The sequence below is a fragment of the Vulcaniibacterium tengchongense genome (genome assembly GCF_003814555.1).
Lineage (GTDB): Bacteria > Pseudomonadota > Gammaproteobacteria > Xanthomonadales > Xanthomonadaceae > Vulcaniibacterium > Vulcaniibacterium tengchongense.
This window is the reverse complement of sequence record NZ_RKQN01000001.1, coordinates 167808-220680: the sequence shown is the minus strand read 5'-3', so window position 1 is coordinate 220680 and position 52873 is coordinate 167808. Positions and strand designations below refer to the sequence as shown.

General features: G+C 73.4%; 62 protein-coding genes and 1 pseudogene (2 of these 63 only partly in view). 42 read left to right on the top strand and 21 right to left on the bottom strand.

Translation table 11 applies throughout. The annotated features are described in order from the left end of the window. The 3 genes from EDC50_RS01080 to EDC50_RS01070 form a co-directional block, all read right to left on the bottom strand. Positions 1-366, bottom strand: partial view of a DUF5916 domain-containing protein gene (locus EDC50_RS01080; RefSeq protein WP_123768633.1) — the start only. Its footprint begins 1860 nt before the window's first position; 366 of the gene's 2226 nt are visible here — the first part of the coding sequence; the start codon lies at positions 364-366; its stop codon lies off the left edge, out of view. Positions 367-501: 135 nt separating this feature from the next. Continuing rightward, entirely contained in the window at positions 502-1299 is a 798-nt protein-coding gene (locus EDC50_RS01075) for a 3-hydroxybutyrate dehydrogenase (protein ID WP_123768632.1), read from the bottom strand. Positions 1300-1444: 145 nt separating this feature from the next. Then, entirely contained in the window at positions 1445-1963 is a 519-nt protein-coding gene (locus EDC50_RS01070) for an SET domain-containing protein (protein ID WP_123768631.1), read from the bottom strand. Positions 1964-2264: 301 nt separating this feature from the next. On the opposite strand from EDC50_RS01070, the gene EDC50_RS01065 reads away from it, so the two are divergent. The 10 genes and pseudogenes from EDC50_RS01065 to EDC50_RS01020 all read left to right on the top strand — a co-directional run bounded on the left by EDC50_RS01065 (position 2265) and on the right by EDC50_RS01020 (position 9601). Further along, a complete protein-coding gene (locus EDC50_RS01065; RefSeq protein WP_123768630.1) occupies positions 2265-2729 on the top strand; it encodes an SUF system Fe-S cluster assembly regulator in 465 nt (154 codons plus the stop codon). A gap of 16 nt (positions 2730-2745) precedes the next feature. After that, the gene (gene sufB / locus EDC50_RS01060) at positions 2746-4212 is read left to right on the top strand and encodes a Fe-S cluster assembly protein SufB (protein WP_123768629.1); all 1467 of its coding nucleotides are present in this window, start codon (positions 2746-2748) and stop codon (positions 4210-4212) included. Beyond that, entirely contained in the window at positions 4212-4721 is a 510-nt protein-coding gene (locus EDC50_RS01055; RefSeq protein ID WP_123768628.1) for a hypothetical protein, read from the top strand. Before sufB ends, EDC50_RS01055 begins: the two co-directional genes overlap by 1 nt. A gap of 27 nt (positions 4722-4748) precedes the next feature. Continuing rightward, positions 4749-5516: a Fe-S cluster assembly ATPase SufC gene (gene sufC, locus EDC50_RS01050; RefSeq protein WP_123768627.1), complete on the top strand. Its 768-nt coding sequence runs from the start codon at positions 4749-4751 to the stop codon at positions 5514-5516. Next, complete coding sequence (gene sufD / locus EDC50_RS01045; protein ID WP_123768626.1) at positions 5513-6811, top strand: Fe-S cluster assembly protein SufD; 1299 nt, start codon at positions 5513-5515, stop codon at positions 6809-6811. Before sufC ends, sufD begins: the two co-directional genes overlap by 4 nt. Then, positions 6808-8046 carry a cysteine desulfurase gene (locus EDC50_RS01040; protein ID WP_123768625.1) on the top strand — a complete coding sequence of 413 codons (1239 nt, stop codon included), beginning with the start codon at positions 6808-6810 and terminating at the stop codon, positions 8044-8046. Before sufD ends, EDC50_RS01040 begins: the two co-directional genes overlap by 4 nt. Positions 8047-8141: 95 nt before the next feature. Continuing rightward, on the top strand, positions 8142-8687 hold the full coding sequence (locus EDC50_RS01035; protein WP_123768624.1) for a GNAT family N-acetyltransferase: 546 nt from the start codon (positions 8142-8144) through the stop codon (positions 8685-8687). Between the two features lie 100 nt (positions 8688-8787). After that, positions 8788-9111: a non-heme iron oxygenase ferredoxin subunit gene (locus tag EDC50_RS01030; protein WP_123768623.1), complete on the top strand. Its 324-nt coding sequence runs from the start codon at positions 8788-8790 to the stop codon at positions 9109-9111. A 22-nt stretch (positions 9112-9133) separates the two neighbouring features. Next, a pseudogene (locus EDC50_RS16280) lies at positions 9134-9426 on the top strand (macro domain-containing protein); the annotation flags it as partial. Then, the gene (locus tag EDC50_RS01020) at positions 9356-9601 is read left to right on the top strand and encodes a tautomerase family protein (RefSeq protein ID WP_199742141.1); all 246 of its coding nucleotides are present in this window, start codon (positions 9356-9358) and stop codon (positions 9599-9601) included. The pseudogene EDC50_RS16280 and the gene EDC50_RS01020, both read left to right, overlap by 71 nt. A gap of 5 nt (positions 9602-9606) precedes the next feature. On the opposite strand, the gene hda is transcribed toward EDC50_RS01020, so the two are convergent. Genes hda through EDC50_RS01005 form a run of 3 tightly spaced genes read right to left on the bottom strand, consistent with a single transcriptional unit; the run spans position 9607 to position 12563 of the window. Continuing rightward, positions 9607-10314 (bottom strand): DnaA regulatory inactivator Hda, encoded by a 708-nt coding sequence (hda, locus tag EDC50_RS01015; RefSeq protein ID WP_123768622.1) that lies wholly within the window; start codon positions 10312-10314, stop codon positions 9607-9609. Beyond that, complete coding sequence (locus EDC50_RS01010) at positions 10311-11462, bottom strand: AI-2E family transporter (RefSeq protein WP_123768621.1); 1152 nt, start codon at positions 11460-11462, stop codon at positions 10311-10313. Before EDC50_RS01010 ends, hda begins: the two co-directional genes overlap by 4 nt. A gap of 12 nt (positions 11463-11474) precedes the next feature. Further along, positions 11475-12563, bottom strand: coding sequence for a DUF2066 domain-containing protein (locus tag EDC50_RS01005; RefSeq protein WP_123768620.1), 1089 nt, complete (start codon positions 12561-12563; stop codon positions 11475-11477). 238 nt (positions 12564-12801) lie between these two features. Between EDC50_RS01005 and EDC50_RS01000 the strand changes: the two genes are divergently transcribed. The 6 genes from EDC50_RS01000 (at position 12802) to EDC50_RS00975 (ending at position 17675) form a co-directional block, all read left to right on the top strand. Beyond that, on the top strand, positions 12802-13425 hold the full coding sequence (locus tag EDC50_RS01000; protein WP_242003096.1) for a PadR family transcriptional regulator: 624 nt from the start codon (positions 12802-12804) through the stop codon (positions 13423-13425). Between the two features lie 190 nt (positions 13426-13615). Continuing rightward, positions 13616-14407, top strand: coding sequence for a siderophore-interacting protein (locus EDC50_RS00995; protein WP_123768618.1), 792 nt, complete (start codon positions 13616-13618; stop codon positions 14405-14407). Between the two features lie 83 nt (positions 14408-14490). After that, positions 14491-15525 carry a phosphoribosylformylglycinamidine cyclo-ligase gene (purM, locus tag EDC50_RS00990; RefSeq protein WP_123768617.1) on the top strand — a complete coding sequence of 345 codons (1035 nt, stop codon included), beginning with the start codon at positions 14491-14493 and terminating at the stop codon, positions 15523-15525. A gap of 21 nt (positions 15526-15546) precedes the next feature. After that, positions 15547-16236, top strand: a complete 690-nt coding sequence (gene purN, locus EDC50_RS00985; RefSeq protein ID WP_123768616.1) for a phosphoribosylglycinamide formyltransferase — start codon at positions 15547-15549, stop codon at positions 16234-16236. A 30-nt stretch (positions 16237-16266) separates the two neighbouring features. Continuing rightward, positions 16267-16983, top strand: a complete 717-nt coding sequence (locus EDC50_RS00980) for a DUF3108 domain-containing protein (protein ID WP_123768615.1) — start codon at positions 16267-16269, stop codon at positions 16981-16983. Beyond that, a complete protein-coding gene (locus EDC50_RS00975; protein WP_123768614.1) occupies positions 16983-17675 on the top strand; it encodes a DUF3108 domain-containing protein in 693 nt (230 codons plus the stop codon). The genes EDC50_RS00980 and EDC50_RS00975 overlap by 1 nt, the downstream gene beginning before the upstream one ends. A 193-nt stretch (positions 17676-17868) precedes the next feature. Here the strand turns inward: EDC50_RS00975 and EDC50_RS00970 are convergent, their stop codons facing one another. The 3 genes from EDC50_RS00970 to EDC50_RS00960 all read right to left on the bottom strand — a co-directional run bounded on the left by EDC50_RS00970 (position 17869) and on the right by EDC50_RS00960 (position 19861). Continuing rightward, positions 17869-18189: an EF-hand domain-containing protein gene (locus EDC50_RS00970; RefSeq protein WP_123768613.1), complete on the bottom strand. Its 321-nt coding sequence runs from the start codon at positions 18187-18189 to the stop codon at positions 17869-17871. A gap of 8 nt (positions 18190-18197) precedes the next feature. Further along, positions 18198-19472: a UDP-N-acetylglucosamine 1-carboxyvinyltransferase gene (gene murA / locus EDC50_RS00965; RefSeq protein ID WP_123768612.1), complete on the bottom strand. Its 1275-nt coding sequence runs from the start codon at positions 19470-19472 to the stop codon at positions 18198-18200. Positions 19473-19621: 149 nt separating this feature from the next. Continuing rightward, positions 19622-19861: a BolA family protein gene (locus tag EDC50_RS00960; protein WP_123768611.1), complete on the bottom strand. Its 240-nt coding sequence runs from the start codon at positions 19859-19861 to the stop codon at positions 19622-19624. 143 nt (positions 19862-20004) lie between these two features. Here EDC50_RS00960 and EDC50_RS00955 point away from each other — a divergent pair, with 143 nt between their 5' ends. The 16 genes from EDC50_RS00955 to EDC50_RS00880 all read left to right on the top strand — a co-directional run bounded on the left by EDC50_RS00955 (position 20005) and on the right by EDC50_RS00880 (position 33440). Beyond that, positions 20005-21003: a KpsF/GutQ family sugar-phosphate isomerase gene (locus EDC50_RS00955; RefSeq protein WP_123768610.1), complete on the top strand. Its 999-nt coding sequence runs from the start codon at positions 20005-20007 to the stop codon at positions 21001-21003. An 84-nt stretch (positions 21004-21087) separates the two neighbouring features. Continuing rightward, positions 21088-21669 (top strand): KdsC family phosphatase, encoded by a 582-nt coding sequence (locus tag EDC50_RS00950; RefSeq protein ID WP_123768609.1) that lies wholly within the window; start codon positions 21088-21090, stop codon positions 21667-21669. Then, entirely contained in the window at positions 21666-22232 is a 567-nt protein-coding gene (gene lptC, locus EDC50_RS00945) for an LPS export ABC transporter periplasmic protein LptC (RefSeq protein WP_123768608.1), read from the top strand. The genes EDC50_RS00950 and lptC overlap by 4 nt, the downstream gene beginning before the upstream one ends. Next, positions 22213-22725 (top strand): lipopolysaccharide transport periplasmic protein LptA, encoded by a 513-nt coding sequence (lptA, locus tag EDC50_RS00940; RefSeq protein ID WP_123768607.1) that lies wholly within the window; start codon positions 22213-22215, stop codon positions 22723-22725. The genes lptC and lptA overlap by 20 nt, the downstream gene beginning before the upstream one ends. Beyond that, positions 22725-23444 (top strand): LPS export ABC transporter ATP-binding protein, encoded by a 720-nt coding sequence (gene lptB, locus EDC50_RS00935; RefSeq protein ID WP_123768606.1) that lies wholly within the window; start codon positions 22725-22727, stop codon positions 23442-23444. The genes lptA and lptB overlap by 1 nt, the downstream gene beginning before the upstream one ends. A gap of 75 nt (positions 23445-23519) precedes the next feature. Then, the gene (locus tag EDC50_RS00930; RefSeq protein ID WP_123769588.1) at positions 23520-24923 is read left to right on the top strand and encodes an RNA polymerase factor sigma-54; all 1404 of its coding nucleotides are present in this window, start codon (positions 23520-23522) and stop codon (positions 24921-24923) included. 91 nt (positions 24924-25014) lie between these two features. Continuing rightward, complete coding sequence (gene hpf / locus EDC50_RS00925) at positions 25015-25341, top strand: ribosome hibernation-promoting factor, HPF/YfiA family (RefSeq protein WP_123768605.1); 327 nt, start codon at positions 25015-25017, stop codon at positions 25339-25341. A gap of 127 nt (positions 25342-25468) precedes the next feature. After that, positions 25469-26419, top strand: coding sequence for an HPr(Ser) kinase/phosphatase (hprK, locus tag EDC50_RS00920; RefSeq protein WP_123768604.1), 951 nt, complete (start codon positions 25469-25471; stop codon positions 26417-26419). Beyond that, the gene (gene rapZ, locus EDC50_RS00915) at positions 26416-27294 is read left to right on the top strand and encodes an RNase adapter RapZ (RefSeq protein WP_123768603.1); all 879 of its coding nucleotides are present in this window, start codon (positions 26416-26418) and stop codon (positions 27292-27294) included. The genes hprK and rapZ overlap by 4 nt, the downstream gene beginning before the upstream one ends. Before the next feature lie 213 nt (positions 27295-27507). Continuing rightward, positions 27508-27819, top strand: coding sequence for an EF-hand domain-containing protein (locus EDC50_RS00910; RefSeq protein ID WP_123769587.1), 312 nt, complete (start codon positions 27508-27510; stop codon positions 27817-27819). A gap of 29 nt (positions 27820-27848) precedes the next feature. Then, the gene (locus EDC50_RS00905; protein ID WP_123768602.1) at positions 27849-28166 is read left to right on the top strand and encodes a hypothetical protein; all 318 of its coding nucleotides are present in this window, start codon (positions 27849-27851) and stop codon (positions 28164-28166) included. 107 nt (positions 28167-28273) lie between these two features. Further along, a complete protein-coding gene (locus EDC50_RS00900; protein ID WP_123768601.1) occupies positions 28274-28666 on the top strand; it encodes a PTS sugar transporter subunit IIA in 393 nt (130 codons plus the stop codon). A gap of 70 nt (positions 28667-28736) precedes the next feature. Further along, the gene (locus EDC50_RS00895; protein WP_123768600.1) at positions 28737-29006 is read left to right on the top strand and encodes an HPr family phosphocarrier protein; all 270 of its coding nucleotides are present in this window, start codon (positions 28737-28739) and stop codon (positions 29004-29006) included. Positions 29007-29013: 7 nt separating this feature from the next. Beyond that, the gene (gene ptsP / locus EDC50_RS00890; protein WP_123768599.1) at positions 29014-30738 is read left to right on the top strand and encodes a phosphoenolpyruvate--protein phosphotransferase; all 1725 of its coding nucleotides are present in this window, start codon (positions 29014-29016) and stop codon (positions 30736-30738) included. A gap of 297 nt (positions 30739-31035) precedes the next feature. Next, complete coding sequence (gene mgtE / locus EDC50_RS00885) at positions 31036-32397, top strand: magnesium transporter (protein ID WP_123768598.1); 1362 nt, start codon at positions 31036-31038, stop codon at positions 32395-32397. A 221-nt stretch (positions 32398-32618) separates the two neighbouring features. Beyond that, entirely contained in the window at positions 32619-33440 is an 822-nt protein-coding gene (locus EDC50_RS00880; RefSeq protein WP_123768597.1) for a carboxylesterase family protein, read from the top strand. A gap of 18 nt (positions 33441-33458) precedes the next feature. Here EDC50_RS00880 and EDC50_RS00875 read toward each other — a convergent pair whose 3' ends face one another. Genes EDC50_RS00875 through EDC50_RS00860 form a run of 4 tightly spaced genes read right to left on the bottom strand, consistent with a single transcriptional unit; the run spans position 33459 to position 36100 of the window. Then, positions 33459-34019: a nuclear transport factor 2 family protein gene (locus EDC50_RS00875; protein ID WP_123768596.1), complete on the bottom strand. Its 561-nt coding sequence runs from the start codon at positions 34017-34019 to the stop codon at positions 33459-33461. A 58-nt stretch (positions 34020-34077) separates the two neighbouring features. Beyond that, positions 34078-35007 carry an aspartate carbamoyltransferase catalytic subunit gene (locus EDC50_RS00870; protein WP_123768595.1) on the bottom strand — a complete coding sequence of 310 codons (930 nt, stop codon included), beginning with the start codon at positions 35005-35007 and terminating at the stop codon, positions 34078-34080. Further along, a complete protein-coding gene (gene ruvX, locus EDC50_RS00865) occupies positions 35004-35534 on the bottom strand; it encodes a Holliday junction resolvase RuvX (protein WP_123768594.1) in 531 nt (176 codons plus the stop codon). Before ruvX ends, EDC50_RS00870 begins: the two co-directional genes overlap by 4 nt. Beyond that, the gene (locus tag EDC50_RS00860; protein ID WP_123768593.1) at positions 35534-36100 is read right to left on the bottom strand and encodes a YqgE/AlgH family protein; all 567 of its coding nucleotides are present in this window, start codon (positions 36098-36100) and stop codon (positions 35534-35536) included. The genes ruvX and EDC50_RS00860 overlap by 1 nt, the downstream gene beginning before the upstream one ends. 97 nt (positions 36101-36197) lie before the next feature. Here EDC50_RS00860 and EDC50_RS00855 point away from each other — a divergent pair, with 97 nt between their 5' ends. Together EDC50_RS00855 and EDC50_RS00850 are read left to right on the top strand one after the other, a co-directional pair. Next, the gene (locus tag EDC50_RS00855; protein WP_123768592.1) at positions 36198-37904 is read left to right on the top strand and encodes a dipeptidyl-peptidase 3 family protein; all 1707 of its coding nucleotides are present in this window, start codon (positions 36198-36200) and stop codon (positions 37902-37904) included. 237 nt (positions 37905-38141) lie between these two features. Then, positions 38142-38699: a DNA-3-methyladenine glycosylase I gene (locus tag EDC50_RS00850; protein WP_123768591.1), complete on the top strand. Its 558-nt coding sequence runs from the start codon at positions 38142-38144 to the stop codon at positions 38697-38699. 36 nt (positions 38700-38735) lie between these two features. Here the strand turns inward: EDC50_RS00850 and EDC50_RS00845 are convergent, their stop codons facing one another. Both EDC50_RS00845 and EDC50_RS00840 read right to left on the bottom strand, forming a co-directional pair. Beyond that, a complete protein-coding gene (locus EDC50_RS00845; protein WP_123768590.1) occupies positions 38736-39896 on the bottom strand; it encodes a PilT/PilU family type 4a pilus ATPase in 1161 nt (386 codons plus the stop codon). Between the two features lie 53 nt (positions 39897-39949). Further along, the gene (locus EDC50_RS00840) at positions 39950-40987 is read right to left on the bottom strand and encodes a type IV pilus twitching motility protein PilT (RefSeq protein WP_123768589.1); all 1038 of its coding nucleotides are present in this window, start codon (positions 40985-40987) and stop codon (positions 39950-39952) included. Positions 40988-41133: 146 nt separating this feature from the next. Between EDC50_RS00840 and EDC50_RS00835 the strand changes: the two genes are divergently transcribed. The 3 genes from EDC50_RS00835 to EDC50_RS00825 all read left to right on the top strand — a co-directional run bounded on the left by EDC50_RS00835 (position 41134) and on the right by EDC50_RS00825 (position 43198). Continuing rightward, entirely contained in the window at positions 41134-41799 is a 666-nt protein-coding gene (locus EDC50_RS00835) for a YggS family pyridoxal phosphate-dependent enzyme (protein WP_123769586.1), read from the top strand. Between the two features lie 65 nt (positions 41800-41864). Continuing rightward, positions 41865-42710 (top strand): pyrroline-5-carboxylate reductase, encoded by an 846-nt coding sequence (gene proC / locus EDC50_RS00830; protein WP_123768588.1) that lies wholly within the window; start codon positions 41865-41867, stop codon positions 42708-42710. Between the two features lie 38 nt (positions 42711-42748). Then, positions 42749-43198, top strand: coding sequence for a DUF4426 domain-containing protein (locus EDC50_RS00825; RefSeq protein ID WP_123768587.1), 450 nt, complete (start codon positions 42749-42751; stop codon positions 43196-43198). 19 nt (positions 43199-43217) lie between these two features. On the opposite strand, the gene EDC50_RS00820 is transcribed toward EDC50_RS00825, so the two are convergent. The 5 genes from EDC50_RS00820 to pdxH form a co-directional block, all read right to left on the bottom strand. Then, positions 43218-44201 (bottom strand): PA2778 family cysteine peptidase, encoded by a 984-nt coding sequence (locus EDC50_RS00820; RefSeq protein WP_123768586.1) that lies wholly within the window; start codon positions 44199-44201, stop codon positions 43218-43220. Next, complete coding sequence (locus EDC50_RS00815; protein WP_123768585.1) at positions 44198-44569, bottom strand: PA2779 family protein; 372 nt, start codon at positions 44567-44569, stop codon at positions 44198-44200. The genes EDC50_RS00820 and EDC50_RS00815 overlap by 4 nt, the downstream gene beginning before the upstream one ends. 67 nt (positions 44570-44636) lie before the next feature. Beyond that, complete coding sequence (locus tag EDC50_RS00810) at positions 44637-45425, bottom strand: ABC transporter substrate-binding protein (RefSeq protein WP_123768584.1); 789 nt, start codon at positions 45423-45425, stop codon at positions 44637-44639. Between the two features lie 40 nt (positions 45426-45465). Then, positions 45466-45948, bottom strand: a complete 483-nt coding sequence (gene aac(6'), locus EDC50_RS00805) for an aminoglycoside 6'-N-acetyltransferase (protein WP_123768583.1) — start codon at positions 45946-45948, stop codon at positions 45466-45468. Continuing rightward, positions 45921-46523, bottom strand: a complete 603-nt coding sequence (gene pdxH, locus EDC50_RS00800; RefSeq protein ID WP_123768582.1) for a pyridoxamine 5'-phosphate oxidase — start codon at positions 46521-46523, stop codon at positions 45921-45923. Before pdxH ends, aac(6') begins: the two co-directional genes overlap by 28 nt. Positions 46524-46777: 254 nt before the next feature. Here pdxH and EDC50_RS00795 point away from each other — a divergent pair, with 254 nt between their 5' ends. From EDC50_RS00795 to hemE, 5 genes are all read left to right on the top strand, one after another. Continuing rightward, positions 46778-47575 carry a kinase gene (locus EDC50_RS00795; RefSeq protein ID WP_123768581.1) on the top strand — a complete coding sequence of 266 codons (798 nt, stop codon included), beginning with the start codon at positions 46778-46780 and terminating at the stop codon, positions 47573-47575. Positions 47576-47625: 50 nt separating this feature from the next. Next, positions 47626-48207, top strand: coding sequence for a shikimate kinase (locus EDC50_RS00790; RefSeq protein ID WP_123768580.1), 582 nt, complete (start codon positions 47626-47628; stop codon positions 48205-48207). Then, a complete protein-coding gene (aroB, locus tag EDC50_RS00785; RefSeq protein ID WP_123768579.1) occupies positions 48204-49310 on the top strand; it encodes a 3-dehydroquinate synthase in 1107 nt (368 codons plus the stop codon). The genes EDC50_RS00790 and aroB overlap by 4 nt, the downstream gene beginning before the upstream one ends. Positions 49311-49349: 39 nt before the next feature. Next, positions 49350-49604: a WGR domain-containing protein gene (locus tag EDC50_RS00780; RefSeq protein WP_123768578.1), complete on the top strand. Its 255-nt coding sequence runs from the start codon at positions 49350-49352 to the stop codon at positions 49602-49604. Between the two features lie 80 nt (positions 49605-49684). Further along, the gene (hemE, locus tag EDC50_RS00775; RefSeq protein WP_123768577.1) at positions 49685-50758 is read left to right on the top strand and encodes a uroporphyrinogen decarboxylase; all 1074 of its coding nucleotides are present in this window, start codon (positions 49685-49687) and stop codon (positions 50756-50758) included. A gap of 68 nt (positions 50759-50826) precedes the next feature. Here hemE and EDC50_RS00770 read toward each other — a convergent pair whose 3' ends face one another. Continuing rightward, a protein-coding gene (locus EDC50_RS00770) for a ligand-binding sensor domain-containing protein (RefSeq protein ID WP_123768576.1) crosses the window boundary here: on the bottom strand, positions 50827-52873 show its 3' portion. 1529 nt of this gene lie beyond the right edge of the window; 2047 of the gene's 3576 nt are visible here — the last part of the coding sequence; its start codon lies off the right edge, out of view — the gene reads right to left on this strand; it ends in the stop codon at positions 50827-50829.

The following is a 52873-nucleotide window of genomic DNA, read 5'->3' as shown; positions in this document are numbered from 1 at the left end:
ATCGGCGACGCCGCCGGTGGAGGCCACGGTGAAGTTGTAGCCGGTGCGGCCGTCGCCGTCGAAATCGATCATCAGGTTGACCCGGTCGACCTGGTCCTCGAAGTCGCGCTGCACCTTCTGCCGGGTGCGCGGCACCTGCGGCGGCTGGACGTTGCGGAACGCGATCGCCAGGCCTTCCGGCGTCGCCAGCACCCAGGCTTCGGTCGGCAGCGATCCCGGCTCCCCGTTGAGCGGCTGGACCTTGCGGAAGTCGGCGACGCGGCGCGCCCCCCGCCATTCGGACGGATCGACGCGGCCATCGATCTCGACGGCCGCCGCCGGCGCCGCCAGGCTAGCCAGAATCGCGAGGAAGAGCGGTGCGCGCATCGGGGCTCCCGGATTGGACGCTCCAGCGGCATCGCTCGAGCGAAGCGCAGGCTAGTCGCACGGGCCGGCCGCCACGACTGGCGGAAGTCATTTCAACCCGGCGCCCGCCGCGCGCATCGCAAGCAGCTCAGCGGCTCATTGCATGTGCCAGCCGTGGCTGACCACGATGCTCTGGCCGGTCAGCGCCGCGCTCGGGAACTCGCACAGGAAGCGCACGGTGCGGGCCACGTCCTCGACCGTGGTGAAGACGCCGTCGACGGTATGGCCGAGCATCACCCGGCTCACCACTTCCTCTTCGCTGATGCCCAGCTCGCGCGCCTGCTCGGGGATCTGCTTGTCCACCAGCGGGGTGCGCACGAAGCCGGGGCAGACCACGTGGCTGCGCACGCCGCGGCGGCCGCCCTCCTTGGCCAGGGTCCGGGCCAGGCCGAGCAGGCCGTGCTTGGCGGTGACGTAGGCCGACTTCAGCGGCGAGGCCAGGTGCGAATGCACCGAGCCCATGTAGATCACCGTGCCGCCACGGCTGCGGCCGCCCTCATCGCGGTACATGTGCGGCAGCACCGCCTTGGTGGTCAGGAACGCGCCGTCGAGGTGGATCGCCAGCATCCTCTTCCAGTCGGCGAAGGCGAACTGCTCGATCGGATTCACGATCTGGATGCCGGCGTTGGAGACCAGGATGTCGACGCCGCCGAACTCGGCGGCCGCGCGCTCGACGCCCGCTTCGACCGCCGCCTCGTCGGTGACGTCCATGGCCAGCGCCAGGGCGCGGCCGCCGCCGGCGGCGATCTCGCCCGCGACCGCCTGGGCGCCGGCGGCGTCGAGGTCGGCGATCGCGACCGCGGCGCCGGCGCGCGCCAGCTCGAAGGCGATTTCCCGGCCGATGCCGCTGGCGGCGCCGGTGACGATGGCGGACTTGCCCTGGATCGAGGTCATGGAAGGCTCCTGCGCATGAGGGGGCGGCGCGACACGTTGCGGGCGCGCCTCGGGGCGCAGTGTCGCCCCGGCGCCGCCGACGCGCCATCGGCCGTTGGTACGCGCTCCCGGCCCGCCGCGCTCCCGCGGGCGCGGGATCCCGCGGTCAGCGCCCGGCCTTGCCGCGGCCCTTCTTCTTGCCGCGGCCGCCGGCGCGCTTGCGCTTGGGCTGCAGCATGGTGCCGGTGCAGTCCGGCGCGCCGCAGCGGCAGGCCCAGATCCGCTTCAACTCCGGCGTGTGCCGCTCCTCCAGGGTGATGCCGTAGTTGTAGGACAGCTCCTCGCCGGGCGCGATGTCGCGGATCGCCTCGATGAACACCCGGTCCCGGCGGCGGTCGTCGCCGTCGTCCTCTTCCAGCACCGCCTCGCAGTTCGGGTCGCAGCTGTGGTTGATCCAGCGCGCGATGTTGCCCTCGTAGTTGGCGTCGATCACGTACTCGTCGTTGAGCGTGAACAGGAAGGTGTGGCCGGACTCGATGTCGCCGGTGTCGTCGGCGTCCACTTCGGCGTGGGTGCGGCGCAGCCCCTTGTACTCGACGATGCGTTCGCCTTTGGCGATCGGGGCGACGGCGAAGACGCCGTTGCCGTGGATGGCGGAGCGGCGGGCGACGATCTTGCGGGGCATGCGGGGTTCCGTGCGGGGGACGAACGGCCATTCTGGCCGGATCGGGGCGAAGCCGCCATCGACGCGCCCCCTCCGGCGGGGGCGCACGAGCGGCGGTGCGCGGTCCGCAGGGCACCGGCACGCGCGGAACGCTGCGTTCGCACCGCCGCCCCCGCTGCGCCCTCGCCTGCGCAAGGCGGGCGAAGGCGCGCCGGCAGCGAGCGGGGCCTGAACGCCGCGCGGGACCGCGCTTGGCCGCGCCCGGCCAAAACCGTACAATTCCGGTACGGATTACCCGGCCCCTCCTGTTCGGCCACCCCGAATGCTCCGCGTCACCAAGCTCACCGACTACGCCACCGTCGTCCTCACCGTGCTCGCCGCCCAGGCCGAGCGCGCGCCGGACGCCGTGCTCAGCGCGCCGGAGCTGGCCGAGCGCGCCGGCCTGGAGCCGCCCACCGTGGCCAAGGTGCTCAAGCCCCTGGCCCAGGCCGGCCTGGTCGAGGGCTTCCGCGGCGCCAACGGCGGCTATCGCCTGGCGCGGCCGGCCGCGAGCATCGGCCTGCTCGAGATCGTCGAGGCGATGGAAGGCCCGCTCGGGATGACCGAATGCAGCGTCCACGCCGGCAACTGCGGCCTGGAACGCTCCTGCGGCGTGCGCGCCAACTGGCGCCGGATCAACGACGTGGTGATCGACGCGCTGCGCGGGGTGACCCTCGCGCAGATGCTCGCGCCGCCGCCTCCACCCGCACCGGCCAGGCGCATCGACGTCCGCCTGGCCAACGCATGACCCCTAGGCAGCCCCCATGGCCACCGAAACCCTGACCCCCGCCCCGCTGCAGAACCGCGAGATCCACGAGCGGCTCGGCCGCCAGTACGCGGCCGGCTTCGTCACCCAGATCGAGTCCGACAGCCTGCCGCCGGGCCTGGACGAGGACGTCATCCGCGCGCTGTCGGCGAAGAAGAACGAACCGGAGTGGATGACCCAGTGGCGGCTGGACGCCTACCGCCACTGGCTGACCATGCCGGTGCCGCACTGGGCCAAGCTCGACATCGCGCCGATCGACTTCCAGGCGATCAGCTACTACTCCGCGCCCAAGGGGCCGAAGTACCAGTCGCTGGACGAGGTGCCCAAGGAACTGCTCGACACCTACGAGAAGCTCGGCGTGCCGCTGCACGAGCGCGCCAGGCTGGCCGGCGTCGCCGTCGACGCGGTGTTCGACTCGGTCTCGGTCGGCACCACCTTCCGCAAGGAACTGGCCGAGAAGGGCGTGATCTTCTGCTCGATGAGCGAGGCCATCCGCGAGCATCCCGAGCTGGTCCGCAAGTACCTGGGCAGCGTGGTGCCGGTCGGCGACAACTACTTCGCCGCGCTGAACTCGGCGGTGTTCTCCGACGGCAGCTTCGTCTACATCCCCAAGGGCGTGCGCTGCCCGATGGAGCTGTCCACCTACTTCCGCATCAACGCCAGCGAGACCGGCCAGTTCGAGCGCACCCTGATCGTCGCCGAGGAAGGCAGCTACGTCTCCTACCTCGAGGGCTGCACCGCGCCGATGCGCGACGAGAACCAGCTGCACGCCGCGGTGGTCGAGCTGGTCGCGCTCGACGACGCCGAGATCAAGTACTCCACGGTGCAGAACTGGTACCCCGGCGACGAGGAAGGCCGCGGCGGCATCTACAACTTCGTCACCAAGCGCGGCGAATGCCGCGGCGCGCGCAGCAAGATCAGCTGGACCCAGGTCGAGACCGGCTCGGCGATCACCTGGAAGTACCCGTCCTGCGTGCTGCTGGGCGACGACTCGGTCGGCGAGTTCTACTCGGTCGCGCTCACCCACCACCGCCAGCAGGCCGACACCGGCACCAAGATGATCCACGTCGGCAAGCGCACCAAGAGCAAGATCGTCAGCAAGGGCATCAGCGCCGGCCGCGGCCAGAACACCTACCGCGGCCTGGTGCGGGTGGAGAAGAACGCCGAGGGCGCGCGCAACCACACCCAGTGCGATTCGCTGCTGATCGGCAAGAAGTGCGGCGCGCACACCTTCCCGTACATCGAGGTCAAGCGCCCGGACGCCACCGTCGAGCACGAGGCGACGACCTCGAAGATCAGCGAGGACCAGCTGTTCTATTGCCGCAGCCGCGGCATCGGCGAGGAGGACGCGGTGTCGATGATCGTCGACGGCTTCTGCAAGTCGGTGTTCCGCGAGCTGCCGATGGAGTTCGCGGTGGAAGCCAAGAAGCTGCTGGAAGTCTCGCTGGAAGGCTCGGTGGGCTGATGGTCGCGCTCGCGCTCGTACTGGCGCTCGGCGCCGCCGCCGCACCGCCCACGGAGGCGGAGGCCCGCGCCGTCCTGGAAGCCTTCGACCGCGCCGTCAACGAGCGCCGTTACGACGACGCCGGGCGATTGCTGGCAGCGGACTTCGAGCACGTTGCCCGCAACCCCGCGCTCGTCGAGGCGATGGGCGCGGACGCTTTCCCGGCCGACGAACGCCGCGCCCTGCTCGAGGGCGCGCGGTTCGACGCCCAGGCCATGTTGCAGGACGCGCGCGCGGTGGGGCTGCGCCAGCGGCGCCAAGTGCGTGCGTTCGTCCCGGCCGGCGCCGGCCGCCCGGCGCGGCTGTTCTCCACGCTGGAGCGGACCCTCGACGGAACCGAGCCGGGCAGCCCCTGCCTGCGGCTGGCGCTGAGCGAGGAAGCCGCGTTCGCCCGCGAAGGCGGCCGCGTGCTGCTCCGTTCGCTGCGGAGCGCGAACGAAACCGTCGCCTCCCCCATTCCCTGCCGCTGATCCGGCGGCGCATCCGACATCGCCAACATGCTCAAGATCGACAACCTCCACGTCTCCGTCGCCGGCAAGGAGATCCTCAAGGGCCTCTCGCTGGAACTGCGGCCCGGCCAGGTGCACGCGGTGATGGGCCCCAACGGCGCCGGCAAGTCCACGCTCGGCAACGTGCTCGCCGGGCGCGAAGGCTACGAGGTCACGGCCGGCTCGATCGAATTCGACGGCCGCGACCTGCTCGCGCTGGAACCGGAGGAGCGCGCCGCCGCCGGCGTGTTCCTGGCGTTCCAGTACCCGGTCGAGATCCCCGGCGTCAACAACACCTACTTCCTGCGCGCGGCGTTGAACGCCCAGCGCAAGGCGCGCGGCGAACCGGAACTGGACTCGATGCAGTTCCTCAAGCTGGTGCGCGAGAAGCTGGCCGTGCTGCACCTGAAGGACGAGCTGCTGCACCGCGGCGTCAACGAAGGCTTCAGCGGCGGCGAGAAGAAGCGCAACGAGATCTTCCAGCTGGCCCTGCTGGAACCGAAGCTGGCGATCCTCGACGAGACCGACTCCGGCCTCGACATCGACGCGCTCAAGGCGGTGGCCGACGGCGTCAACGCGCTGCGCTCGCCGGAGCGCGCGTTCCTGGTGATCACCCATTACCAGCGCCTGCTCGACTACATCCGCCCGGACGTGGTGCACGTGCTGGCGGACGGCCGCATCGCCGAGACCGGCGGGCCGGAGCTGGCGCTGGCGCTGGAGCAGCACGGCTACGCCTGGATCCGCGAACGCGTGGTGCCGGAGGCGACGGCCCGATGAGCGCGCTGCTCGACTCCTTCGTCGCGGCCTTCGATGCCTTGCCCATGCGCGAGGCCGCCGGATTGGGCGAGAGCCGCGGCGCCGCGCTCGAGGCGGCGCTGCGCGACGGCCTGCCGCACGCCCGGGCCGAAGCCTGGAAGTACACGCCGCTGCGCGCGCTCGAACGCCGCGCGTTCGCCCCGGCCGCGGCCGGGCCCGTGGCGTTCGACGCCGCGCTGCTGGAGGCGGTCCCGCGCCCGCGCCTGGTGTTCGTCAACGGCCGCTACGATGCGGCGCACAGCGACCTTTCCGGCCTGCCCGACGGCGTGTCGCTGCGGCCGCTGTCGCAGGTGCTGGCCGAAGGCGACGCGCGCGAGGCCAATTTCCTCGCCCGCCGCTACGATCGTGCCGAGGAAGTCTTCGCCCGCCTCAACGCCGCGCTCGCCGCCGAGGGCGTGGTGCTGCGCGCCGAACCGGGCGCGCGCTCGCAGGCGCCGATCCACCTGGTGTTCGTCGGCGCCGCCGGCGCCGCGCACGACCAGGCCTGGCATCTGCGCCACCTGATCGACCTGCGCGAGGAGGCGTCGCTGTGCGTGGTCGAGCACCAGCCCGGCAGCGGCGCGCACGGCCACCTGGCCAATGCGGTGATGCACGTGCACCTCGGCCCGCGCGCCGTCTTGCGGCACGCGCGGCTGCAGGACGAAAGCGACGGCGCCAGCCTGTTCGCGCGCACCGACGCGGTGCTGGCGCGCGAGGCCGAGTACCGCCGCCTCGACCTGGAGCTCGGCGCCGGCCTGTCGCGGCACGAACTCAACGTCGCCCTGCACGGCGAAGGCGCGCGCCTGCACGCCAACGGCGTGCTGCTCGCCGCCGGCAAGCGCCACCTCGACACCCGTCTGGGCATCGACCATGCCGGCCGCGGCAGCGCCTGCGAGCTGGTCTGGCGCGGGCTCGGCGCCGGCCGCGCCAAGGCCGCCTTCCACGGCGGCATCCTGATCCGCGAAGGCGCCGATGGCGTGGTCGCGGCGCTGTCGAACAAGAACCTGCTGCTCGGCGCCGGCGCCGAGATCGACACCCAGCCGGTGCTGGAGATCCACGCCGACGAGGTCCAGGCCGCGCACGGCGCCACCGTCGGCCAGCTCGACCCGACCGCGATGTTCTACCTGCGCAGCCGCGGCATCCCCGCCGAACAGGCGCGCGCGCTGATGACCGCGGCGTTCTGCCGCGAGACCCTGGCGGTGTTCGAGCACGACACGCTGCGCGAAGCGCTCGGCGCGCGCCTGGACGCGGCGCTGGCGCGCCTGGAGGCCGCATGAACGCCGTCACCGACGCCACCGCCGTCGACTGGGCGCGGGTCCGCGCCGACTTCCCGCTGCTGACCCGCGAGGTCCACGGCAAGCCGCTGGTCTACTTCGACTCCGCCAACACCGGGCAGAAACCCGAGGCCGTGATCGAAGCGGTCGACGACTTCTACCGCCGCCACAACGCCAACGTCAGCCGCGCGGTGCACGCCCTCGGCACCGAGGCCACCGAGGCCTACGAGGCCGCGCGGGCCAAGCTCGCGCGCTTCCTCAACGTGCGCGCCGACGAACTGGTGCTGTGCAGCGGCACCACCTTCGCGCTGAACCTGGTCGCCTATTCGTGGGCGCTGCCGCGGCTGCGGCCCGGCGACGCGATCGTGGTCAGCCGGATGGAGCACCACGCCAACATCGTGCCCTGGCAGCTGGTCGCCGAGCGCACCGGCGCGACGCTCAAGGTCGCCGAGCTGGACGAGCGCGGCGACCTCGACCTGGAGCGCCTGTACGCGCTGCTCACCCCCGAGGTGAGGCTGCTCGCGGTCGCGCACGTGTCGAACGTGCTCGGCACCGTCAACCCGGTGCGCGAGATCTGCCGCGAGGCGCGCCGGCGCGGCATCGTCACAGTGGTGGACGGCTCGCAGGCGGCGCCGCATCGCGCGCTCGACGTGGCCGCGATCGGCTGCGACTTCTACGCGATCACCGGCCACAAGATGTGCGGGCCCACCGGCACCGGCGCGCTGTGGGCCCGGCGCGAGCACCTGGCGGCCATGCCGCCGTTCCTCGGCGGCGGCGAGATGATCAAGGAGGTGCGCTTCGAGGGCACCGTCTACAACGAGCCGCCGCACAAGTTCGAGGCCGGCACGCCGAACATCGCCGGCTTCGTCGGCCTCGGCGCCGCGGTCGACTATCTCTCGGCGCTCGGCATGGCCCACGTCGAGGCGCGCGAGCGCGAGCTGCTGGCGCACTTCAACGAGGCCCTGGCCGCGGTCGAGGGCGTGCGCGTGTTCGGCGCGCCGCGTGAGAAGGCGGCGGTGGTCAGCTTCCTGGTCGAGGGCGCGCATGCGCACGACCTGGCCACCCTGCTCGACCTCGAGGGCGTGGCGATCCGCTCCGGCCACCATTGCGCGCACCCGCTGATGCAGCACTTCGGCGTGCCCGCCACCTGCCGCGCCTCGCTGGCGTTCTACAACACGCACGAGGAGATCGACGCCTTCGTGGCGGCGCTGCGCAAGGTGCGCCGCCTGCTGGCCTGATGGAGAAGCGGGCGGGGAAAAGCGCAGAATCCGCACTCCGGCTTCCGCCCCTGCCCGCCCCGCTCGCCATTCCCCGCTTCCGGCCCGTCGCTTCCATGACCGCCCCGTCCCTGCGCTTCCGCCACGCCACCCCCGCCGACACCGACGCCCTGGTCGCGCTGGTCGAATCGGCCTACCGCGGCGAGGCCAGCCGCGCCGGTTGGACCACCGAGGCCGATCTGCTCGACGGCCGCCGCACCGGGCCGGACGACATCGCCGCCTGCCTCGCCCGGCCGCACAGCGTGATCCTGCTCGCCGAGGCCGCCGACGGCGCCGGCGCGCCCGAGCTGCTGGCCTGCGCCCACGTCGCGGTGGAGGACGGCGCCGGCTACTTCGGCATGTTCTCGGTGCGGCCGGACCGCCAGGGCGGCGGCGTCGGCAAGCAGGTCCTCGCCGAGGCCGAACGCCTGGCGCGCGAGGCCTGGAACCTGCAGGCGATGCGCATGACCGTGATCGACGTGCGCGAGGAGCTGATCGCGTTCTACGAGCGCCGCGGCTACCGCCGCACCGGCATCAAGAAGCCGTTCCCCTACGGCGACACGCGCTTCGGCCTGCCCAAGCGCGACGACCTGCGCTTCGAAGTGCTGGAGAAGCGGTTCTGAGTCCCCGGGAGCCGACGAAGGCAGCGCACGGCGCAACCCGGAGAACGGCTTCGCTCGTTTTCCGTTCCTCTCCGCTCGATCCTCTTCAGGAGCATCCGACATGGGCGACTGGGTCTTCGTCTGCGCCACCTCGCAGTTGCTGCCCGGCGAATCCACCGTGGCCTGGGACGGCGACACGCCGATCCTGGTGCTGAACTACGACGGCGACTACTACGCGCTGGAGGACAAGTGCTCGCACGAGGACTTCGAACTCTCGGCCGGCGCCTTCGACGCCGAGGCGGCGACGATCGAGTGCGTGCTGCACGGCGCCAAGTTCGACGTCCGCGACGGGCGCCCGCTGTGCGCGCCGGCCTACGAGCCCGTGGTCAAGTTCCCGGTCAAGGTCGACGAGACCGGCGTCTGGACCCGCGACGACCGCGGGTGAGCCGCCGGCGCGGCAGGCCGCGCTGAGCGCCCTGCGGGGCGACATCACCACGCGGGCGGTGGACGCCATCGTCAACGCCGCCCAGCCATCGCTGCTCGGCGGCGGCGGCGTCGCCGGCGCGATCCACCGCGCCGCCGGCCCGCGGCTGCTGGAGGCGTGCCGCACGCTCGGCGGCTGCGCCACCGGCGAGGCCAAGCTCACCGGCGGCTATCGGCGCGCCACGTGATCCACACCGTCGGTCCCGTTGGGCGCGGCGGCCACGGCGGGGAGGCGGAGCGGCGGGCGTCGTGCTACCGGCGCTCGCTGCAACAGGCCGCGGACCAACACCAAGGAGCAGAAGGCGCGGTACATCCGCGAGGCCTTCGACGGCTTCGCGCGCCTGCTCGGCGACCTGCACGAGGAGAGCTACATCTACGTGCAGGACGTGCGCGCGGCCGCCTACGGCTACGGCGGCCGGACCCAGGAGGCGCGCTTCCACCTTCCGGGCTGAGCGCGCTACTCGCCCGCGCCGCCCAGGGTCTGGCGCAGGAACGGCACGGTGACGCGGCGCTGCGCCGCGAGCGAGGCGCGGTCGAGGCGGTCGAGCAACGCGGTGAGGCCGCCCAGGTCGCGCCCCACCCGCCGCAGCAGCCAGTCCAGCGCGGCGTCCTCCAGCACCAGGCCGCGGCGCTGCGCGCGCTGGCGCAGCACCTCGCGCCGGGCGTCGTCGTCGAGCGGCGCCAGGACGATGCGCGCGCACTGGCCCAGGCGCGAGCGCAGGTCGGCCAGGCCGAGGCCGAGCGCGTCGGGAATGTCGCGCGCGGCGTAGACCAGGCTGGCGCCGGCGGCGCGGGCGCGGTTGTGCGCGTCGAACAGCGCGACCTCGTCTTCGCGCACGCCGGCGGCCGCCTCCAGCCCGTCCAGCGCCAGCAGGTCGTTGCCTTCCAGCGCCTCGAGCGCGTCGCGCAAGCGGCCGGCCGCCGCCGCCAGCGGCAGATAGGCGGCGCGCCGGCCCGCGGTCTCGGCCGCGGCGCAGGCCGCCAGCAGCAGGTGGGTCTTGCCGACCCCGGACGGCCCGGCCAGGTACAGCCCGCCGAAGCCGGGCCCTGCGCCCTCCGCCAGCGCGCGCAGCTGCGCCAGCGCGCCCGCCGGTGCGGCGACGTAGGTATCCAGGCGCTGATCCGGCGGATAGCGCAGCGACAACGGCAACTGCGGCACGCTCACTGCTGGCGCGGCTCCGCGGGCGGGGGCTCGATCGCGCCGCCGGGAAGCTCGATGGTGGGATGGTCGCCCACGTAGAGCCGGCTATGGGTGTAGCGCTCCTGCGCGTAGCGCAGCAGCACGTTGGCCACCGCCGCCACCGGCAACGCCAGCAGCATGCCGAGGAAGCCGAACAGCTGGCCGCCGGCGAGCACGGCGAAGATCACCGCCACCGGATGCAGGCCGATGCGGTCGCCGACCAGCTTCGGCGTCAGGAAGTAGCTCTCGATCACCTGGCCGATGCCGAACACCACCAGCACCCCGGCGACGTGCTGCCAGTCGCCGTACTGCACCAGCGCCGCGATCACGCCGAGGACGATGCCGCTGGCTGGCCCCAGGTACGGCACGAAGGTCAACAGGCCGGCGATCAGGCCGATCAGGATGCCCAGGTCCAGCCCCACGCCCCACAGGCCGAGCCCGTACAGCACGCCGAGCACGATCATCACCAGGAACTGTCCGCGCAGGAATGCGCCGAGCACGTCGCTGGACTCCCGCGCCAGGCGGCCGACCGTGTCGAGGTGGTCGCGCGGGATCAGCGCGGCGACCCGCTCCACGATCAGGTCCCAGTCGCGCAGGAAGAAGAAGGTGATCACCGGCAGCAGGGCGATGTTCGCGACCAGGCCGATCACCGCGAAGCTGGAGCGCGACAGGTAGCCCAGCAGCGTGGTGGCGAAGCCGCCGGCGCTGTCCCAGTTGTCGCGCACCAGCTGCAGCAGGTGCTCGAGGTCCAGCCAGTCGCTGATCTCGTAGCCGGTGCGCGCCTCCACCCAGGGCAGCGCGGTCAGCAGCAGCCAGTCGCGGTAGCGCGGCAGCGAGGCGATCAGGGTCGCGATCTGGCGCTGGATCAGCGGCACCAGGATCAGCAGCGCCAGCAACAGAAGCAGCACCATCAGCGCGAACACCAGGCTCACCGCGAGGTTGCGCGAATAGCCGCGGCGCTCCAGCCGATCGACCAGCGGGTCGCCGAGCCAGCCCAGCAGCAGCGCGACCACGAACGGGGTCAGGATCGGCGCCAGCAGCCACAGCAGCCAGCAGGCGCCGAGGCCGAGCGCCGCCCATTGCAGGCGCCGCAGGAACAGCGCGATTTCGTCCGACGAAGAGGGCAAGGGCATCCGGTGCGTTCCTCAGCGCAGCACGTAGACCGGCGGCTGGCCTTCCAGCCCTTCCAGCGGCGCGATCACGCCGTCGTCGCGGGTCGCCCGCTCCAGGCCGGGCAGGCCGCTGACCAGGTCCAGGTCCAGCTCCACGTTCTGCGCGGTGGCCCGCACCGGGGTGATCCGGCGCACCACCGACAGCTTCTGCAGGTAGCCGGCCAGGCGGATGTAGTCCTCGCCGCCGCGCAGGCCGGTGAAGGCGATGCGGTAGACGCCGGCCGGGCCGGCGGCGGCGGCCTTGGCGTAGCGCTTCATCAGCGCGTCGGCGGCGCCGTCGGCGCCGGTGGCCATCACCTGGCGCGCGTCGCTGCCGGTCTGCGACCAGCTCGACAGCACCTTGCCGTTGTCGACGAAGATCCAGTCCGCCTTCCAGCCCGCCTTGGCGTCGCGGTAGAGCTTGCCGATCAGCTGCATCGGCGGGCTGTAGCGCGCCGATGCGCGCGCGACCGCGGCGCTGTCGCCGCGCCAGATCGCGCCGACCACCGCCTGTTCGGCGGCGTTGCCAGCGGGCAGGCCGAGCTTGTAGCCGCGCTCGACGGCACGGTTCAGCACCGGCCGCGCCGCATTGACTTGGCCGACGCCGACCAGGCGCGGGCCGCTGCCATCGTCGATCGCCAGCCACAGCACCGGCTTGGGCCGCGGCTGCGGCCACACCGGGATGCCGAGGGTGGCGACCAGGTCGTCGACCTTCTCCTGCTCGTACTGCACCACCAGCGTGGTGCGGAAGCTCGGCGCGCCGGTCGCCGACACGCCCTCGTCCTGGCGATAGTCGTAGCGCTCGACGTAGTCCCGGGCCTTGCGCAGCTCCTGGCCGACGCCCGGGCGCGACGCGACCGCGCGGTCGCCCGACAGCTTGCTCAGCACCTGGGCCAGGCCGCGCGCGAACGCGCCGTTGCGTTCGGACTCGCCCTGGCCGTTGACCGGCACCTCGGCGGCGTAGACGCCTTCGGCGCGGGCGCGGTCGCCTTCGACGCGCTGGGCCTGGACGGCGAAGCTCGCCGCCAGCAGCAGGGCCAGCAGGCCCCAAGCCCGGATTCTCGTGCGGATTGCCCGAACCATCGCCGTCCTTCGGTGCGCAATGAACCGAAATGGTGCCGTACGGGCGACGGCGCGTCCATTCGCGGCGCTCGCCGCGCCACCGCGGCCGCGTCGCTGCGGCGCCCGCGAGCCGCCGCCAGGGCGATGCCGCGCACGCGCCGCCGCGCGCCGGATCGCCCACCCTTGTTTTCGACATAACTTCGATATATCGTAACCATCCCAATTCGATATATCGAAGACCATGCACGGATACCATGCCTTGCTCCGCGCCCTGCGCCACGCCCGCCGCGCCGCCTGGCACCCTTCGTTCGGCGGGCCCGAGTTCCACGCCGCGGGCCGCGGCCCCTTCGACCGGCACGGCGGCGACGTGTTCGCCGACTGGGAGGGCCTGCGCGGCGGCGGCCGCCCCGGCGGCGGCCGGATGCTCGGCCACGGCGACCTCAAGCTGCTGCTGCTGGCGCTGATCGAGCAGCAGCCGCGCCACGGCTACGAGCTGATCCGGATCATCGAGGACATGTTCCATGGCCACTATTCGCCCAGTCCGGGCGCGATCTACCCGACCCTGACGATGCTCGAGGAGCTGGGTTACGCGCAGGCGCAGGCCGAGGCGGGCGGCCGCAAGCTGTACGCCATCACCGACGCGGGCCGCGCCTTTCTCGACGAGAACCGCCCGGCGGTGGAAGCGGCCACCGCGCGCGCCGAGCACAGCGCGCGGCTGGCGGCGAAGCGATCGGCGCCGCCGACGGTGCGCAAGGCCATGCACGCGCTCAAGCATGCCCTGCTGATGCGTTCCGCCGACTGGAGCAAGGGCGAGGCGCAACGCGTGGCGGCGATCCTGGAGCGCGCCGCCGCCGAGATCGCCGGCGGCCGCCGCGACGGGTGAGCCGCGGCACGGCACGCACCGCACCTGCGGCGTGCCGCCGGCCGCCGCGCCGGGCCGGGCCGACCCGCCGCCTTTCGAACCCTCCCGCGCCCTATCCGGCGCGCGCCGACGGACGCGCCCGCCGCCGTCGGCTCCGCGCCGGCCGTCCCGCGGCGGCCGCCCGACGCGGCCGCCGCCACTGGAGTCTCCCATGAACACGCATGCCCACCGCGTGCTGCGCCATCCCGTCGTCTTCCGCACCGTCGAGGTGCTGCGCGTCGAACCGCTCACGCCGCACATGCGGCGGGTGGTGTTCGGCGGCGAAGAGCTGCGCGGCTTCCTCAGCGCCGCGCCGGACGACCACGTCAAGCTGTGTTTCCCCAACCGCGAAGGCGAGCTGGTGGCGCCGACCCCGGGGCCGCAGGGGCCGGTGTTCCCGCCCGGCCGCGAGCCCTCGCCGCTGCGCGACTACACCCCGCGCCGCTACGACCCGGCGCGCAACGAGCTGGCGATCGACTTCGTGCTGCACGGCGAAGGCCCGGCCGCGAACTGGGCCGCCGCCGCCACACCGGGCCAGCGCCTGGCGCTGGGCGGGCCGCGCGGTTCGTTCGTGGTGGCCGACGACTTCGACGGCTACGTGCTGGCCGGCGACGAGACCGCGCTGCCGGCGATCGGCCGCTGGCTGGAGGAGCTGCCGCCGCGGGCGCGGGCGTGGGCGCTCGTCGAGATCCCCGGGGAGGCCGACCGCCAGCCGCTGGCCTCCGCCGCCCGGGTCGAGGTGACCTGGCTGGCGCGCGACGGCCGCGACCCGGCCGCGCCGGGGCTGCTGGAGCAGGCGCTGCGCGCGCTGCCCGCGCCCCCGGGCGACGCGTTCTACTGGATCGCCGCCGAATCGCGCCGCGCCCGCGCGATGCGCCGGTTCCTCGCCGAGGAGCGCGGCGTGCCCAAGGACTGGCTGCGCGCCACCGGCTACTGGAAGGCGCATCCGGACGAAGACGCCTGAGCCGCATCCGCCCGCCGGCGCGGCCGGGGCCACGCGGCTGATAAAATCGCCGGCCTTGCCTTTTCGCGACCGCCGAGGCCGCCGTGACCCAGCCCACTCCCCTCACCTACCGCGATGCCGGCGTCGACATCGACGCGGGCAACGAGGTCGTCGAACGCATCAAGCCGCTGGTCCGCCGCAGCTTCCGGCCGGAGGTGATGGGCGGCCTGGGCGGCTTCGGCGCGCTGTTCGATCTGTCGGGCAAGTACCGCGAGCCGGTGCTGGTGTCCGGCACCGACGGCGTGGGCACCAAGCTCAAGCTGGCGCAGCAGCTGAACCGCCACGACACCATCGGCATCGACCTCGTCGCGATGTGCGTGAACGACGTGCTGGTGCAGGGCGCCGAGCCGCTGTTCTTCCTCGACTACTTCGCCACCGGCAAGCTCGACGTCGACACCACGGTCGCGGTGGTCGGCGGCATCGCCAAGGGCTGCGAGCTGTCCGGCTGCGCCTTGATCGGCGGCGAGACCGCCGAGATGCCGGACATGTACCCGCCCGGCGAGTACGACCTGGCCGGCTTCTGCGTCGCCGCGGTGGAGAAGTCCAGGCTGCTCGACGGCGGCAAGGTGCGCGCCGGCGACGTGCTGGTCGGCCTGGCGTCCAGCGGGCCGCACTCGAACGGCTATTCGCTGGTGCGCAAGATCTACGAGCGCGCCGGGCGCCCGGCCGAGCTCGACCTCGGCGGCGTGCGCCTGGTCGACGCGCTGATGGAGCCCACCCGGCTGTACGTGAAGCCGGTGCTGGAACTGCTGGCCAGGCACGACCTGCACGCGATGGCGCACATCACCGGCGGCGGCCTGACCGAGAACATCGTCCGGGTGATCCCGGAAGGCCTGGGCCTGGACATCGAGGCCTCCGCGATCGTGCTGCCGCCGGTGTTCGACTGGCTGCAGCGCGAGGGCGCGGTGCCGCGCGAGGAGATGTGGCGCACCTTCAATTGCGGCATCGGCTTCGTGCTGGTGGTGGCGCCGGGCGACGTCGCCGCGGTCGCGGCCGACCTCGACCGCCTGGGCCTTCCGCATCGGCCGATCGGCCAGGTGGTCCAGGCCTCCGGCGCCGACCGCGTCCGCATCGGCTGAGCGCGCTTGTCCGGCGTTCCGATGCCCCCCGCCGGGGCGCGCCCGTCCCGGATCGCGGTGCTCGCCTCGGGCCGCGGCAGCAACCTGCAGGCGCTGCTCGACGCGATCGCCACTGGCGCGCTCGACGCCGAGCTGGTCGGCGTGTTCTCCGACCGCCCCGACGCGGCCGCGCTGCGGCGGGTGCCCGAGCCGCTGCGCTGGAGCCGCGACGCGCGCGCGTTCGCCAGCCGCGAAGCCTTCGACGCCGAACTGGCGGCGGCGCTGGCGCAGCGGCGGCCGCACTGGGTGGTCTGCGCCGGCTACATGCGCATCCTCGGTCCGGCCTTCATCGACGCGCTGCGCGGGCGCCTGCTCAACATCCACCCGTCGCTGCTGCCGAAGTACCGCGGCCTGCGCACGCATGCGCGCGCGCTCGCCGACGGCGAGCGCGAACACGGCGCCAGCGTCCATTTCGTCAGCCCCGAGCTCGACGCCGGCGCGGTGGTCGCGCAGGCGGCGGTGCCGGTGCGGCCGGGCGACGACGCCGAAACCCTGGCCGCGCGCGTGCTGGCGGCGGAGCATCCGCTGCTGGTGGCGACGCTGCGCCTGGCGGTCGCGGGGCGGCTGGCCGAGGGCGACGGCGTCGCCCTGCTCGACGGTCAGCCCGTGTTTACGCCGCTGCGCTTAGATTCCGCCGGTGTTCTGCGCCTGCCGGACGGCGTGCCGGTCTAGCGACGGATCCGCGCCGGGGCTCGAGGATCGATGAGAAAGCTCGTTTCGTTCGTTGCGATGCTCCTGCTCGGCGCCGCCTGCACCGGCCCGGCGCGGGCACTGGAGCCGTTCGTCGCCAACTACCAGGTGCTGCGCGGCGGCGAGCCGCTCGGCGAGGCGACCATGCAGGTCGCGCGCGAAGGCGAGAACCGCTGGCGCGTCGATCTGGGCATGCGCGGCACCACCGGCCTGTTCGGCCTGGCCGGCGTGAACGCGCAGCAGAGCACGAGCTTCGAGGTGGTCGGCGAGGCTTACCGCCCGCTGACCCAGACCACCGTGCGCAAGGCCGTGTTCATGGGGCGGAAGATCGAGGGCGTCTACGATTGGTCCTCGCGTACCGCGCGCTGGAGCGGCGACGTCAAGAAGACCCGCCGCGCGCCGGTGCCGCTGCAGGACGGCGACATGAGCGGCCTGCTGATCAACCTGGCCATCGTCCGCGACGCGCAGCCGGGCAAGCAGCTGCGCTACCGCTTCGTCGACAACGGCCGCGCCCGCGACCACCATTACACGGTCGCGCCGGAACTGGAGGGCGTGGTGGTCGACGGCATGGGCTTCAACGCCATGCGCGTCAGCCGCATGCAGGGCGGCGCCGAGGAGACGGTGGTGTGGGTGGTCGACGGCGTGCCCACGCCGGTGCGGATCCTGCAGCGCGACGATGGCAAGGACACGTTCGACCTGCGCCTGGTCGATTACAAGGGAGCCCCCTGATGGCACGACAGCGTTCTTTCCCCCGCCTGCGCGTCGCGGCCGCGGCCGCGCTGCTGATGCTGGCCAGCGCGCCGGCGCTGGCGCTCAAGCCGTTCACCGCCGACTACCAGGCCAGCTACATGGGCATGCAGGGCAACGGCCGCATGACCCTGGCCCAGGCCGACGGCAACCGCTGGACCTACACCCTCGCGGTGACCAGCCCCCTGGCCGAGCTCAAGCAATCCACCGTGTTCGAGGACAAGGGCGGGCAATGGCGCCCGCTGTCCGGCAACGACAGCTCCAAGGTCCTGACCAAGCGCCAGAACAAGACCGCGGCCTACGACTGGTCGCGCGGCGTCGCCAGCTGGAGCGGCGACGTCAAGCCGGACCGCGCCGGTCCGCTGCCGCTGCAGCCGGGCGACCTGGACGCGCTGCTGGTGAACCTGGCGATCGTCCGCGACGTGCATGCCGGCAAGCCGCTGCAGTACCGCATGGTCGAGGACGGCCGGGTCAAGCAGCTGCGCTACGAGGTCGCCGGCAAGGAGTCGATCAGCGTCGGCGGCAAGACCGTGCAGGCAACCAAGGTGGTCGGCAACCAGGGCGACAAGCAGATCATCGCCTGGGTGGTCGACGGCATGCCGGTGCCCGCGCGCATCCTGCAACGCGACAACGGCCAGGACGCGATCGACCTGCGGGTGACGGCGGTGCGCTGAGGCGCCGCCCCGGCGATGCCGGAGCTGCATTTACCGCGGGGGCCGGGCGCGGACAGGGCAGGAAACCCGGCAGGCCCGGGCCCGCGCGGCTGCGCCAGCGCGCACGGACTTCGCGCCTGAATGCCACGATGCGTCGCCACCGGCGCGCATCCGCGCAAGCCGCGCGCCTCCGCGGCAAGGCGGCAAGGGCCCCTCAGCGCGCCGGAGGCGGCGCCTGCGCCACCGTGGTGCGGCAGTCGACGCGGATGGTTTTGCCGCCGCTGCGCCAGGCATAGGTATGGCATTCGCGGCGGCCTTCGCGGGTCGTGCGCACCGTCACCGCGTACAGGCTCTGCAGGATTTCGCCCTGGCCGACGACGCCGTCGCCGTTCCAGTCCATGTCCTCGGCGGCGGTGCCGTGGGTCGCCGCGGAGCCGGTGAAGTGCAGCCACGCGACCGCAGCCAGCAGCGCCAGCACCAAGGCGTAGAGCGCGCGGCGGCGCGGCGAGATCGAGGCGAGGGAGAACCGGGCCATCGCCGCGCTCACCCGATCCGCCGGATCTTCGCGCCCAGCGCCGACAGCTTCTCCTCGATGTTCTCGTAGCCGCGGTCGAGGTGGTAGATGCGGTCGATCGTGGTGGTGCCCTGCGCGACCAGGCCGGCCAGCACCAGCGACGCCGAGGCGCGCAGGTCGGTCGCCATCACCGGCGCGCCGCTGAGCCGGGGCACGCCGCGCACGATCGCGGTGTGGCCTTCGACGCGGATGTCCGCGCCGAGCCGCAGCAGCTCGTTCACGTGCATGAAGCGGTTCTCGAAGATGGTCTCGTTGATCACTCCGACGCCGTCGGCGATCGCGTTCAACGCCATGAACTGCGCCTGCATGTCGGTCGGGAACGCCGGATGCGGCGCGGTGGTCAGGTCGACCGCGCGCGGGCGGCGCCCGCGCATGTCCAGGGCGATGCTGTCGCCGTCGATGCCCAGCTCCGCCCCGGCCTGCTGCAGCTTGTCCAGCACCGCGTCCAGCGTGTCCGGCCGCGCGCAGCGGGCGACGATGCGGCCGCCGGTCATCGCCGCCGCGACCAGGAAGGTGCCGGTCTCGATCCGGTCCGGCAGCACCGAGTGGTGGCCGCCGTGCAGGCGCTCGACCCCGTGCACCACGATGCGGCCGCTGCCGGCGTTCTCGATGCGCGCGCCGAGCGCGTTGAGGCAGTCGGCCAGGTCGACCACCTCCGGCTCCATCGCCGCGTTCTCGAGGATCGTGGTGCCTTCGGCCAGCACGGCCGCCATCAGCACGTTCTCGGTGCCGGTGACGGTGACCACGTCGAACACGAAGCGCGCACCGCGCAGGCGGCCGTTGCGGTGGGCCTTGATGTAGCCGTTCTCGACCGCGATCTCCGCGCCCAGCGCCTGCAGGCCCTTGATGTGCTGGTCGACCGGGCGCGAGCCGATCGCGCAGCCGCCCGGCAGCGAGACCTCGGCCTGGCCGTACTTGGCCAGCAGCGGCCCCAGCACCAGCACCGAGGCGCGCATGGTCTTGACCAGCTCGTACGGCGCGACCTGGCTGTGCACGGTGCTCGGGTCGACCACGATGGTGCGGCCCCTGGCCAGCGTGCCCTCGTCGACGCTGATGCCGGCGCCGAGTTCGCCCAGCAGCTTGAGCGTGGTGATCACGTCGTGCAGGTGCGGCACGTTGCCGATCGTCACCGGCGCGTCCGCGAGCAGGGTCGCGCACAGGATCGGCAGCACCGCGTTCTTGGCCCCGGAGATGCGCACCTCGCCGTTGAGCGCGGCGCCGCCTTCGACAACGATTTTCTGCATGGGATGGATTCGCGATGGGATGGGGTCGAAAGCCGCCGCGGCAAGCCTAGCCGCGTTTCCGCCCGCGATTGCCGCGAACGCGGGAATTTAGCGTCCCTGCCCTGGCTCGAAGGCGCCGCCGCGCGCCGGGCGGCAGGCGCGCCGGCGGCTCACGGCGAGCGGGCCGCCTCTTCCGGCGTCAGCGTCTTCAGCGCCAGCGCGTGGATCTCGCCGCCCATGCGCCCGCCCAGCGTGGCGTAGACCAGGCGGTGGCGCGCGAGCGGCAGCTTGCCGCGGAACGCTTCGGCCACCACCGTGGCCTCGAAGTGCACGCCGTCGTCGCCGCGCACCTCGGCGCGCGCGCCGGGCAGGCCTTGCTCGATCAGCTGGCGGATGGTTTCGGGAGTCACGGACGGCCTCGGAGCTGCAGGCGGCCGGCGGCGCCTGCCGCGCGCCGGCCATTGGTGAACGGAAGCCCGCGCCGGGCGGGCGTTCGGCGGACGAACCGCATAGAATTGGTCGGTTAGCGTAGCGGAAAGGACCGCGCTCCGAAATGGCAACCGCCCCCTCCTCTCCCGGCGCGCCGGCCGGCCTGGCCGAAAGCGGCCGCCGCGTGTTCGAGATCGAAGCGCAGGCCTTGGCCGCGGTCGCCGCGCGCATCGACGGCGACTTCTCCGCCGCCTGCCGGCTGATGCTGGAGACGCGAGGCCGCGTGGTCTGCACCGGCATGGGCAAGTCCGGCCACGTCGCGCGCAAGATCGCCGCCACCCTCGCCTCGACCGGCACGCCGGCGTTCTACGTCCACCCGGGCGAGGCCGGCCACGGCGACCTGGGCATGATCACCGACGCCGACGTGGTGCTCGCGCTGTCCTACTCCGGCGAGAGCGACGAGGTGCTGATGCTGCTGCCGGTGCTCAAGCGCCAGGGCAACAGGCTGATCGCGATGACCGGCCGGCCCGGTTCGTCGCTGGCGCGCGAGGCGGACGTGCACCTGGACGTCAGCGTGCCGGCGGAGGCCTGCCCGCTGGCGCTGGCGCCGACCTCCAGCACCACCGCCTCGCTGGCGATGGGCGACGCGCTCGCGGTCGCGCTGCTCGAAGCGCGCGGCTTCACCGCCGACGACTTCGCGCGCTCGCACCCGGCCGGCGCGCTCGGCCGGCGCCTGCTGTTGCACATCGCCGACGTGATGCACGGCGGCGACGACGTCCCGCGCGTGCACGCCGACGCCAGCATCAGCGAGGCGCTGGTGGAGATGAGCGCCAAGCGCCTGGGCATGACCGCGGTGGTCGACGACGACGACCGCCTGCTCGGCCTGTACACCGACGGCGACCTGCGCCGCACGCTGGACGACGCCCGCGTCGACCTGCGCGGCACGCGCATCGCCGAGGTGATGACCCGCTCGCCCAAGACCATCGGCGCGGACGCGCTGGCGGTGGAGGCGGCGCAGCTGATGGAGGCGCACAAGATCAGCGGCCTGATCGTGGTGGACGGCGAGCGCCGCGTGGTGGGCGCGCTCAACATTCATGACCTGTTGCGCGCCCGGGTGGTGTAAATCGCCGCGCGGCCCTCGCACGCCGCGCCGCCACCGGCAACCGCCATCGAGAACGAACGACCGATCGACAACCGCCCTCCACCGATGCCCTCCTCCGCCCCCGCCCGCTATCCCGTCGAAGTCCGCGAACGCGCCGCGCGCATCCGCCTGGCGTGCTTCGACGTCGACGGCACCTTGACCGACGGGCGGCTCTACTTCGACGGCGAGGGCCGCGAGCTCAAGGCCTTCCACGTCCACGACGGCCAAGGCCTGGTGCTGCTGCGCAAGGCCGGCCTGGCGGTGGCCTTCGTCACCGCGCGGCCGAGCCGCATCGCCGAGCACCGCGGCGCCGAGCTCGGGCTGACCGAGATCCACACCGCAGTCGCGGACAAGTACGCGTGCGTGCTCGACATCGCCGCGCGCCTGGGCCTGGCGCCGGACGAGGTGGCGTTCATGGGCGACGACCTGCCGGACCTGCGGGTCATGCTGCGCGTCGGCCTGGCGGTGGCGCCGGCCAGCGCGCACCCGTGGGTCGCCGAGCGCGCGCACTGGCGCACCTCGGCGCGCGCCGGCCAGGGCGCCGCGCGGGAGCTGTGCGACTTGCTGCTGGTGGCGCAAGGCCGCGCCGAGCCGCTGCTCGACGAGTTGAGCCGCGTCGAGGGCATGCGCATCGAGGGCAAAGCATGAACTGGCGCGCGCTGGCGACGGCGCTGCTGCTGGTCGGCGCCGCGCTGAGCGGCTGGGCGCTGTGGTCGCAGCGCGAGCGCGACGCCGGCCGCGCCGAGGCGGTGCAGCGGCCCGATTACGTGCTGCACGACTTCGAGCTGGTCGTGCTCGACAAGCAGGGCCGCGAGTCCTTCACCCTGCGCGCGCCGCTGCTCGAGCGCGACCCACAGGTGAAGACGATGGCCATCGCCACGCCGCTGTTCCTGATCCCGCCGCGGCCCGGCGGCAACGGCGGCGCCTGGGAAGTGCGCTCGCGCAGCGGCTGGGTCAGCGCCGACAACGAGGAGCTGCGCCTGCGCGGCGCGGTGCGCGCCGAGAGCGTCGACGCCGAGGGCCGGCCGATCCGCATCGCCACCGAGCAACTGAACGTATTCCCGCAGGCCAAGCGCGCCACCTCGGGCGTGCCGACGACCGTCACTCAGCCCGGCCTTATACTGAACGGCCGCCGCCTCGAGGCCGATCTCGAGAGCAAACGGATCCATCTCGCCGAGGTCAAAGTCCGCTATGAACGCACTGCCCGCTAAGCTGCTGGCGCTCTGCCTCGGCGCTTTGCTCCCCGCCGCGGCGCTGGCCAAGTCCTCCGACCGCAACCAGCCGATGGACCTGGACGCCGACAGCACCGACTGTTCGATCAACGACAACGCGCCGTGCACGTTCCGCGGCAACGTGAACATCGTGCAGGGCACGCTGAACATCCGCGCCGCCACCGCCGACGTCCGCCGCAGCAACGGCGAGATCCAGACGGTCAAGCTCACGGGCGCGCCGGCGACGATGAACCAGGAGCTGGACGACGGTTCGCAGTTCAAGGCGCGCGCGTCGCAGGTGGACTACGACGTGACCCGCGAAACCGTGGTGCTGACCGGCAACGCCTTCGTCGAGCAGCCGTCGGGCAACATCGCCAGCGACCGCATCGTCTACAACATGAAGACCGGCCAGGTGCAGAGCGGCGGCCAGGGCGGCGGCCGGGTCAAGATGCGCCTGAACCCGAAGAACTCCCAGCAGCAGGGGGGCGGCTGATGCTGGTCGCCCAGGGGCTGCGCAAGGCCTACCGCGCGCGCGAGGTGGTGAAGAACTTCGGCCTGACGCTGGACGCCGGCGAAGTGGTCGGCCTGCTCGGCCCCAACGGCGCCGGCAAGACCACCTGCTTCTACATGATCGTCGGGCTGGTGCCGGCGGACGCCGGGCAGATCGTGCTCGACGGCAAGGACATCACCGCCGAGCCGATGTACGTGCGCGCCAAGTACGGCGTCGGCTACCTGCCCCAGGAGCCGTCGGTGTTCCGCAAGCTCAGCGTCGCCGACAACATCCGCCTGGTGCTGGAGCTGCGCGACGATCTCGACCGCGACGGCCGCGAGCGCGAGCTGGCCAACCTGCTCGACGAGCTGCAGGTGACCCACGTCGCCGACCAGATCGGCGCCAGCCTGTCCGGTGGCGAGCGCCGCCGGGTGGAGATCGCACGCGCGTTGGCGGCGAAGCCGCGGCTGATGCTGCTCGACGAACCGTTCGCCGGCGTCGACCCGATCTCGGTCGGCGAGATCCAGCGCATCGTGCGCCACCTCAAGAATCGCGGAATCGGGGTCTTGATCACGGACCATAACGTCCGCGAAACCTTGGGGATCTGCGATCGGGCGTATATTCTCAACGAGGGCGGCGTGCTCGCTCAGGGAGCTCCCGATGCGCTGCTCGCCAATCCCGACGTCCGTCGCGTCTATCTGGGCGAAACCTTCCGGTTGTAGCCCCCGGTTCAGCGAAGGCAGGGCCGGCCGAGCATCGCGGCGGCCGTCGACCGTTCGAGGTCGTGTGTCGCGATGATGAAACCCCGCCTGCAAGCCACGCTCGGTCAACAGTTGGTGATGACGCCGCAGTTGCGTCAGGCGATCCGCCTGCTGCAGCTGTCCGCGGTCGAACTGGAAGCCGAACTGGTGCAGGCGGTGGAAACCAACCCACTGCTCGACTGGACCGAGAGCGCGCTCGAACTGGAGCGCGATGCCGAGGCCCCGGGCGCCGAGGCCGAAGCGGCGGAGCCGCCGGAGCCGGACTGGGCGATGGAGGGCGAGGCCTGGGCCGAGCGCGGCGGCGGCGGCGAGCGCGACGACGACGTGCCGCTCGCGGAGCAGGTCGCCGAGGCCGAGACCCTGCACGACCACCTGCTCTGGCAACTGCACCTGAGCCACCTTTCGCCGCGCGACCGCCGCATCGGCGTCGCGGTGATCGAGGCGATCGACGACGACGGCTACCTGCGCGAACCGCTGGATTCCATCGCCGCCGCGCTGCGCGACGAATTCGCGGTCGGGCAGGACGAGATCGTGGCGGTGCTGCGCCAGGTCCAGCGCTTCGACCCGGTCGGCGTCGGCGCGCGCGACCTCGGCGAGTGCCTGCGCCTGCAGCTGGAACAGTACGCCGAGGACACCCCCGGCCGCGCGCTGGCCTGGCAACTGGCGAGCGGGCCGCTGGAGCGGCTGCCGAAGATCGGCGTGGCCGGGCTGGCCGCGGAACTGCGCCGCGACGCGGCGGAGGTCGAGACCGCGGTGCAGCTGTTGCGCTCGCTCGACCCGCGCCCCGGCTCGCAGGTCGGCGCGGTCGCCTCCGACACCTACGTGGCGCCGGACGTGGTGATCTGGCGCCAGCACGGGCAATGGCGGGTCACGTTGGCCGAGGGCATGCGCCCGCGGGTGACCATCCACCGCGGCTACGAGAGCATGATCCAGCGCGCCAGCGCCGCCGACGCCAGCTACCTGCGCGGCCACCTGCAGGAGGCGCGCTGGCTGCTGAAGAGCCTGGAGGCGCGCGGCGAGACCCTGCTCAAGGTCGCGCGCTGCCTGATCCGGCAGCAGGCCGCGTTCCTCGAGTTCGGCGACAGCGCGCTGCGCCCGCTGACCCTGCGCGAGGTCGCGGCCGAGGTGGGCCTGCACGAATCCACCGTTTCGCGCGCGATCGCGCGCAAGTACGCGCGCACCCCGCGCGGCACCATCCCGCTGCGCGCGTTCTTCGCCTCCGGCATCGAGACCGGCGCCGGCGGCGAGGCCTCCAGCACCGCGATCCAGGCGATGATCCGCCGCCTGATCGAATCCGAGAACCCGCGCAAGCCGCTGTCCGACGCGCGCCTGGCCGAGACGCTGAAGGCGACCGGCGTCCCGGTGGCGCGCCGCACCGTCGCCAAGTACCGCGAGGCGATGAGCATCCCGTCCTCGCAGGACCGCATCCGGATCGGTTGAACGCCGTCCGGCGGCGGCCGCCGGCACCCCCTTGCGCCGCGCGGCAGGCATGCGATCCTGTGATTCCGTCGCGACGTAAAGGAGGTCTCCGATGCGTATCGAAACCTACGGCCAGCAGATCGACGTCACCCCCGCCCTGCGCGATTACGTCGAGACCCGGTTGGCCCGCCTGCAGCGGCATTACGACCGGCCCCTGGACGTGCGCGCCCAGCTCAGCGTGGAGAAGCCCGATCACTGCGCCAAGGCGACCGTCAGCGTCGCCGGCCGCACGCTGCACGCCGACGCCGTCGGCAAGGACATGTACGCGGCGATCGACCTGCTCGCCGACAAGCTCGACCGCCTGCTGAAGGACCACCACAAGAAGCAAATCGACCGCCACCGCGGCGAGAGCGCGCTGCGCAACGGCGGCCTCGGCTGACCGCCGCTCGCGCGCCCGCACCGCCGGCACGGCGAAGCGCGATGCGTTCGCGCCGCGCCGTGCGGCGGCTCCCACCTGCGTCTCCCCTTTCCCGATGACCCCAATCGTCCCCGCGTCCGAAGGGCGCATGACCGCCAGCATCAGCGCCGGCGAGCTGTTCGAACAGCAGCGCGAGCGCCTGGGCCTGCGCTGGCTCGCCGGCCAGCGCGGCGAACGGCGCGTGCTCGAGGCGGTGGAGACGGTGGCGCGGCGGCCTTCGCTGGCGGGCTACCTCAACATCATCTATCCGAACAAGGTGCAGATCCTCGGCACCGAGGAACTGGCCTGGCTCGACGCCCTCGACGCGCGCGCGCGCTGGGAGACGATCGAGAAGATCATCCAGTTCCGTCCTCTCGCCCTGGTGGTGAGCAAGGACCAGACCTGCCCCGAGGACCTGCGCATCGCCGCCGAGGAGAGCGAGACGCCGCTGTGGGCCTCGCCGCGCCGCGGCCACGAGCTGCTCAACCTGCTGCAGTACCACCTCGCGCGCGCGCTGGCGCCGCGGGTGACCCTGCACGGGGTGTTCATGGAGATCTACTCGATCGGCGTGCTGATCACCGGCGAGTCCGGCTCGGGCAAGAGCGAGCTGGCGCTGGAGCTGGTGACCCGCGGCCACCGCCTGGTCGCCGACGACGCGCCGGAATTCACCCAGATCGCGCCGGACGTGCTCGACGGGACCTGCCCGGAGATGCTGCAGGACCTGCTCGAGGTGCGCGGCCTGGGCGTGCTCAACATCCGGCAGATGTTCGGCGACACCGCGGTCAAGAACAACAAGTACCTGCGCCTGATCGTGCACCTGGCCAAGCCGATGAGCGAGCCCAAGCCGATGGGCATCGAGCGCCTGATCGGCGACAGCGGCGTGCGCCGCGTGCTCGACCTGGACGTGCCGATGATCACCCTGCCGGTGATGCCCGGCCGCAACCTGGCCGTGCTCACCGAGGCCGCCACGCGCCTGCACAGCCTGCGCATGAAGGGCCTGGACCCGGCCGCGGCGTTCATCGCCCGGCACAGCAACTTCCTGGAGCGCGGCGACTCGTGAGCGAAGCCCCCGTCCCCGCCCTGGTCATCGTCAGCGGCATGTCCGGCTCCGGCAAGTCGGTCGCGCTGAAGACGTTCGAGGACCTGGGCTACTACTGCGTCGACAACCTGCCCGCCGACCTGCTGCCGCAATTCGTGCGCAGCGTGATCCGGGGCGACGACGCGCCCGCCAAGCTCGCCGTCGGCATCGACGTGCGCAACCGCCACAGCGACTTGGCCAGCCTGCCGGAGTGGCTGTCGGCGGTGGGCGCGCTCGGTCCGGACCCGCGCCTGGTGTTCTTCGACGCCGGCGACGACGTGCTGCTGCGCCGCTACGCCGACACCCGCCGTCGCCACCCGCTCAGCCATCTCGGCCTGGCGCTGGCGGACGCGATCTCGCTCGAGCGGCAGGTGCTCAAGCCCTTGCGCCAGCTCGCCGACGCGGTGGTCGACACCAGCGCGCTCAACGTGCACCAGCTGCGCAGGCTGGTGATCACCGATTTCGGGATCGGCGGCGACGCCGGCATGTCGCTGCTGTTTGAATCGTTCGCCTACCGCCGCGGCGTGCCCGCCGACGCGGACTTCGTCTTCGACGCACGGGCGTTGCCGAACCCGCACTGGGACCCGGTGCTGCGGCCGCTGTCCGGGCGCGACACCGCGGTGCGCGAATACCTCGACGAGCAGGCGGACGTGCAGACCTTCGTCGCGCAGATCGCCCGGTTCCTCGACACCTGGCTGCCGCGCCTGCACACCGACAGCACCCGCAGCTACGCCACCATCGCCTTCGGCTGCACCGGCGGCCGGCACCGGTCGGTGTACCTGGCCGAGCGCCTCGCCGCGCACGCCCGCGCCCAAGGCTGGGACGAGGTCGCGGTGCACCATCGCGAACTGGACTGAACGGCGCGCCCGCGCACGATCCCCGCCGCGAGCGCGCGCGGGCCGGATCGCGGCTGCCTGCCGCCTAAACAGGGCCTGACTTCGCCCCGGCGCGCTCCCGTCCTTACGAGATTTTCTCGCCACGCCTGCACGGCGCTTGCGTCCGGGCCGCTACCGTGGACGCGAACCGTCGGGGCCGCGCTCCGGCGGCGCCCTTCCAGCCGGGAGAATGCCATGACCCCTGCGACCCTTGCCCCCGCGCTCGCGTTGCTGAGCCTGCTGTTGGCGGCTTCGCCGGCCCTGGCCGCGGCGCAGAGCGCGCAACCGCCGCCGCCGAACCAGCCGCCGGCGGAACGCGGGCCGTCCCCGGCGCCCGCGCCTGGGTTCCGCGGCCTGGACCGCAACGGCGACGGCATGCTCAGCCACGACGAGGCGGTGCTGGACGCCGCCACCAGCCGCGATTTCGTCCGCATCGACCAGGACGGCGACGGGCAGCTCTCGCAAGCCGAATACGCGCTGTACCACGGCGACGACCGCGAGGACTGAGTCGCCCCCACTCTCGAGGAGACAGAACGATGACTACCGCTCCCCTTCGCGCGGCCGTGCTCGCCGCATTGACGCTGATGGCCGTGGCCGGCTGCAACCGCGACGCCGACAACCCGCCGGCCGACACCGCGCCGCCGGCCGACACCACGACGCCACCGGCGGACACCACCACGCCGCCAGCGGATACCACCACGCCGCCGACGGACACCACGACGCCGCCCACCGACACGACCACCCCGCCCGAAACCGGCGCCCCGCCCCCGACCGAGGGCACGCAGACGCCGACCACGCCGCCCACCGGCGACCAGAACCCGCCGAGCGACCAGACCACGCCGCCGGCGCGCTGAATCCGACCGGCGTCCCCCAACGGCCCGCGCCCGTCGCGGGCCGTTTCGCATGCGCGGCACGGCGGCGGCGCTTTCGGGCGGTCATGCCGCTCTGTTAAGTTGGCGCCATGGCCGTCGGCATCCTCCTCGTCACCCACGAAGGCATCGGCAACGCGCTGCTCGGCGTCGCGCGGCGCCTGCTCGGCGCGCTGCCGTTGCGCGCCGAGGCGCTGGAAGTGCCGTTCGGCGGCGATCCGGACGCGCTGCTGGCGCAAGCCAGCGCCGCGCTGCGCCGCGTGGACGACGGCGACGGCGTGCTGCTGCTGACCGACCTGTACGGCGCGTCGCCGAGCAACCTCGCCGCGCGCCTGGCCCGGCTCGGCACGCCGGTGCGCCGGGTTTCCGCGCTGAACCTGCCGATGCTGCTGCGGGTGATGAACTACGCCGAGCTGCCGCTGGAGGAGCTGCCGGCGATCGCCGCCGCCGGCGCCCGCAACGGCGTGGTGCTGGACGAGGCCTGACGCCGATGCGAGCGCGCCCCATGCGACCCTGGACGATGCAGCCCCTGCGGACGGCCCCGAGGACCCGGCGATGATCGAACGCGAACTGACCGTGACCAATCGCCTCGGCCTGCACGCGCGGGCGACCGCCAAGCTGGTCCAGGTGCTGGCGCCGTTCCGCTGCAGCGTCACCCTCACCGCCAAGGGCCGCGAGGTCAACGCCAAGAGCATCATGGGCGTGATGCTGCTCGCCGCCGGCCAGGGCACCCAGGTGCGCGTGCGCGCCGAGGGCGAGGACGAGGCCACCGCGGTCGAAGCGGTGGCGGCGTTGTTCGAGCGCCGCTTCGACGAAGACGGTTGAGGCGGGCATGAGGCAGGAATTCGTCGGCCACGGCGCTTCGCGCGGCAGTGCGCTGGGTCGGGCCCGGGTCCGCCTGCCGCACGCACTCGAGGTCGTCGAGGAGCACATCCCCGAATCCGCGGTCGAGGCCGAGCTGGGCCGCCTGCACGCCGCCGTCGCCGGCGTGCGCGCCGAGATGCACGCGCTGCGCGAGCGCCTGCACGGCGCGCTCGCGCACGAGGTCGGCGAGTTCCTCGACCTGCACAGCCTGCTGCTCGACGACCCCGAGCTGCTGCAGGGGCTGGACGAGCTGATCCGCAACGGCCGCTGCAGCGCCGACTACGCGCTGCGCCTGCAGCGCGACCGCATCGCCGCGGTGTTCGAGACCCTGGACGATCCGTACTTCCGCAGCCGGGTCGACGACATCGACCAGGTGATCGGCCGCATCCACGCCGCGCTGCACCGCGACGAGGCGCGGCCCGCGGGCGTGGCCGGCGAGATCCTGGTCACCGACAACGTCGCGCCGGCCGAGCTGGCGCAGCTGCAGGCGCAGGGCGTGATGGCGATCGCCACCACCGCCGGCAGCGTGCTCTCGCACACCGCCATCCTCGCCCGCAGCCTGCACCTGCCGCTGGTGACCGGCCTGCCGCCGACCCTGCTGCAGCGGGTCAACGACGGCGACGTGCTCGCGGTCGACGGCGGCGGCGGCCGGGTGATCCTGGAGCCGGACGCCGAGGACCTGCGCGCGCACCGCGCGCGGGTGCGCGAGCTGGCGCGCGAACGCAAGCAGCTGTACCGCCTGCGCCGCGAGCCCACCCGCACCGTCGACGGCGTCGACATCCGCCTGTTCGCCAACGCCGAGTCGCGCGCCGACGTGGCCGAGGCGCACGCGCTCGGCGCGGCCGGCATCGGCCTGTACCGCACCGAGTTCCTGTTCCTGCAGCGGCAGGCGCCGCCGGACGAGGAAGAGCAGTTCCGCGCCTACCGCGACGTCGTGCTCGGCATGACCGGCCGCGCGGTGACGATCCGCACCCTCGACCTCGGCGCGGACAAGGCCGACCGCGCCGGCCTGAGCGTGCGCGCCGAGCCCAACCCCGCGCTCGGCCTGCGCGGCGTGCGCCTGTCGCTGGCGCGCGACGGGCTGCTCGACGCGCAGCTGCGCGCGCTGGTGCGCGCCTCCGGCTACGGCCCGGTGCGCATCCTGTTGCCGATGATCTGCGCGCGCGAGGAGATCCTGCGCGTGCGCGCGGCGCTCGACCGCGTCGCCGGCGAGTTGCGCGCGCAGGGGCACGAAGTCGCCGAGCGCGTGCCGCTGGGCGCGATGATCGAAGTGCCGGCCGCGGCCATCGCCCTGCCCGGCTTCATCGACGACGTCGACTTTCTCTCGATCGGCACCAACGACCTGGTCCAGTACCTGCTCGCGGTGGACCGCGGCAACGAGGCGCTGTCGGACCTGTACTCGCCGCTGCATCCGGCGGTGCTGCGGGTGCTGCGCTACGTGATCCGCCTGGGCCAGCGCGCCGGCAAGCCGGTCGCGGTGTGCGGGGAAATGGCCGGCGACCCGCACTTCGCCCCGCTGCTGCTGGCGCTGGGCCTGTGCGAGTTCAGCCTGCACCCGGCCACCCTGCTGGAAGTGCGCCGCACCATCCGCGCCTGCGACCTCGACGCGCTGCGCGCGCAGGCGCCCGCGCTGCTGCGCGCGCGCGACCGCGCGGCGATCGAAGCCTGGATCGGCGCGAACATGCCGTGCTGAGCACGGCCGAAAGAAACGCGGCGCCCCTGCTTGCCCTCTTGCTCGGCCGTCGTCGCTTGCAGGCGTCTTCGGCGCCCGGATCGAAGGGAACGAACGCGCCGGTGTCCGGCCCGCGCGGAACGCCCGCAGCCGAACCGGACCGCGCCGGTTCGCGCAAGCGACGCGAGCGCGGCGCGCGGACGCGCAGGGGGTGGGCAGCGTCGGGTTCCGGGAGGATAATGCGCGCATGAACGCCTGACCTCGTCGCGCCCCCGTGGCCGACTCGACCACGCTTCGAGAGAAGCCGGGAACCACCGCATGGCCGAAGCCGTCCGCCACGACAAGACCGCGCGCCAGCTGCGCCTGCTTTCGGACGCGCTGGACAGCGGCCGCCTCGGGCCGGTGCGGCGCCTGGTCAACACCCTCTCCCCCGCCGAGATCGGCAACCTGCTCGAATCGCTGCCGCCGGCCAAGCGCACGGTGGTCTGGGGGCTGGTCGACGCCGAGGACGACGGCGAGGTGCTGGTGCACGTCGGCGACGAGGTGCGCGAGAGCCTGCTCGCCGAGATGGACCCGGACGAGATCGTCGCCGCGGTCGAGGACCTCGACATTGACGACCTCGCCGACCTGGTCGAGGACCTGCCGGACACGGTCATCGACGAAGTGCTCAAGTCGATGGACCGCGAGAACCGCGAGCGGCTGGAGCAGGTCCTGTCGTATCCGGAGGACACCGCCGGGCGCCTGATGAACCCCGACGTGGTGACGGTGCGCGCCGACACCACCGTCGACGTGGTGCTGCGCTACCTGCGCCTGCGCGGCGAGCTGCCCGAGCACACCGACCACCTGTACGTGGTCAGCCGCCGCCACCAGTACCTCGGCCGCATCGCCCTGGCCGCGCTGCTGACCCACGAGCCGGCCACGCCGATCAACCAGCTGATCGACGGCGAGCAGCCGGCGATCGACGTGTCCGAGTCCGCCGCCGAGGTGGCGCGCAAGTTCTCCGACCACGACTGGCTCAGCGCGCCGGTGGTCGACGAGAACAACATCCTGCTCGGGCGCATCACCATCGACGACGTGGTCGACATCATCCGCGAGCAGGCCGAGCACCAGGCGCTCGGCGCGGCCGGCCTGGACGAGGACGAGGATCTGTTCAGCCCGGTGTGGCGCGCCACCCGGCGGCGCCTGATCTGGCTGTCGATCAACCTCGCCACCGCGTTCCTCGCCGCCAGCGTGGTCGGCCAGTTCGAGGGCACCATCGACAAGCTGGTCGCGCTGGCGGTGCTGATGCCGATCGTCGCCGGCATGGGCGGCAATGCCGGCACCCAGGTGCTGGCGCTGATGGTGCGCGGCCTCGCGCTCGGCCAGGTCGGCGCGTCGAACGCGCGCATCCTGCTGTGGAAGGAGGCGCGGGTGGCGCTGCTCAACGGCCTCGCCCTGGGCACGGTGCTCGCCGGCATCGTGCTGCTGTGGTTCCACAACGTCGGCCTGTCGCTGGTGATCGCGGTGGCGCTGACGTTGAACCTGCTGTTCGCCGCGCTGGCCGGGGTGCTGGTGCCGCTGGCGCTCAAGCGCGCGGGCTTCGATCCGGCCCTGGCCAGCAGCATCTTCCTGACCACGGTCACCGACGTGATGGGCTTCTTCACCTTCCTCGGCCTGGCCACGCTGTTCCTGTTGCGGTGAGCTCCCCGCAGCGAGCGCGGCCGCCTTTTCCCGAAACAAGGGAGCGTCGCGGAGGCGCGCGCCGGCGGCGCACGAAGCCGCTCCGCGCGATCCGCTCGGTTCGCGGGCTTTCCGCCGCGCGCCGGCAGCGTTCCGGCGGCCGCGCCGCGCGCCGGCGGCGCGTTGCGCGCGGCCGGCGGCAGCGGAATGATGGGGCGCGTCCCTCCGCAGCGAACCGCCCCATGCTCCCGCCGCTTCCGCGATCCCGCCACGCGCGCCCGCTGCGCGCCTTGCTCCTGGTCCTCGTATTGGCGACGACCGCCGCCTGCGTGCACGCGCCGCGGCGCGAGGCTGCGGGCGGCTTCGTCGAGCGCGAACTGCGGCTGGACGGCCGCCTCCACCGCTACCGGGTGTTCGTGCCGACCCTGCAGGCCGGCGGCCGGCGGCCGCCGGTGGTGCTGTTCCTGCACGGCTCGGGCGAGCGCGGCGACGACAACGTGCGCCAGGCCGAGGTCGGCCTCGGCCCCTACGTGCGCCGCCATTCCGCCGACTTCCCGGCGATCGTGGTGTTCCCGCAGTCGCCGCGCGGCGAGTCCTGGACCGGCGCCACCGCGCGCATGGCGCTGGCCGCGCTCGACGCCAGCCTGGCCGAATTCGGCGGCGACCCGGAACGGGTCGTGCTGACCGGCATCTCCCGCGGCGGCTACGGCGTGATCGAGCTGGCGCTGATGCAGCCGCAGCGCTTCGCCGCCCTGGCGCCGGTCTGCGGCGGCATCACCCAGCCGAACGTCCCCGAGCCGCTGTTCGTCGCCGCGGTGGCGACGGCGCCGGACCCGTTCGCCGCCGCCGCCCTGAAGCTGCAGCCTGTGCCGATCTGGCTGTTCCACGGCGCCCGCGACGAGGTCGTCACCCCCGACCAGTCGCGGCACCTGGCCGAGGCCCTGCGCCGCGTCGGCGCCGACGTGCGCTACACTGAATTCCCCGACCTCGGCCACGACGCCTGGGACGCCGCCTACGCCACGCCGGAACTGTGGCGCTGGGCGTTCGCGCAGCGGCGGCGCTGAGCGGCCGCGCCGCGGCGCCTAGTCCGGCTTCGGCGCCGGCGCGGCCGGATCGCGCGCCGGCCGCGCGGCGTTGGCCGGCGACGGATCGGCCAGGCCCCAGTACTCGCGCATCGCGCGGATCCTGTCGCCCTCGACCACGAACACGATCGCCTCGAAGTTGCGGTAGGCCTCGGCCGGGACGCTTTCGCCGTAGCTCTCGAACACCGCGGTGTCGCCGGCGATGGTCACGTCCAGCGCGCGCCCGGCGATCCGCACGCCGCGGTTGGATCCGATCCAGGCCAGCAGCGCGGCCTTGCCAGCCGCGCCGTCGCGGCGGCCGGCCTGCGGGCCGGCCGGGAACTGGAACTGGAAGTCGTCGGTGGTCATCGCCAGGAACGGCTGCCAGTCGCCGCTGTCCCAGGCGGCGAGGAAGCGCCTCCAGGCCTCCATCGCGACACGTTCGGTGCGCGCGTCGGCGCCGCGCTGCACCTTCGGCGCGGGCGCGGCCTCGCCGCCGGCGGCGTGCAGCGCGAAGGGAGCGCACAGGGCGAGCGCCGCGAACAGCGGCACGAATACGGTCGAACGCAGGACCGGCGACATCGGGCGGCTCCGCGGGGGAATGGCGCGATTATGCGCAAGCCCCGGCGCGGAAGCAGCCTCAGCCCTTCAGCAGCGCCTCCAGCACCGCCATCCGCACCGCCACGCCGTTGGCGACCTGGCGCAGGATCAGCGACTGCGGGCCGTCGGCGACCTCGTCGGTGATCTCCACGCCGCGGTTGATCGGCCCGGGATGCATCACCACCGCGTCGGGCGCGGCGCGGCGCAGGCGCGCCGCGGTCAGGCCGTAGCCGCGATGGTAGTCCTCCAGCGAGCCGACCAGGCCTTCCTCCATGCGCTCGCGTTGCAGCCGCAGCATCATCACCGCATCCACGCCCTCGAGCGCGGCATCGAGGTCGTGGGACACCTCGCAACCGCGCAGCACGTCCTCGCCCGGCAGCAGCGCGGCCGGGCCGCAGACGCGGACCGTGCCCGCGCCGAGCGCGCGCAGCGCGTGCAGGTCCGAGCGCGCCACCCGCGAGTGCTTCACGTCGCCGACGATCAGCACGGTCAGCCTCGAGAAGTCCGCGCCCTTGGCCTGGCGCAGGGTGAGCATGTCGAGCAGGCCCTGGGTCGGGTGCGCGCTGCGGCCGTCGCCGGCGTTGACCAGCACCGTGCCCGGATTGGCGTGCCCGGCCAGCGCGGCGACCGCGCCGTCCTGCGAGTGGCGCACCACGAAGCCGCGCACGCCCATCGCCTCCAGGTTCTTGAACGTGTCCAGCGCGGTCTCGCCCTTGCGGGTGGACGAGGTCGAGGCGTCGAAGTTGAGCACGTCCGCGCCCAGCCGCTGCGCGGCGAGGGAGAAACTCATGCGGGTGCGGGTGGACGGCTCGAAGAACAGCGTGCACACCGCGACCGCGTCCAGCGCGCGGCGGTCGTAGTGGCCGTCGGCGAAGGACTGGGCGCGGATCAGCAGCGCGTCCAGGGTCGCGCGGGGCAGGCCTTCGAGGGTGAGCAGGTGCGGCAGGTCGTGCGGTTGCGGCGGATTCATGCGGTCGGGGGCGGCGCGGGCCGGGCGTCGAGTTGGGAGAGGTCGAGGGCGTCGTCCGGCGACTGCAGCCAGCGTTCGATGATCACCGCCGCGGCGACCGCGTCCAGCGCCTCGGCGTCGCGGCGCCGCTTGCGGCCTTGCGCGCGGTCGGCGGCGAAGCGGTGCGCGGCCTCGATCGAGCTGGCGCGCTCGTCCACCAGCGCCACCGGCAGGCCGTAGCGCGCGTGCAGCGCGCGGGCGAAGGCGTGCGCGCGGCGGCGCGCGGGCTGGTCGCCGCCCTCCAGGCTCATCGGGTCGCCGACGATCAGGCCGTCCGGGCGCCACTCCTTGCGCAGGCGGTCGAGCAACGCCCAGTCGGGGCCGTGCGCGTGCACGTCGATCACCGCCAGCGCGCGCGCGCCGTGGCCGAACGCGCTGCCGACCGCGACGCCGATGCGGCGCGCGCCGACGTCGAAGCCGAGCACGGTGCCGTCGCGCCGGATCCTGCCCGGTCCCTGCGCAGGCAAGGGCGGCTCGGACGGCGTCATCACGCGTGTCCGGCGTAGTCGGCCAGATGCGCGAAGTCGACGCCGATGCGCCCGGCGGCGGCGTGCCAGCGCGCTTCCAGCGGCAGGCGGAACAGCAGCTCGGCGTCGGCCGGCGCGGTCAGCCAGTCGTTCTCGGTCAGTTCCTGCTCGAGCTGGCCCGCGCCCCAGCCGGCGCAACCCAGCGCGACCAGCGCGTTGGCCGGGCCCTCGCCGCGCGCCATCGCCTCGAGGATGTCGCGCGAGGTGGTCAGGAACAGGTCGTCGGCGATCGCCAGGGTCGAATCCCAGCGCAGGCCGCCGTCGTGGATCACGAAGCCGCGCTCCGGATGCACCGGCCCGCCGGCCAGCACCACCTGCGCGCGCAGCGCGTCGTCGCCGCCCTCCACGCCCATCTGCCCGAGCACGTCGCCGAGCGTGTACTCGGACGGCCGGTTGACGACGATGCCCATCGCGCCGTCGGCGTCGTGCTGGCAGATCAGCGCGACGCTGCGGGCGAAGCTGGAGCCGGCCAGCGCGGGCAGCGCGATCAGCAACTGGTTGGCGAGGGGCGTGGGAGTCGCGGACATGGGCCGCATTCTAGCCCGTGCGCGCGCACGGCCGCCTCTGTCGCGCGACGCGCCCGCACGGGCGTACGATGGGGGGCCGCCGACCCGCGAGGCCGCCATGCCCACGCCGCGCTTTTCGCCGCTCCGCCTGCTGGGCGCCGCTTGCCTGCTCGCCGCGCTCGCGGCGTGCGCGCGGGAGCCGGGCCCCGCGGCGACCGCGACGGCCACCACCTCCGCGCCGCAGAGCCCGGCCGACTACGCCGCCGCGCACGCCCACGACTACGCCACCGTGCCGCTGCGCGCCGACCTGTCGCGCTTCGACGCGCGCGGCCGGCGCATGATCGCGCTACTGATCCAGGCCTGCGACGTGACCAACGAGATCTTCTGGCGGCAGTCCTGGAACGGCGATCGCGCCGAACTGCTGGCGCGCGCGCCGAACGCGGCGGCGCGCACGTTGATCGAGATCAACTACGGCCCCTGGGACCGGCTCAACGAGGACGCGCCGATGCTGCCCGACGTCGGCCCGCGTCCGCCGGGCGCGGCGTTCTACCCGGTCGACATGAGCAAGGAGGAGTTCGAGGCGTCGCCGCTGCCGGACAAGACCTCGCCCTACACCCTGCTGCGGCGCGAGGCCGGCCGCCTGGTGACGGTCCCCTACCGCGAGGCCTACCGGCCGCAGCTCGAACGCGCCGCCGCGCTGCTGCGCGAGGCCGCCGGCTTCAGCGACGACGCCGCGTTCGCCGCCTACCTGCGGATGCGCGCCGACGCCCTGCTCAGCGACGACTACCGCGCCAGCGACCTGGCCTGGATGGACATGAAGACCAACCCGGTCGACGTGGTGATCGGGCCGATCGAGGTCTACGACGACCGCCTGTACGGCTACAAGGCCGCGTACGAGGGGCTGGTGCTGATCAAGGACCAGGCATGGAGCGAGAAGCTGGCGCGCTTCGCCGAGTTCCTGCCGGCGCTGCAGCAGGGCCTGCCGGTGCCGGCCAAGTACAAGGCCGAGCGCCCGGGCGCGAACGCCGATCTGAACGCCTACCGCGCGGTGTTCTACGCCGGCGACGCCAACGCCGGCGCCAAGACCATCGCCATCAACCTGCCCAACGACGAGGACGTGCAGCTGCGCAAGGGCACCCGCCGCCTGCAGCTGGAGAACGTGATGCAGGCGAAGTTCGACGCGATCCTGATGCCGATCGCGCAGCGCCTGATCGCCCGCGACCAGCTGCGCCACGTCACCTTCGACGCGTTCTTCGCCAACACGATGTTCCACGAGGTCGCCCACGGCCTGGGCATCAAGAAGACCGTGGACGGGCGCGGCACCGTCGACGAAGCGCTGAAGGAGTACGCCTCCAGCCTCGAGGAAGGCAAGGCCGACGTGCTCGGCCTGTACATGATCGACGCGCTGAGCGCACAGGGCGAGCTGGACAAGGCCAAGCTGATGGACCACTACGTGACCTTCCTCGCCGGCATCCTGCGCTCGGTGCGTTTCGGCGCGTCCGACGCCCACGGCAAGGCCAACATGCTGCGCTTCAACTACTTCGCCCGGCGCGGCGCCTTCGTCCGCGACGCCGACGGCCGCTATCGCGTCGACCTGGGGAAGATGCGCAGCGCCGCCCGCGAGCTCGGCGCCAAGCTGCTGACCGTGCAGGGCGACGGCGACTACGAGGAGGCGCGGCGCATGAGCGAATCCCTCGGCGCGGTGCCGGCGTCGCTGGCCGCCGACCTGGCCACGCTGAAGGCGGCGAAGATCCCGATCGACCTCCGCTTCGAGCAGGGCCTCGCGACGCTGGGGCTGGGCGAGTACGCGGCGGAGCGGCGCTGACCGCTGCCCGCGCGGTCGCGCGGTGCGCCGGCCGGCGCGCATGCGCCACCGCGGCCGGCCTCCCCGTGCGTCGCCGGCCGAGCGGGACCGGGCCGGACCGTTTGTCGTCCCATCGCCCGGGCACGCCGGGCGCGGCGCCGGCTTCCGACGCGGGCGTCCGGCGCGAAGGGCCCTGCCCGACCGCCCCGCCCTCCCGTAGGCTGGAGGCGCCACGGTCCCTCCACGCGATCCGCCCCGATGCCCCGCTACTGCGACTACGCCCCCGGCCATCCCCTGCACGGCCCCTACCACGACCACGAGTACGGCTTCCCGGCGCGCGAGGAGCGCGCGCTGTTCGAGCGCCTGGTGCTGGAGATCAACCAGGCCGGGCTGAGCTGGGAGACGATGCTGCGCAAGCGCGAGGGCTTCCGCCGCGCCTACCACGGCTTCGACGTGGACGCGGTCGCGGGCTACGGCGAGGCCGACCGCGCGCGCCTGCTCGCCGACCCCGGCGTCGTCCGCAACCGGCTCAAGGTCGACGCCGCGATCCACAACGCCCAGGCGATCCGCGCCCTGCGCGACTCGCACGGCGGCTTCGCGCGATGGCTGGACGCGAACATGGCCGACGAGGCCGGCCGCCGCCGCGACAAGGCCTCGTGGGTGAAGCTGTTCAAGCGCACGTTCCGCTTCACCGGCGGCGAGATCGTCGGCGAGTTCCTGATGAGCCTGGGCTACCTGCCCGGCGCGCACCGCGAGACCTGCCCGGCGTACGCGCGGATCCTCGCGCTCGACCCGCCGTGGCGGCGGGGCGCCTGAGCGCGCCTCCCCGCGGGGCGGGACAGGCCGGCGCGGTCAGCGCAGCTCCGCGACCTCGACGCCGTCCAGGCCCGCCGCCAGGGTCTTGGCGTCGCCGCCCTGCGCCAGCTTGATGCGCAGGCGCACTTCGTTCTGCGAGTCGGCGTAGCGCAGCGCGTCCTCGTAGCTGATCTCGCCGGCCTGGTACAGCTCGAACAGCGACTGGTCGAAGGTCTTCATGCCCAGCTGCACGGATTCCTTCATCACTTCCTTGAGCTTGTGGATCTCGCCATCGCGGATGTAGTCCTGCACCAGCGGGGTGCCGAGCAGGATCTCCATCGCCACGCGCCGGGCCTTGCCGTCGGGCGTCGGGATCAGCTGCTGGGCCACGATCGCCTTCAGGTTCAGCGACAGGTCCATCAGCAGCTGCTGGCGGCGGTCTTCCGGGAAGAAGTTGATGATGCGGTCCAGCGCCTGGTTGGCGTTGTTCGCGTGCAGGGTGCACAGTACCAGGTGGCCCGTCTCGGCGAAGGCGATGGCGTGGTCCATGCCCTCGCGGGTGCGCACCTCGCCGATCATGATCACGTCCGGCGCCTGGCGCAGGGTGTTCTTCAGCGCCGCCTCCCAGCTCTCGGTGTCGATGCCGACCTCGCGCTGGGTGATGATGCAGCCCTCGTGCTTGTGCACGAACTCGATCGGGTCCTCGATGGTGATGATGTGGCCGGTCGAGTTCTGGTTGCGGTAGCCGATCATCGCCGCCAGCGAGGTCGACTTGCCGGTGCCGGTGGCGCCGACGAAGATGATGATGCCGCGCTTGGTCATCGCCAGCGTCTTGATGATCGGCGGCAGGTTCAGTTCCTCGACCGTCGGGATGCGCGTCTCGATGCGGCGCAGCACCATGCCGACCTGGTTGCGCTGGTAGAAGCACGACACGCGGAAGCGGCCCACCCCGGCCACGCCGATGGCGAAGTTGCACTCGTGGGTCTTCTCGAACTCCTCGCGCTGGCTCGGCGTCATCACGTTGAGCACCAGGTCGCGGCTCTGCTGCGGCGTCAGCGGCGCCTGCGTGATCGGCGCGATCTTGCCGTTGACCTTCATCGACGGCGGCATGCCGGCGGTGATGAACAGGTCCGACGCCTTCTGGTGCGCCATCAGCTTGAGGAACGAGGTGAAGTCGAGGCCACCGCTGACGCCGGTGCCGTTGCTGGGGGTGTTCATGAGCTACTCCTCGGCCGTCGGCTGCACGGCCCTGAACGGTAGGTCGAAGCCGGTCACTCGAACAGGCGCTTGTCCTTGGCGTATTCCTTCGCCTGCGGGCGCAGGATCAGGCCGCGCTTGACCAGGTCCTGCAGGTGCTGGTCCAGGGTCATCATTCCGTACTGCTGGCCGGTCTGGATCGCCGAGTACATCTGCGCGACCTTGTCCTCGCGGATCAGGTTGCGGATCGCCGGGATGCCGACCATGATCTCCCACGCCGCGGTGCGGCCGCCGCCCACCTTCTTCAGCAGCGCCTGCGAGATCACCGCGCGCAGCGATTCGGACAGCATCGAGCGCACCATCGGCTTCTCGCCGGCCGGGAACACGTCGATGATGCGGTCCACCGTCTTCGCCGCCGAGCTGGTGTGCAGGGTGCCGAACACCAGGTGGCCGGTTTCCGCGGCGGTCAGCGCCAGGCGGATGGTCTCCAGGTCGCGCAGCTCGCCGACCAGGATGTAGTCCGGGTCCTCGCGCAGCGCCGAGCGCAGCGCCTCGTTGAAGCCGTGCGTGTCGCGGTGCACCTCGCGCTGGTTGATCAGGCACTTCTGCGAGGTGTGGACGAACTCGATCGGGTCCTCGATGGTGAGGATGTGCCCGTACTCGTTCTTGTTGATGTGGTCGATCATCGCCGCCAGCGTGGTCGACTTGCCCGAGCCGGTCGGCCCGGTCACCAGGATCAGGCCCTGCGGCTGCTGGATCAGCTCGCGGAAGATCGGCGGGCAGCCCAGGTCGTCCAGGCTGAGCACTTCCGACGGAATGGTGCGGAACACCGCGCCGGCGCCGCGGTTCTGGTTGAACGCGTTGACGCGGAAGCGCGCCAGCCCCGGGATCTCGAACGAGAAGTCGACCTCGAGGAACTCTTCGTAGTCGCGGCGCTGCTTGTCCGACATGATGTCGTACACCAGCGCGTGCACCTGCTTGTGGTCCAGCGCCGGGATGTTGATCCGGCGCACGTCGCCGTCCACGCGGATCATCGGCGGCAGGCCGGCCGACAGGTGCAGGTCGGATGCTTTGTTCTTGACCGAGAACGCCAGAAGTTCGGCGATATCCATGCGTGCTCCCCCGCACTGCTGGAACGGAAAACTGGATGGAATGGCCCCTGCGCGGCAGTATAGCCCCCTCCCCTTGCCCCCTTTCCAGCTTTTTCGACGGGAATTGAGACGTGCGCGCAGACGTGCTGCGGGAGACCCTGCACCGGATCGGGAACGCGGCCGCCGCGGCGGGGCGGCCGGCGCCGCGCCTGCTGGCCGTGGCCAAGACCCAGCCTGCGACGGCCGTCGCGGAACTGGCCGCCGCCGGGCAGCGCGCGTTCGGCGAGAACTACGTCCAGGAGGCGGCGGCCAAGCGCGCCGCGCTGGCCGGGCTGGACCTGGAGTGGCACCTGATCGGCCACCTGCAGTCGAACAAGGCCCGGGACGCGGCGGCGCTGTTCGACTGGGTGCAGACCGTGGACCGGCCCAAGCTGGTGCCGGCGCTCGCGCGCCATCGCGACCCGGCGCGGCCGCTGAACGTGCTGATCCAGGTCAACATCGACGACGAGGCCAGCAAGCACGGCTGCCGCCCGGAGGAGGTGCCGGCGCTGGCCGCGGCGGTCGCCGCCGCGCCGTCGCTGCGCCTGCGCGGGCTGATGGCGATCCCGGCGCCGCACCCGCAGCCGGAGCGCCGCCGCGACGCGTTCCGCCGCATGCGCGCGTTGTTCGACGCGCTGCGCGAGGCGCATCCGCGGGCCGACACGCTGTCGATGGGCATGAGCGACGACTACGCGCTGGCGATCGCCGAGGGCGCGACGATGGTGCGGATCGGCACCGCGCTGTTCGGGCCGCGCCGGCGGCGCGAGCCGGGCGCGGGCGATCCGGCGCCGTAGCCCGGCGGGCGCGGGCGGCGCGATTGCTATCCTGTCCTGGCGAAAAACCCGAGCCGCAGGCGCCCATGTCGAACTCCCCGTCCTCCGTCGCTCCCCCCGGCCGCATCGCCTTCGTCGGCGGCGGCAACATGGCGCGCAGCCTGGTCGGCGGGCTGGTCGCGCGCGGCCTCGACGGCGCGCGGATCAACGTGGCCGAACCGGTGGCCGCGTTGCGCGAGGCGCTGGCGCGCGATTTCGGCGTGCGCGGCTTCGCCACCGCCACCGAGGCCGCGCAGGACGCATCGCTGTGGGTGCTCGCGGTCAAGCCGCAGGTGATGCGCGCGGTCTGCGCCGAGCTGGCGCCGCTGGCGCAGGCACGGCAGCCGCTGGCGATCTCGATCGCCGCCGGCATCACCGCGGCGCAGCTGGAACGCTGGCTCGGCGCCGCGCTGCCGCTGGTGCGGGCGATGCCGAACACGCCGGCGCTGCTCGGCGCCGGCGTCACCGGCGTGTACGCGAACGCGCGCGTCTCCGCCGAGCAGCGCGCGCAGGCGGAGGCGCTGCTGCAGGCGGCGGGGCCGACCGTGGCGATCGCCGACGAGGGGCTGATGGATGCGGTGACCGCGGTGTCCGGCAGCGGCCCCGCCTACGTGTTCCTGCTCGCCGAGGCGATGCAGGCCGCGGGCGTCGCCCAGGGCCTGCCGGCGGACGCCGCGCGCGCGCTGGTGACCCAGACCCTGCTCGGCGCGGCGACCATGTTGGCGCGCCAGGAGGAACCGGCCGACGCCCTGCGCGCGCGGGTCACGTCCCCGGGCGGCACCACCCAGGCCGCGATCGAAACCTTCGAGGCCGGCGGGTTCCGCGAGCTGGTCGCGCAGGCGATCGCCGCCGCCGCCGCGCGCGGCCGGGAACTGTCCGCCGCGAACGACTGATCCGCCCTTCGCCGATCCCGAACCGACCGCTACCGCCGATGAAGCTCCACGCCTTGCCGCTCGCGCTCCTGCTCGCCGCCTGCACCGCCGCGGAGGCGCCGCGGCCGGCGCAGTTCGTGCCGCCGGCCCCGGCGCAGGCCGACTTCGGCGACCTGCGCGTGCACTACAACGCACTGCCGACGCTGGCGCTGGGCGAGGCGGTCGCGCGCGACTACGCGGTACGGCGCCGCGACGACCGCGCGCTGCTGATGGTCGCGCTGCGCCGGGTCGCCGGACACGAGGAAACCACCGCCGCCGGCGAGGTCTCGGCGGTCGCGGTGGACCTGCAGGGGCGGCGGCAGGCGATCGCGATGCGCCCGGTGCGCTCGGGCGCGTACGTCGACCACATCGGCACCTTCGAGGTCGCGCCGCGCGACAGCTATCGCCTCGAGGTCACCGTGGCCACGCCGCAGCGCCGCGAGCGCTTCGGGTTCCAGCGCAATTTCTGAGCCGCCCGGCGGGGCGCCGCTAGCGCGCGGCGGGCGCCAACCCCGCGCACGGGGCGCCGCGCGCGGCGCGGGCGGCGTCGATCTCGCGCCGGGTCCGCCGCAGCGCGTCGCGCCAGCGGCCGTCCGGGTCGCGCACCGCCTGCAGCGCGGCGGCGGCCTCGCGCTTGCAGCCGAGCTCGCCCAGCACCGAGGCGTAGTTGTTGCCGAGCACCGGGTCGCCCGGCGCATGCGCGAGGCCGTCGCGGTAATGGCGCGCGGCGGCGACGCGGTCGCCCGCGGCGTAGGCCTGGTTGCCGAGCGCGAGGTGGACGCGCGGCTCCTCGGGCCAGCGCTGCAGCGCGGCGCGATAGGCCGGCAACGCCGCCGGCGCGCCCGCCACCGCCTCGAAATCGGCCACCGCGGCCAGGTACGTGCGCGGCTCGGCGTGCGCCGGCAACTCGCCGGGGCGCAACGCCACCAGGCCCCAGCGCCCGGCCCAGTCCCAAGTGCGCAGGAAGGTCGGCGCGCGCATGCGCAGGCCGCGGCGCTCGCCGCTGTTGAGCACCACGCGGTTGCGCGCCGGATCGGCGCCGACGACCACCGCGTAGTGCCAGCGCGGCACGGTGCGCACCAGCAGGTTCTGCAGCACCAGCACCGGCCGGCCCGCCTGCAGTTCCGCGAACAGCGCCTGCGGCTCGGGCGCGATCGGGTACGGGATGCGCCCGGCGCGGCGCGTGGCGCCGACCAATTCCAGCTGCAGGCTGCCCTCGCGTCCGGGCAGGTAGACCTGCGGCGCCAGCTGCGCCGGCGAAACCGCCACGCCGCTGGCGCCGAGCACGGTGGCCAGGGCCGCCGGCCCGCACTGGTATTCGGTCTGCGGATGGAACGGCACCCGCCCGGTCAGGTCGACGCCGGCGGCGGGCACCGCCTCGGCCACGCGCAACGCCGGGTTGATCGCGCAGCCCGCCAGCAGCGCGGCGGCGAGGATCGCCCCCGCCGCGCGCAGCCCCCTGCGCGTTCTCACACCTTGTTGAAGATGTTGGTGACGCCCACCAGCTCCAGGATCAGCAGCACCACGAACACCACGCCGATCACCGCGAGCACGCCGCCGCCGGCGGGCAGGCGGTCGACCTGGCCTTCCAGCTGCAGCAGTTCGGCGTCGCTGAGCGAGGCGATGCGGGCGTCGGCATCGGCCGGGTTCACGCCCAGCTGCAGCATCGCCTGGCGCACGTCCTCGCGCGCGAGCGCGGCGCGGACCTGGGTCTCCTTGGCCTGGCGCATCTCGGCGGACAGCGCCTGCTGGGTGCTGATCACGCCCGCCCGCGCGCTCGCGGCGGGCACCGCGACCAGGGCCGGAACCAGGGCAAGGGCGATCATCGACTCGCGCAACATACGGGCATCCTCTGGCGGAAAGGCGGTCAAGATAGGGTATCCGCCGGCCAACCGAACGTGAACGGCCTCACCGTCCGGCCCAGGCGCGCACGATCCTCGCGATCTCGGCCACGCCCTCGGTCAGCGCCGCCGGCCCGGGCTGCAGGATGATCGGCGACTTGATCTCGTGCAGCTGGCCGTCGCGCACCGCGGGGATCGCGTCCCAGCCGGGACGCGCGGCGACCCTCTCCGGCCGGAACTTCTTGCCGCACCAGGAACCGAGGATGATGTCCGGCGCGCGGCGGACCACTTCGTCGGGGTCCTCGAGGATGCGGCGCTTCGCCAAGGGTTCGGCCGCGCGCTCGGGGAACACGTCGTCGCCGCCGGCGATGCGGACCAGCTCGGCGACCCAGCGGATGCCGGTGATCGGCGGCTCGTCCCACTCCTCGAAGTAGACCCGGGGCCGGCGCGGCAACGCCGCGGCCTCGCGCGCGATCGCGTCGAGGCCGCGCTGCAGGGTATCGGCGTAGGCGTCGGCCGCCGCCGCCGCGCCGACCAGCGCGCCGAGCCGGCGCACGTAGTCGAGGATCCCGGCCACGCTGCGGTGGTTGCTGATCCACACCTCGACGCCGCGGCGGACCAGCTCGGACGCGATCCCGGCCTGGATGTCGGAGAAGCCGACCACGAAGTCCGGCTGCAGCCGCAGGATCTCGTCGATCTTCGCGCTGGTGAAGGCGCTGACCTTGGGCTTCTCCTTGCGCGCGCGCGGCGGGCGCACGGTGAAGCCGCTGATGCCGACGATGCGGTCCTGCGCGCCGAGCGCGTACAGCACCTCGGTCGGCTCCTCGGTCAGGCAGACGATGCGTTGCGGTCCCATCCGCCGATTGTGTCATGCGCGCCGCGGCGGGCGCCGCGGCTCAGTCCAGGCGCCGGCGGAAATACACCACGCGCTCGGTCTCCTCGAAGCCGCAACCGCGGTGCGCGCGATGGGCGGCGCCGTCGTCGAGCGCGCTGTCGGAGGCCAGCTCGGTGCAGCCCCGGGCGCGGGTCCACTCGGCCACCGCCTCGACCAGCGCACGGCCGATGCCGCGGCCGCGCGCATCGCCGGCCACGTACCAGGCCTCGAGGAAGCCGACCGGCGAGGATTCGGTGCCGTTGACGTAGTCGGCGCGCAGCGTCGCCTCGGCGAAGCCCAGCAGGCGCCCGCCGTCCGCATCCACGGCGACGAACGCGGCCGCACGCGGGTCCTGCAGCAGCGCAGGCAATTCCTCGCGCAATTCGCCCGGGTCCGCATCGGGCCACAGCGCGTGGCGCAGCGCCGCCCAGGGTTCGGCGTCGCCGGGGCCGGCGCGGCGGATGCGCCAGCCCGCGCTCACGGATACAGCATCCGCTTCGACCATTCGCCGGCGGCATCCGCCTCGTACAGCCAGCGCTCGTGCAGGCGGAACTGCGCGCCGTACCAGAACTCGATCCGTTCCGGGCGCACGCGGAACCCGGTCCAGCGCGGCGGGCGCGGCACCTCGCGGCCGTCGAACTCGCGTTCGGCCTGGGCGTAGCGCCGTTCGAACGCCTCGCGCGACTCCAGCGTCTCGGACTGCCGCGACGCCCAGGCGCCGAGTTGGCTGCCGCGCGGCCGACTGGCGAAGTAGGCGTCGGCCTCGGCGTCGGACACCGTGCCCACGCCGCCCTCGATCCGCACCTGCACGCCCGCGCGCACCCGCGGCCAGTGGAACAGCAGCGCGGCCTGCGGGTTGGCCTGCAACTCGCGCCCCTTGCGCCCGTCGAGATGAGTGTAGAACACGAAGCCGCGCGCGTCGTGCGCCTTGAGCAGCACGGTGCGCGCCGACGGCCGCGCGTCCAGCCCGGCGGTGGCCACGGTCATCGCGGTCGGATCGGGCTCGCCGGCCCGCACCGCCTCGCGGAACAGGCGGTCGAAGGTGGCGAGGGCTTCGTCGAGCAGGGCGGGCGTGTCCATCGCGCCATTGTCGCCCGCTGCCGCGGCCGCCGCATCCCCCGACCCGGCGCTTTCGGCCGCGGCAGCCCCGTCCGGGCGCGCGTCGGAGGGCGCGCGAACAACGCCCATGACGGAGCGCGGCTTCGCGGGCCTTCCGACGCACGCCTCGCGCACCGGCCCGGCCGCAGCGCCTGCGACATGCGCCTTCCGGCGGCCTGCCGCTTCGCACCCGGCTCGCTTTCGCCGCGACGGCGATGGTGCGAGCATCGCCGCTCGTGGACGCCGCCCCGACCCGCTTCGACGACGCCTTCGTCGCCCGCGTGCTCGAAGACGCCCTGGCGCACGGCGCGCGCGTGTACGCGATCGCCGGGTTGCAGGGCTCGGGCAAGTCCACGCTCGCGGCCCAGGTCGCGGCCCTGGCCCGCGCGCGCGGGCTGCGCGCGGCGGCACTGTCGGTGGACGACTTCTACCTCGGCCGGCGCGAGCGCCGGCGCCTGGCGCGCTCGGTACATCCGCTGCTGGCCACGCGCGGGCCGCCGGGCACGCACGAGGTCGCGCTGGCCTGCGAAACGCTCGACGCGCTGCGCGCCGGCCGGCCGGCGCGCGTGCCGCGCTTCGACAAGCTCGCCGACACGCGCCTGCCGCCTTCGCGCTGGCCGCGGGTCGGCGCGGCGGATCTGCTGCTGTTCGAGGGCTGGTTCCTGAAGACGCCGCCGCAGGCGCCGGCGGACCTGTGCGAGCCGCTCAATCCGCTCGAGCGCGACGAGGACCCGGACGGCGCCTGGCGCCGCCATTGCAACCAGGCCCTGGGCCGCGACTACCCGCCGCTGTGGGCGCGCCTGGACCGGCTGCTGTTCCTGCGCCCGCCCGGCTTCGCGTGCGTGCCGGAATGGCGCTGGCAGCAGGAGCGCGCGCTGCAGGCGGCCCGGCCGCGGCGCACGGCGATGACGCGCGCGCAGGTCGGGCGCTTCGTCCAGCTGTTCGAGCGGGTCAGCCGCCAGGCGCTGCACGCGCTGCCGGGGATCGCCGACTGGACCGTGGCGCTCGACGCCCGGCGGCGGCCGCTGCGGTAAGGCCCACCGCGCGCAGCGCCGGCCGCGGCGGCAGCGCCTACAATCGGCGCATGAACCCCGCCGCCAACCTGATCCTGGTGGGCCCGATGGGCGCCGGCAAATCCTGCATCGGGCGCCGGCTGGCCGAGCGCTACGGACTGCGCGCGCTCGATCTGGACCGCGAGATCGAACGCCGCGCCGGCGCCGACATCCCGACCATCTTCGCCCACGAGGGCGAGGCCGGCTTCCGCGCGCGCGAACGGGCCGCGCTGGCCGAGGCGCTGGCGCAGGACGGCCTGGTGCTGGCCACCGGCGGCGGCGTGGTGCTGGACGCGGGCAACCGCGCGCGGTTGCGCGCGGGGGGCTTCGTCGTGCACCTGCAGGTCGACGTCGAACGCCAGCTGCGCCGGCTGGCGCACGACCGCAGCCGCCCGCTGCTGGCGCGCGGCGACCGCGAGCAGGTGCTGCGCGAACTGGCGGCGACGCGCGCGCCGCTGTACGCCGAGGTCGCCGACCTCGGCTTCGATACCGGCGACGGCAGCGCCGCCGAGGCCGCGGCGCGGCTGGCGCGCCTGCTCGAGCTTCACTGGCGGCGCCCCACACTGGCGCGCACGCGCGAGCGCGCAGCGCACGAGGACGGACAATCGGCATGAGCACACTGCACACGGTCAGGGTCGGCGGCGAGGCCGGCCACTACGACATCGCGATCGGCCCCGGCCTGCTCGACGACGCCCCGCGCTTCGCCCGCGAACTGCGCGGCCGCCACGCGCTGATCGTCAGCGACGCCCACGTCGCGCCGCTCTACGCCGACCGGGTGGAGGCGACCCTGCGCACCGCGCGGCCCGGCGTGCAGGTCGCCCGCTTCGTGATTCCGGCCGGTGAGCGCGAGAAGACCCTCGCCCGCTTCCTCGAATGCCTCGATGCGCTGGCCGCGCTCGGCGCGACCCGCGACGCCGCCGTGGTCGCGCTCGGCGGCGGCGTGGTCGGCGACCTCGCCGGCTTCGCCGCGGCCTGCTGGATGCGCGGCATCGACGTGCTGCAGCTGCCGACCACGCTGCTGGCGATGGTCGACTCCTCGGTCGGCGGCAAGACCGGCGTCGACCTGCCGCAGGGCAAGAACCTGGTCGGCGCGTTCCACCCGCCGCGCGCGGTGATCGCCGACACCGCGACCCTGCGCACCCTGCCCGAGCGCGAGCGCCGCGCCGGCCTGGCCGAGGTGGTGAAGTACGGCGCGATCTTCGAGGCCTCGTTCCTCGACTGGCTCGAGCATCACGCGCAGGCGCTGCTGCGCGGCGACGACGCCGCGCTGAGCGAGGCGATCGCGCGCTCGTGCCGCTACAAGGCCGAGGTGGTCGCGCGCGACCCCTACGAGCACGGCGACCGCGCGCTGCTCAACTTCGGCCACACCTTCGGCCATGCGATCGAAGCCGAGCAGGGCTACGCCGGCGCCGGCAGCCGGGCGCTCAACCACGGCGAAGCGGTGGCGGTGGGCATGGTCCTGGCGGCGCGCCTGTCGGCGGCGCTGGGCCGCGGCAGCGAGGCGGACGCGCAGCGGCTGCGGGCGCTGCTGGCGCGTCTCGGCCTGCCGACCGACCTGCCCGCGGGCCTGGACCCGCAGGCGCTGCTGGCGCGCATGCGCCTGGACAAGAAGGCCGAAGCCGCCGGGCTGCGCTTCATCCTGTGGGACGGGGTCGGCGAGGCGCGGATCGTGTCCGGCGTGCCCGAAGACGCGGTGCTGGCGGTGCTGCAGGGCTGACCGCGGCGCGGCGGCGGCAACGGCTACAATGGCCGCCTCATGCGACTGCTCCTGCAACAACGGCCGCAAGGCCACGAAGCCCCGCGCTTCGTGCAACTGATGCTGCAGCCCGACCTGCTCGGCGGCTGGACGCTGGTGCGCGAGAGCGGCCAGATCGGCGGCCGCACGACGTTGCGGCGCGAGCAGTTCCTCGACCAGGCCAGCGCCCTGGCCGCACTCGAACAGGCCCGCGACCAGCAGCTCAAGCGCGGGTTCCAGCTGGTGTTCGCGCAGGGTACCGACCTGCCGAAATGAGCCTCCGTCGTCCCACGCGCCGCGAGGGACCGCTTCCGCCCGTGCGCGGCCGCGCCCGCACGCGATCTCCTGGTGACCGAATGACGCCTGCTCCGCTCAAGAACGACCGCTTCCTCCGTGCCCTGCGCCGCGAACCGGTGGACCGCACCCCGATCTGGCTGATGCGCCAGGCCGGCCGCTACCTGCCCGAGTACCGCGCCACCCGCGCCAAGGCCGGCAGCTTCCTGGCGATGGCCAAGAACCCGGAACTGGCCTGCGAGGTGACCCTGCAGCCGCTGCGCCGCTTCCCGCTCGACGCGGCGATCCTGTTCTCCGACATCCTCACCGTGCCGGACGCGATGGGCCTGGGGCTGTACTTCGTCGAAGGCGAAGGGCCCAAGTTCGAGCGCCCGGTGCGCAGCCGCGCCGACATCGGGCGGCTGGCGGTGCCCGACGTGGAGCGCCAGCTGCGCTACGTCACCGACGCGGTGCGCACGATCCGCCGCGAGCTGGACGGCGCGGTGCCGCTGATCGGCTTCGCCGGCAGCCCGTGGACCGTCGCCTGCTACATGGTGGAGGGCGGCGCCAGCGAAAACTACGCGCGGATCAAGTCGCTAGCGCTGGACGACCCGCAGGCGCTGCACCGGCTGCTCGGCGTGGTCACCGACGCGACGATCGCCTACCTCGACGCGCAGCGCCGCGCCGGCGCGCAGGCGCTGCAGGTGTTCGACACCTGGGGCGGCGTGCTCGGCCCGGCGATGTACCGCGAGTTCTCCCTGCGCTACCTGGCGCGCATCGCCGCCGAACTGCCGCGCGGCGAGGAACGCGTGCCGCTGATCCTGTTCGGCAAGGGCAACGGCCCCTACCTGGAGGAACTGGCGGCGAGCGGCGCCGAGGCGGTCGGCGTGGACTGGACCGTGGACCTGGGCGAGGCCGCGCGCCGCACCGGCGGCCGGGTCGCGCTGCAGGGCAACCTCGACCCGGCGGTGCTGTACGCGCAGCCGGAGGCGATCCGGCGCGAGGCCGGGCGCGTGCTCGACGCCTACGCCGCCGGCAACGGCGGCTCGCGCGAAGGCCACGTGTTCAACCTCGGCCACGGCCTGTCGCCGGACATGGCGCCCGAGCACGTCGCCGCGCTGGTCGCGGCGGTGCACGAGTCGAGCGCGAGGAACTAGCAACGCGGCGCCGGGAGCGAGGAACCGGCGGGCCCGCCCGTTCTTCGTTCCCCAACCACGCGTTCCCCTCACTCGGCGTCCGCCTCGACGCCGACCGTCGCCTCGAGGAACCCCGCCAGCATCGCGCTGGTCACCGGCTTGCGCACGAAGCCGCGGAAACCGGCGGCCATCGCCTGCGGTTCGGCCTCGGCGTCGGCGCGCGCGGTGATCGCCAGCAGCGGCGCGGCGAAACCCTGCGCCTGCAGTTGCCGCGCCAGTTCCAGGCCGTCGAAGCCCGGCAGGTCCAGGTCGAGCAGGGCGGCGTCGAAGCGCGCGTTCGCCGCCTCGGCCAGCGCCGCCAGGCCGTGCGGCGCGTGGGTGACGCGATGGCCCTGCGCGCGCAGCAGGCCGGCCACCACCTCGGCGACGGTCGGGTCGTCCTCGACCAGCAGCAGCGACAGCGCGCGCCGCCGCGCCGGCCAGCGCGTCTCCGCCGGCGCCTGCGGCACCGGCGCCGCGGCCAGCGGCAGCTCGACGATGAAGCGCGCGCCCTCGCCCGGCGCGCTCTCCACGCGGATGCGGCCGCCCATCGCCGCGGCCAGTTCCTGGCAGATCGCCAGCCCCAGGCCGCTGCCGCCGTAGCGCGCCGCGGTGCGCGCGCCTTCGGCCTGCTCGAAGCGGCGGAACAGCCGCGCCTTCTGCTCCTCGTTGAGCCCGGGGCCGGTGTCGGCGATCTCCAGCCGCACACCCTCCGGCGCCAGCGCGGACACCCGCAGCGACACCGAACCGGCCTCGGTGAACTTGATCGCATTGCCGAGCAGGTTGAGCAGGATCTGGCACACCCGGCTGCCGTCGCCGAGCAGCCCGCGCGGCGCGTCCGGCGCGATCTCGATAACGAAATCCAGCCCGCGCCGCCGCGCCAGCGGCGCCATCAGCCCCGCGGCTTCGTCCACCAGCGCGCGCAGGTCGAACGGCTGCTCGGCCAGGTCGAGCTTGCCGGACTCGATCCGCGCCAGGTCGAGCGCGTCGTTGACCAGCCGCAGCAGGTGCTGGCCGGCGCGCCGGATCGATTCGACGTAGCTGCGCTGCTGCGGCTGCAGCGGCGTGTCCAGCAGCAGCTCGCTCATGCCGAGCACGCCGGTCATCGGCGTGCGCACCTCGTGGCCGAGCGTGGCCAGGAACCGGGTCTTGGCCAGCGAGGCCTGCTTGGCCAGCTCGCGCTCGTGCTGCGCCATCTGCCAGGCGTGGCGGCGCTTCAGCCGCCGCCGGTAGGCGTCGGCCAGCCACCACAGCGCGAGCGCGACCAGACCGGCGAGGCCGACGATCGCCGGCCAGGTGCGCCACCACGGCGGCGCCACCACGAAGCGCACGCTGCGCTCGGCCGACCAGACGTTGTCGGCGGTGCGCGCGGCGATGCGCAGCAGGTACTCGCCGGGCTCCAGGCGCGAGAACACGCGCTCGCCGCTGGCGCCGGTCTCGACCCAGCCGGTGTCGTAGCCGCTCAGGCGGAAACGGTAGACGTGGTTGCGCGCGTCGTTGAACGAGAGCAGGCGGGCCACGATGCGCAGGTCGCGGTCGCCCGGGCCGACCCGGAACGGCCGCTCGGCCGGGAACGCGGCCCGGCGTTCGCCGCGGCGCACGTCGATGCTCTCGACGATCAGCGGCGGCGCCTGCGTGGTCGGGCGCACCAGCGACGGGTCGAACATCACCAGGCCCTCCGGGCTGCCGACCAGGATGCGGCCGTCGCCGGGGCGCGCCACCGGCGGGGTCTCGAATTCCTGGCTCGGCAGGCCGTCGTGCACGCCGTACACGCGCACCGTGCCGGCGGCAGGATCGGCGCGGATCAGGCCGCGCACGCTGCTCATCCACACGGTGCCCGCCGCATCGACCGTCAGCCCGTTGGGCGCGATCAGCGGCATGCCGTGGCGGGTGTCCAGGCCGAGGCCTTCCGGCTGCAGCGCGGCGCCGTCCCAGCGGTAGGCCTCGAGCGCGCCGAACCGCGCCAGCCAGACGCGCTCGCCGGCGATCGCGAAGCCGTACACGTCGCGCGCGTCGGCGCCGGGCACCGGCTCGAACCGGCGCGCGCCGGCGTTCCACATCGACAGGCCGCGCGAAGTGGCGACCCACAGCGCGCCG

Excerpts from the sequence above, each read along its gene's own strand:
- EDC50_RS01075 (WP_123768632.1), bottom strand. The coding sequence starts at position 1,299 with ATGACCTCGATCCAGGGCAAGTCCGCCATCGTCACCGGCGCCGCCAGC.
- EDC50_RS01070 (WP_123768631.1), bottom strand. The coding sequence starts at position 1,963 with ATGCCCCGCAAGATCGTCGCCCGCCGCTCCGCCATCCACGGCAACGGC.
- EDC50_RS01065 (WP_123768630.1), top strand. The coding sequence starts at position 2,265 with ATGCTCCGCGTCACCAAGCTCACCGACTACGCCACCGTCGTCCTCACC.
- sufB (WP_123768629.1), top strand. The coding sequence starts at position 2,746 with ATGGCCACCGAAACCCTGACCCCCGCCCCGCTGCAGAACCGCGAGATC.
- EDC50_RS01055 (WP_123768628.1), top strand. The coding sequence starts at position 4,212 with ATGGTCGCGCTCGCGCTCGTACTGGCGCTCGGCGCCGCCGCCGCACCG.
- sufC (WP_123768627.1), top strand. The coding sequence starts at position 4,749 with ATGCTCAAGATCGACAACCTCCACGTCTCCGTCGCCGGCAAGGAGATC.
- sufD (WP_123768626.1), top strand. The coding sequence starts at position 5,513 with ATGAGCGCGCTGCTCGACTCCTTCGTCGCGGCCTTCGATGCCTTGCCC.
- EDC50_RS01040 (WP_123768625.1), top strand. The coding sequence starts at position 6,808 with ATGAACGCCGTCACCGACGCCACCGCCGTCGACTGGGCGCGGGTCCGC.
- EDC50_RS01035 (WP_123768624.1), top strand. The coding sequence starts at position 8,142 with ATGACCGCCCCGTCCCTGCGCTTCCGCCACGCCACCCCCGCCGACACC.
- EDC50_RS01030 (WP_123768623.1), top strand. The coding sequence starts at position 8,788 with ATGGGCGACTGGGTCTTCGTCTGCGCCACCTCGCAGTTGCTGCCCGGC.
- EDC50_RS01010 (WP_123768621.1), bottom strand. The coding sequence starts at position 11,462 with ATGCCCTTGCCCTCTTCGTCGGACGAAATCGCGCTGTTCCTGCGGCGC.
- EDC50_RS01005 (WP_123768620.1), bottom strand. The coding sequence starts at position 12,563 with ATGGTTCGGGCAATCCGCACGAGAATCCGGGCTTGGGGCCTGCTGGCC.
- EDC50_RS00995 (WP_123768618.1), top strand. The coding sequence starts at position 13,616 with ATGAACACGCATGCCCACCGCGTGCTGCGCCATCCCGTCGTCTTCCGC.
- purN (WP_123768616.1), top strand. The coding sequence starts at position 15,547 with ATGCCCCCCGCCGGGGCGCGCCCGTCCCGGATCGCGGTGCTCGCCTCG.
- EDC50_RS00980 (WP_123768615.1), top strand. The coding sequence starts at position 16,267 with ATGAGAAAGCTCGTTTCGTTCGTTGCGATGCTCCTGCTCGGCGCCGCC.
- EDC50_RS00975 (WP_123768614.1), top strand. The coding sequence starts at position 16,983 with ATGGCACGACAGCGTTCTTTCCCCCGCCTGCGCGTCGCGGCCGCGGCC.
- EDC50_RS00970 (WP_123768613.1), bottom strand. The coding sequence starts at position 18,189 with ATGGCCCGGTTCTCCCTCGCCTCGATCTCGCCGCGCCGCCGCGCGCTC.
- murA (WP_123768612.1), bottom strand. The coding sequence starts at position 19,472 with ATGCAGAAAATCGTTGTCGAAGGCGGCGCCGCGCTCAACGGCGAGGTG.
- EDC50_RS00955 (WP_123768610.1), top strand. The coding sequence starts at position 20,005 with ATGGCAACCGCCCCCTCCTCTCCCGGCGCGCCGGCCGGCCTGGCCGAA.
- EDC50_RS00950 (WP_123768609.1), top strand. The coding sequence starts at position 21,088 with ATGCCCTCCTCCGCCCCCGCCCGCTATCCCGTCGAAGTCCGCGAACGC.
- lptC (WP_123768608.1), top strand. The coding sequence starts at position 21,666 with ATGAACTGGCGCGCGCTGGCGACGGCGCTGCTGCTGGTCGGCGCCGCG.
- lptA (WP_123768607.1), top strand. The coding sequence starts at position 22,213 with ATGAACGCACTGCCCGCTAAGCTGCTGGCGCTCTGCCTCGGCGCTTTG.
- lptB (WP_123768606.1), top strand. The coding sequence starts at position 22,725 with ATGCTGGTCGCCCAGGGGCTGCGCAAGGCCTACCGCGCGCGCGAGGTG.
- EDC50_RS00930 (WP_123769588.1), top strand. The coding sequence starts at position 23,520 with ATGAAACCCCGCCTGCAAGCCACGCTCGGTCAACAGTTGGTGATGACG.
- hpf (WP_123768605.1), top strand. The coding sequence starts at position 25,015 with ATGCGTATCGAAACCTACGGCCAGCAGATCGACGTCACCCCCGCCCTG.
- hprK (WP_123768604.1), top strand. The coding sequence starts at position 25,469 with ATGACCGCCAGCATCAGCGCCGGCGAGCTGTTCGAACAGCAGCGCGAG.
- EDC50_RS00910 (WP_123769587.1), top strand. The coding sequence starts at position 27,508 with ATGACCCCTGCGACCCTTGCCCCCGCGCTCGCGTTGCTGAGCCTGCTG.
- EDC50_RS00905 (WP_123768602.1), top strand. The coding sequence starts at position 27,849 with ATGACTACCGCTCCCCTTCGCGCGGCCGTGCTCGCCGCATTGACGCTG.
- EDC50_RS00900 (WP_123768601.1), top strand. The coding sequence starts at position 28,274 with ATGGCCGTCGGCATCCTCCTCGTCACCCACGAAGGCATCGGCAACGCG.
- EDC50_RS00895 (WP_123768600.1), top strand. The coding sequence starts at position 28,737 with ATGATCGAACGCGAACTGACCGTGACCAATCGCCTCGGCCTGCACGCG.
- ptsP (WP_123768599.1), top strand. The coding sequence starts at position 29,014 with ATGAGGCAGGAATTCGTCGGCCACGGCGCTTCGCGCGGCAGTGCGCTG.
- mgtE (WP_123768598.1), top strand. The coding sequence starts at position 31,036 with ATGGCCGAAGCCGTCCGCCACGACAAGACCGCGCGCCAGCTGCGCCTG.
- EDC50_RS00880 (WP_123768597.1), top strand. The coding sequence starts at position 32,619 with ATGCTCCCGCCGCTTCCGCGATCCCGCCACGCGCGCCCGCTGCGCGCC.
- EDC50_RS00875 (WP_123768596.1), bottom strand. The coding sequence starts at position 34,019 with ATGTCGCCGGTCCTGCGTTCGACCGTATTCGTGCCGCTGTTCGCGGCG.
- EDC50_RS00870 (WP_123768595.1), bottom strand. The coding sequence starts at position 35,007 with ATGAATCCGCCGCAACCGCACGACCTGCCGCACCTGCTCACCCTCGAA.
- ruvX (WP_123768594.1), bottom strand. The coding sequence starts at position 35,534 with ATGACGCCGTCCGAGCCGCCCTTGCCTGCGCAGGGACCGGGCAGGATC.
- EDC50_RS00860 (WP_123768593.1), bottom strand. The coding sequence starts at position 36,100 with ATGTCCGCGACTCCCACGCCCCTCGCCAACCAGTTGCTGATCGCGCTG.
- EDC50_RS00855 (WP_123768592.1), top strand. The coding sequence starts at position 36,198 with ATGCCCACGCCGCGCTTTTCGCCGCTCCGCCTGCTGGGCGCCGCTTGC.
- EDC50_RS00850 (WP_123768591.1), top strand. The coding sequence starts at position 38,142 with ATGCCCCGCTACTGCGACTACGCCCCCGGCCATCCCCTGCACGGCCCC.
- EDC50_RS00845 (WP_123768590.1), bottom strand. The coding sequence starts at position 39,896 with ATGAACACCCCCAGCAACGGCACCGGCGTCAGCGGTGGCCTCGACTTC.
- EDC50_RS00840 (WP_123768589.1), bottom strand. The coding sequence starts at position 40,987 with ATGGATATCGCCGAACTTCTGGCGTTCTCGGTCAAGAACAAAGCATCC.
- proC (WP_123768588.1), top strand. The coding sequence starts at position 41,865 with ATGTCGAACTCCCCGTCCTCCGTCGCTCCCCCCGGCCGCATCGCCTTC.
- EDC50_RS00825 (WP_123768587.1), top strand. The coding sequence starts at position 42,749 with ATGAAGCTCCACGCCTTGCCGCTCGCGCTCCTGCTCGCCGCCTGCACC.
- EDC50_RS00815 (WP_123768585.1), bottom strand. The coding sequence starts at position 44,569 with ATGTTGCGCGAGTCGATGATCGCCCTTGCCCTGGTTCCGGCCCTGGTC.
- EDC50_RS00810 (WP_123768584.1), bottom strand. The coding sequence starts at position 45,425 with ATGGGACCGCAACGCATCGTCTGCCTGACCGAGGAGCCGACCGAGGTG.
- pdxH (WP_123768582.1), bottom strand. The coding sequence starts at position 46,523 with ATGGACACGCCCGCCCTGCTCGACGAAGCCCTCGCCACCTTCGACCGC.
- EDC50_RS00790 (WP_123768580.1), top strand. The coding sequence starts at position 47,626 with ATGAACCCCGCCGCCAACCTGATCCTGGTGGGCCCGATGGGCGCCGGC.
- aroB (WP_123768579.1), top strand. The coding sequence starts at position 48,204 with ATGAGCACACTGCACACGGTCAGGGTCGGCGGCGAGGCCGGCCACTAC.
- EDC50_RS00780 (WP_123768578.1), top strand. The coding sequence starts at position 49,350 with ATGCGACTGCTCCTGCAACAACGGCCGCAAGGCCACGAAGCCCCGCGC.
- hemE (WP_123768577.1), top strand. The coding sequence starts at position 49,685 with ATGACGCCTGCTCCGCTCAAGAACGACCGCTTCCTCCGTGCCCTGCGC.